Genomic DNA, 57,671 nt, shown 5'->3' on the forward strand with positions numbered 1-57,671 from the left:
ACTCAGAAGTGAAACTCCAATGCGCCAATGGTAGTGTGGTTCGCCCATGTGAGAGTAGGTCATCGTCAGCTCCCTATCCCAAAACCACCCTCTTTATTCGTTTAAAGGGGGTGTTTTTTTGTCAAAATAACATGCAGTATTAAGATGTTAATTTTATTCTTTTTATATATGCTGCATTAATAACCTACTTGTTACATAGCTTTACGCATTTTCACACTGTAAATTTTTGAATCCTATATACTAATTACATCAATGTCGATCCTTTTTTAACCTTAGGCGAACATTTGATGTTTTCTAAAAAATTACAAATATAATTAAATATCTAGGATAAAAAATGACACAAAAGCCCGTTAAACCAGAGCCAAATATGAATATTCAGCAAGGCAATGCTGGTGAAACTCATCAGCAGGCTGATAATAATTCAACCAATTTGACTACGCAGCAAGGTATTGTTATTGCAGATAATCAGAATTCGCTAAAGGCAGGTCGCCGGGGTCCTGCATTGCTGGAAGATTTTATTTTACGTGAGAAAATTACCCATTTTGACCATGAACGTATTCCTGAGCGTGTTGTACATGCTCGTGGTACGGCAGCCCATGGTTATTTTGAATTAACCAAATCATTAGAGCAATTTACCACAGCTAAGGTATTAACAGAGGTGGGCAAGCAAATCCCATTATTTGCTCGTTTTTCAACGGTAGCCGGTGGTGCGGGATCGATTGATACGCCGCGTGATATTCGCGGTTTTGCCGTCAAAATCTATACAGAGGAAGGTAACTGGGATTTAGTGGGTAACAACACCCCTGTGTTCTTTATCCAAGATGCGATTAAATTTCCCGATATTATTCATGCTGTAAAAATGGAGCCTGATCGTGGTTTCCCACAAGCGGCATCAGCGCATGATACCTTTTATGATTTTATCTCGTTAAACCCTGAAACCTTACATAACTACCTATGGGCGATGAGTGATCGCGCTATTCCTCGCAGTTTACGCATGATTGAGGGCTTTGGTATCCATAGCTATCGCTTTATTAATACCCAAGGCGAAAGTGTGTTCTTCCGTTATCACTGGCGTCCACGTTTGCAGCTTCAATCACATGTGTGGGATGAAGCTGTGAAAGTTGCCGGTGCTGATCCAGACTATCATCGTCGTGATTTATTTGAAACCTTGTTTGAAAATGGTGACGAAGTTGTTTGGGACTTTGGTGTGCAGATCTTTACCCAAGAACAAGCAGAAAAATTCCCATTTGATCATTTGGATGCAACCAAATTAATTCCAGAAGAATTAGTCCCTGTTGAAATCGTGGGTAAAATGGTATTAAACCGTTATCCCGATAACTTCTTTGCTGAGACAGAGCAAGTGGCTTTCTGCCCAGCGAACATCGTCCCAGGTATTGACTTTAGTAATGACCCATTATTACAAGGCCGTTTATTTAGTTACCTAGATACCCAGTTGTCACGTTTGGGCTCACCAAATTTTGCCCAGCTGCCAATTAATGCGCCAAAATGTCCATTCCATAATATGCAACGTGATGGCCATATGCAGATGCAAATTCCTAAAGGTCGGGTCGCTTATGAACCACAAAGTTTAGAATCAGAAAAACCGCGTGAAAATCCGTCAATTGGGTTTAAATCATTTACAGATGATTTAACTCAAAATAACGATGCGGTTAAAGGTCGTATCCGTGCAGAAAGCTTTGCAGACTTTTATAGTCAGCCGCGTATGTTCTATCGTAGTCAAACCCCTATTGAGCAGGCGCATATCGCTTCAGCGATTGTGTTTGAGCTTTCAAAAGTTGAAACACCCTATATCCGTGAACGCATGGTTGCGCAGTTGTTAACGGTTGATGAAACATTGGGTAAACGCGTGGTCGATGGTTTAGGCATGAAACCAGTGCCAAAACCGATTGAGCCGACGGTTCCGGTGCAAGATTTGCCATTATCGCCGGCTTTGCAGTTGATTGGCAAAGCCAAGCCAACGCTTGAAGGTCGTAAAGTGGCTATTTTAGTCGCAGATGATTCAAATGCAGAAATGCTTGAAAAATATAAAGCGGCGATTACCGCAGCAAAGGCAACACCCTTTATAGTAGCACCAAAAATTAGTATTACGTTAAACAATGGTGAAACCATTGCGGCTGACGGTCAATTGGCGGGTTCACCTTCTGTCTTGTTTGATGCAATCGTGAGTATCATTATGCCGGAGCAAGCGAAAAAGTTAGCCAAAATGAGTGAGGCGATTGCGTGGTTTAAAGACGCGCACGCCCATCTAAAAGCGATTGCTTATTGCGGTGCGACGGATGAATTTATTCTAATTCCTCAGCACATTGAGAAAGATGCCAGTGTGGTGGCTTTAAAGGAAATAGATACCTTTATTGAGAAGGCCAAATCGCGTGAATGGGATCGTGAGCCTAATGTGCGTGATTTAGCATAACTGATCAACCCAGCAACAAAAAAGCTAGCTTAATAATAAGCTAGCTTTTTATTTATTTGGCGGAAACGGAGGGATTCGAACCCTCGATACGCTATTAACGTATACACACTTTCCAGGCGTGCGCTTTCGACCACTCAGCCACGTTTCCAATCGAGTTGCAATTCCAAAATATAGGTAATCGCAAAACGGACGCCTATTTTACCCAAAATAATGCCAAATGTCATGTATAATTAATCAATTTTCATCGATGGCTAGAGTTGGTAAGTTATAGCGTATGAGTTGTTATCAGCGTTTTTCCCACAAATCACTGTCACAGACACTAGTAGCGATGGGTTTATCCCTATTGCCTTTATGGGCACATTCAAGCACCGCTTTAGATTATCGCAAACAGCACCTCAATCAATGCGGCAATACCTATGCTAACCAACAAAGTCCGCAGCCACTCTCGAATCAACCACTTGAGATTTATTACCTATGTCTAAATGGCTTTGCTGTGGGTTATTCGTCACTGAGTAAAACTGCTTTGTGGTCAGCAGAGTATTTGACGCGAGCGCGTATTGAAAAAGCGAGTGAGTTATCTAGGGTTGATAATTTTCACGAGGAAAGTCAGCTGCCTAATCGGGTTAAAGGCTATTTAGCTGATTATCGTAACGTACCTTATGATCGTGGGCATCTAGCGCCCAATGCAGATATGAGTACGCTTGAATCACAATATGACAGTTTTAGCCTTGCCAACATTGTACCGCAAAATCCCGTCAATAATCGTAGCACTTGGCGAGACATTGAGTCCCGTACTCGTTATCTAGCGATTAAACACAACCGTATCTATGTGGTGACAGGGGTGGCTTTTATCAGTAATCGGGTTAAGAAAATTAATAACAATATATTAGTACCCAGTCATCTGTACAAAGCGATTTATATTCCAAGTCTACAACAAGCAGGGGTCTATTTTGCACCTAATGATGATAGTCAGCGGGTGGAAATCATTAGTCTGGATGAGCTTGCGGTAAGAATAGGCGTGGATGCCATGCCAGGGTTATCAGGGAAGGTACAAAAAACGGCAATGACGCTGCCTATTGATGATTATTCACCAGCTACAAAAAATAAAAACACGCCAAAATCAGAACCCGATAGTCAGCAAATTTTATTAGTCTTAGTTAATTTAGTCTTGACTATTTTTGAATGGATAATCAGCCTATTTAAATCCTAAAAATGGTAATTATATATAAATGACTGATTAGTCAGTTTAAGCTTTTGGAATTTTTTAAAAAAATAATTACTTAAAAATCAGTAACTTAAAATTAAAAAAATGGATAATTTTACCCTGTAAGGATGTAGAAAACTATTAGCAACTTTTGTGTATCAAAAAATATCTTTACCTCAAAACCATTTTGGCTATAATGATTGTCAATGGCACTGCATCTCACTTCCCTTACTTTTTTGCAGTGCGCTACAGAAGGAACTGTTATGAAAATTTCTCTTAAATCAATCAGCGTTGGTGTTGCTCTTTCTACTTTAAGTGTTGCTGCTATGGCTGCCGATCCAATCGTGGGTACTTGGCAAACTTATGAAGACAATCAACCAAAAGCCCAAGTTCAAATCTCACAAACAGGTAGTACTTTCACCGGTAAAATCGTTGCGGGTAATACTGAAAAAGCAAAATCTTTTGTTGGTAAAACTGTGTTAACAGGCGTTAAAGCAACGGGTAATGGCAAATATGCGGGTAAAGCAAAAGACCCACGTTGGGGCTTTGGATTAGGCGCAGATATTTCAGTAAGTGGTTCAACCTTGACTTTATCTGTTCCAGTCAAAGGCAGCCAAACTTGGAAAAAAATTAAATAATCGCTACTGATTTGAAATCTCAAAAAAGCTAGATATCACTATCTAGCTTTTTTATTTGTCTAATCCCAAGTTTTGTAGAGTCTTTTAGTATGCTTATATAAAAAAATAGGCTGATTGAATCAGCCTATGTTTATCATTGTTTATCTATTCGATACGTTCACCATGTACTGCTAAATCAAGACCGGTGTATTCATCTTCATCAGTGACACGTAAGCCCATGGTTAATTGAATCACTTTAGCAATAATGAAAGTCACAATCGCGCAGTAAATGATAACCGCAAACACGCCTTCTAATTGTACCCATACTTGACCCATAGTGGATAAAGCCAGTGGTTTGCCAGTGATAGCAGGACTCACAAAGACACCTGTCAATATGGCACCGACGATACCACCAACGCCATGCAATCCAAACGCATCCAAGCTATCGTCGATTTTTAACAGACGTTTGAGATAGTTGACTGCATAAAAGCAAACCAATGAGGTGATGATACCAATCGCTAATGCGCCTGCTACCGTCACAAAACCTGCCGCTGGGGTGATACCGACTAAACCCGCCACTGCGCCTGATGCACCGCCCAATACAGAGGCTTTACCACGCACTAATTTTTCGATGGCAAACCAAGTCAATGCCCCTGCCGCTGCCGCTACTTGCGTGACGAGTAGCGCATTACCTGCCAATGCATTTGCCGCCAACGCACTACCGCCATTAAAGCCAAACCAACCTACCCAAATCAAACCCGTACCAATTAAGGTTAAAGCCAAGTTTGAAGGTGCCATTGGGTCACGGTTATAGCCATTGCGTTTACCTAAAACAGCCGCTAACACAATACCTGCTACACCGGCATTAATGTGCACGACCGTACCGCCTGCAAAGTCTAGCGCACCATCTGCCATTAACCAGCCGCCGCCCCAAACCCAGTGGCAAATCGGTGCATACACCAATAATACCCAAAGTGCAGTAAACACCATGAAGCTACTAAATTTGATACGTTCAGCAATCGAGCCTGCTAAGATTGCCACTGTGATAATGGCAAAGGTCATTTGAAAAGTGACAAATAACAGGGTGGGCACGGTACCGGTTAAATCACCCAGCCCGATATTAGCTAACAATGCGTTATCGAAACCGCCAACAAATTGATTAAAATCGCTGCTACCAAACGCCAGCGAATAACCCAACACAATCCAAACAATAGATACTAATGCTGTGGCACCATAACTGTGTGCCATCGTCCCTAAAATATTCTTTTTGCGTACCATACCTGAGTAAAACAATGCCAACCCTGGAATAGTCATTAGTAGCACTAATGCAGTCGAAATTAATACCCAAGCGGTGTCGCCCGCATTTAGCGTAGGCGTGTCAGCAGCATGAGCCACCAATGGAGATAACAACAATAACGATAAAATTGATTTAGTAGATACTAGTGGCTTTGAAAATTTGGCAAAAGCTGCCCTTGTAATGACGGCATTCATCGTAACCCCCTTAAAATTATTTGAGATAGTCGTTAAGCTGCTTGATAGGTCTGCGTTAATGTTTAAAGGATGGTCGACTTTAAAAGTTAACAAGCGTTGCCACAACGACAGTCATGATAGTGTTAGATAGCATTAGCGCCCGTTTCACCAGTACGGATACGAATCACTTGTTCTAATGGTGATACAAAGATTTTGCCATCACCGATTTTGCCCGTGCTAGCCACGCGAGTGATAGCTTCAATCGCTGTATCAACCATTTCGTCAGTCACTGCAATTTCTAACTTAACCTTCGGTAAGAAATCAACCACATACTCAGCGCCGCGGTACAATTCAGTATGACCTTTTTGACGGCCAAAACCTTTTACTTCGGTAACAGTGATACCTTGAACACCAATCTCAGAGAGTGACTCACGTACATCATCTAGTTTGAACGGTTTTAAGATAGCCGTAATTAATTTCATAATAGTTTCCTTTTAAGTGCCGCTTATGGTTGGGTTAGTTACTAGCTGCTGCAGTGGCTTAATAGCGATTACCCTAAACAGCATTCGTATAGCGTGTTGAAAATGGTAGTTTCGATAATTCAAAAGATATGCCAACTTTCAGAAATGTCCTATTTTTAAGGGGGTAAAAAATATAACTTATTGAAAATAAAGCAAAAACTTTTTTGTGGCTTCAATGCGACCATCACACAGAAAGCGAAATTTTATTATAACGAAAAAATAAAAATTCCTCTAATTTAAATCAGTTATTGCACCAAAAAGGTTATTTGTGTGCGATTAACGATTTTGTAGATAATTTTGAGAATTATTTTAATGATGAGCGATAAAAACAAAATAATTGCACTAAAAAGGTGCATTTTACTGGCTAAAATCGTTAACTTTGTTGGGTAATATAAATAAAAAGTATATCCGAATCACAAAAATCATGGCATTTAAACCGCCTTTTATTGCTGCCACTACAAAACATGAAAACTCACATTTAATCGCAAAACTTTTTGTCATAAAATGGTATGATAGAAAACATTTTTTAGCTTATGCGGCAAGTATTGTTACTGCATTATCTAGCGGTACCTTTATTTAAGATTTAAGTATTACAAGTTTAAGTATTACAAGGAATTCTCGTGAGCCAACTCTCTGCCACTCAATCAGCCGTTTCACCTGCTTCAACCAACCAAAGCATGCCATCACAATCGAGCATGATTCAACGTGGCAATGGATTACAAGTGGTGGTTGGACTTGGCAAATCAGGCTTGTCGGCGGTCAACTATTTACACGCGCTTGGCTACCCCGTAGCTGTCACCGATGCTGGTCTGCCCACACTTGCCGAGCACTTGCCAACCGATATAGTTACCAAATTTGGGGCATTAGATGCCGAGCTGTTGTCGGTGGCAGATCGCATTATCATCAGTCCTGGTATTGACCCTTATTTGCCGGTGTTTGATGGCGCACGTGCGAAAAAAATCACGATTGTCAGTGATATTCAATTGTTCCATGAGGTAGCTAAACAGCGACATATTCCGATTATTGCGATTACCGGCTCTAATGCCAAAAGCACTGTCACCACCCTGGTTGGCGAGATGGTCAAAAATGCGGGGTTTAAAGTCGGTGTCGGTGGTAACTTGGGAACGCCCGCGCTTGATTTGCTACTTGAGCCCATACAGATGGCGGTGCTTGAGTTATCCAGTTTTCAACTACAGACCACCACCAATTTAGCCGCCAAAGTAGCCACCGTGCTTAACATGTCGCCTGACCATCTAGATCGCCATGGCAATATGCTCGGCTATCACCAAGCCAAACACCGAATATTCCAAGGCGTGCAATCCATTGTGGTCAACCGCGAGGACTTGCTTAGTCGCCCGTTGGTAGCCGATGATATGCCCACCATTAGCTTTGGTAGTAACGCACCGGATATGAATCAGTACGGATTGATAAAAGATAGCGATGGTGAAATCTGGCTAGCACGGGGTCGCGAGCGGTTACTCAATGAAAAAGACGTGCCGATCAAAGGCGAACATAACTTGATGAATGCGCTATCAGCCTTAGCAATTGGCGAGCTAGCAGGTCTACCGTTAGACAGTATGTTAACCACATTAAAAAACTTTGTCGGGCTGCCCCATCGCTGTGAATTTATCACGACCACCCATCAGCTTGATTGTTTTGACGACTCCAAAGGCACCAACATTGGCTCGACCATCGCGGCAATTTTGGGGTTAGGTAAAGTATATGCACCCAAAGGCAAAAAACTCGCGGTGATTTTGGGTGGGCAAGGTAAAGGTCAAAACTTTGCTGAACTGGCAAAACCCCTGATGGATTATGCGCAAGTGGTGTACTTTATCGGTGAAGATGCCGATAAAATCGCGGCTGATTTGGCATCAGCCGGTCTAGATACTCAAAATTCTGCAGGGATTGTGTTAACCAAATGCCAAACTATGGAACAAGCGGTCAAGCAAGCTTGGCAAGACCAGTCAACATTCCCCGCTTTAGGCGTATTATTGCTATCACCTGCTTGTGCAAGTTTTGATCAGTTTAGTGGCTATGTGGAACGTGGACAAGTTTTTCAACGCTTAGTCAAACCACAATAATCATTCGCTACTGTATTTTTAATATTTAGGTTGTGTTATGCCCGCGCCCCATTCGACTTCTTCGTCACTTTCTTCATCCCTCTCAGCTAACAGCGCTTCTACTAAGAAAAGCCGGCAGTGGATTCCGCCCATCAATTCGGTGCTATTAACCACGGTGGCAACCATTATGGTATTTAGTCTGTTGATGGTGGCGTCCGCATCAATACCTTTTGCACAAACCAAAAAGCTGGGTGATTTTTACTTTTTTTATCACCAACTGGCGTACATGGGAATCGGTGCAGTTCTTGGTTTACTGGTGTATTTTATTCCGCTTCGCAAGACGTTTCGCTTAGATTTTATTATGTATGCGCTGCTGGCTTGTCTTTTGCTGATTATTTATACCCTAATCGGTGGGTCAGTGATTAACGGCAGTAAACGCTGGATTGAATTGGGTGGTATCAATTTTCAGCCCTCCGAATTGGCAAAATTGTTGATGATTTTGTACACTTCAGATTATTTGGTGCGCCGATCAGAAGAAATTCGTAACCATTGGAAAGGCTTTTTGCGGCTAACACTGATAGCCATGGGGCTGATCTTATTTATCATGTTGCAGCCTGACTTTGGCTCGGTGGTGATTATTGCAACCTGTATTGCAGCGATGATTTTTGTCGGCGGCTTACCCATGCGCCAGTTTTTTATCATCATGGGTGCCATGTTTTTGGCAGGCACCATGGCGATTATGGGGGCAAGTTACCGACTAAAACGGGTAACCTCGTTTTTAGATCCGTTTGATGACTTAAAAAATAGTGACTATCAGCTAGGTCGCAGTATTGTAGCCTTTGCCCGCGGTGAATGGTTTGGTGTCGGTTATGGGGAAAGTATCCAAAAACTCTCCCATTTACCGGAGGCGCATACCGACTTTTTACTAGCAATTACCGGCGAAGAGTTAGGCTTAGTAGGTGTGTCGTTTTTACTGGTGTTACAAATTATTTTAGTCACCACGGTTATGCGCATTAGCTACCAAGCGTTAGCACGGCACCAAACACGCTTAAGCTATTTTGCGTTTGGGGTTGGGATTTTGTTCTTTGGACAAATTTTTGTTAATGCCGGCATGACCATGGGGATGCTACCTACCAAAGGGTTGACCATGCCATTTTTTAGCTATGGTGGTTCTTCTATGGTAGTTAATCTGATTATCGTCGGATTGTTGATGCGAATTATCAAAGAAAGCCCAACGATTCCTGCCAATCAATGTCGTTATTATTAATGGGTTGCCAAAAGATTTTGTAAACTATCGACTTCAATACGCTGTTTGCCTTGCAGCGGCGTATGATCCCATTGGCAAACCGCCTGCTCGAGCATCGTGGTCGGTTTATCCATCTCAACTGGCGGCTGTTGTAATAATTGCAACGCCGTCTTAATAAGTTGTGGTGCAGGGTAAGAGCGAATCGGCTCTGCGAGCGTTTGTTTAGACAGTTTTTGCCCTTGTGCATTCACCAAAATAGGTAAGTGATAGTAGTGTTGGTTAGCGGGAAAATTTAAATACTCCGCAATGACCATTTGCGGTATCGTTAATAGTAATATATCCAGACCCCGCACGATTTGATTGACACTTTGTTGCGCGTCATCAATTACCACTGCAAGCATATAATTAATCATGCCTTTGTTGGCGATTGACGTATTTGAGAAAGACCGCCCAATGCGCCGCCTTCTGACCACAATATCACCCTGTTCTCGTTGCGGATTGCCTGAAATCACACCTTGCAGCTGATCGAAAAAAAGCATTGGGTTATTTGGCATCACTAAGCGAATGGCATGATCGCGCGATAGCCGCTTATGGACACAGATTCTAGGATAAGGGTATTGGGCATTGGGGTGGGCGAGTTGATAAGCTTGCAGGGATTTACGACTGCAATCACAGCCATAACTTAAAGCTTTTAGCTTCTCATCCAATAACGCGTGATATGTGTCTAGGTGTTGCGACTGGTAGCGAATGTTACCATCCCAGTGCAAACCTAATCGCTCCAAATCTGCTAAAATCAAATTGCTAAATCTTGGATGACAGCGCTCAGTATCAGTATCTTCAATGCGTACCAGCCACTTGCCTTGCGCTTGCTTGGCGATACAGTAACTGGCAATAGCCGTCACCAGTGACCCCAAATGCAAAGCTCCCGTCGGAGAGGGAGCAAAGCGTCCAATAACAGGAGACGGTGATAAATTAAGCATGACCCCATGCTTGTTTTTCTTTAATCTCTGATAAGGTTTTGCAATCGATACATTGGGTTGCCGTTGGACGGGCTTCTAAACGACGCACACCAATCTCCACACCGCAAGTCTCACAAAAACCGTAATCGCCACTGTCAATCTCGGCAATCGATTTATCAATCTTGCGAATCAGTTTACGCTCACGGTCACGCGTGCGCAGTGCCAACGCAAACTCTTCTTCTTGGGTGGCGCGGTCATTAATATCAGGCATTGCCGTTGATTCATCTTGAATATAAGATTTGGTTGATTCAGCTTCGCTAATTAACTGCTCTTTCCAATCTAATAAAATTTTTCTAAAATGCGCAAGTTGTGCGTCATTCATATATTCTTCTTCAGCCGCTGGCTGATATGGGGTAAAGCTTAATTCACGTTCATTTTGGGCAGATGCCATAGCTAATTCCTTTAAAAACCGATAGTGATACAATTTTAAGTTTACAATTTCATTACGAGTTCAGCACTTAAGCCAATGACATCGCGTTATTAACGCTTTAAACACTGCAATTCGCCAGTATATGAAATCAAACTAAAATAAACGCTAAAACCTTAATAAACAAGCTAACCAAACTTTCACGACATTAAGTTTATGAACATAAGTTCAACAACCATGAAAAATTAGTCAGATAGTATCTGTTCTTTTGATACCAGTTGCAAGTAACCCATTGTTATATAAATTTATCCAACGTAAACCAGGCGCAATTTCGTCAATGGTATAGTCTTTACACAAGGGCTTAAACTGTAGACTGGTCGATGGGCAGCCGAATACCGATGTCCCGTAGTTAATCTTATGCATTTCTTGGTGAATATGACCGACAAATATAGCTTTAATGCGGTCTAGATACGGCATTACCACTTCCCAAAAACGCTCAGAATTTATTATAGTGTACTTATCAAGCCATGTGGAATCGATTAATACCATCGGATGATGACAAAAAATTGCACAAGGCCGATCGGCATTCGCTAACTGCTGCGCTAGCCACCGCAATGACTGCTCATCAAATTCCCCATGACTGTGCCCCTCACAAGAAGAGTCTAATAACAATAAGTCCCAATAATCGGTGGCAATACTATAGCGGTTTTGCAGGCGAGAATCTGCTTTGACTGGCAAATGACGGCGTTGGGCAAAGGGTAAATGACTATCCAGCTCTAGGGTCACATCATGATTGCCCGGGATAGCTACAAAAGGAATATTGATGTCGTCTAAGGCTGCAAATAAACGGTCATAATTTTGCTGAGTAGGTTCTTGACATAAATCCCCCGTCAGTACCAACAAATCAACATTATCGCGCTGTTGTTTGACCAAGGATAATACCGATTCAAATGTGTCTGCGGTATTAACACCATTCATTAACTTATTAGGGTCATCAAAGAGATGCAGATCACTTAATTCAATAATTGAAAAGTAATCGGCATGGTGTTGTGATATCGAACTTGGCAGTAACGTCACTCAGTTATCCTTAGAATAATGACGGTAATCGTGGCAGTACAACTTTATCAAACAACGGTTAATTAACTAAAGTTAATTAAATAAGGCATGTTTTATATCACAAATACTCATAATTGACAAACACAATAGCAAAATAATTTTTAGCCTATCTTCATTCAAATAATTGGATAAAATAGGGAACTATTGGCAGCGCTCACAAACACCTGAAAGCTCAATAATACTCGATTGGGTGGCAAAATTGGTCGATTGCTCAACCTCAGTTAGCATGGTCTGGATAGATGGGTGGCTAAACTCTTGCACCTCGCCACAGCATCGACAGACCAAAAAAGCGGCAACATGGCGATCGGTGGGCTGAGAACAAGCAAAAAATGCCTTACTAGAATTTAATTGGTGAATCAAGCCATGTCTGAGCAAAAACTCCAAACTACGGTATACGGTTGGCGGTGCGACGACTTTTTCGCTCGCTGATTGCAGTAAATCCAATAATTCATACGCCCCAATGGGCTGCGAGGCAAGTAGAATCAAACGATACACTTGCTCTCGCAGCGCAGTAAAACGTAAACCTTGCGCTTGGCAATCTTGTTTTATCTGAGCAATCTGTGCTTCAACCTGCTCAGGCGTCATTTGTGGCATAGACATAGATAGGTGGCGACAATTTGCGTCGTAACTATTGGCTGATTGAATAGAATTTCCAGCTGATTGTATAGAAGGTTGGGGCATATCAATAAAATCATCAATAACTATCAAATTACTTTAGCATGAAAACCGCATAATTTGTCTGAGAAATTAGCGATTCGGCTATAAAAATACCGGGCAATATAACAAGTCTAATAACACACTATTCATAATGACTGGCGATTAACATCAGCATAGATAAAACAACCTTTAGCCAAATTTTTAATCAAGATTCTGCTATACTACTTTTATCATTCCTGCCCACAATCAGCTAGCCCTTATTTTGCTATGTCAAAACCTGCCAAGCCATTTGACCCACAGTCTATCCAACAGTCCATCAACAAGCAGTCATGGCTGGTACTTGGGCTAGTTGCCATCGGTATTGTATTAGATGTTTGGCAAGGCAATAGCCAGTATGTGGTGAGTAAAAATTTGCTAGCCGGTAGTGTGCTAGGGTGGGTGAGCCAAATCATCTTTGCTAAAATTTCCTTGAGCAAATCGGGCTATCAGCAGCGTCGTCAAATTGTTCATCGTTTTTACCAAGCGCATATGGCAAAGTGGGTATTGACCATTATTGGATTTGCACTGATTTTTCTGCTGTTAAAACCGCTAAATGCCCTTGCGGTATTCGCTGGCTATTTAGCGTTGCAAATCAGCTATATCATCATCACTTCTCAAAAATCAGGGTAAAAATAAAGGCCTTTTACATTTATCTCGTAATCCTGGAAATAACCTAAACTAAATCACAAATAAATCTATTTAATCCTTTACAAAAAGGTAACAGTTGAATTAATATAGTGAAAATTTTTTGAAGGTGCGATTGCTCAGCGCTAATTGGCTAAAAAGAATTAGTTTTCAAGCAATTGCATATATGTTTTACTGATGACCCACTTATTTGAGTCAAGCAAAACACAGTAGGTCGATAGCCTATATTATTACGTTGATAAACAATCCGTTTATTCACGGTTCATCACCTCAGTTAAGCAGATTGCTTAAACGCCTCGATGTGCCTTTGACGTCATGTTTGCACTTCTCATTGAGTATCATCAGCTCAGTTAGATACGATTATAGTGTTAAGTTACAAATTTTTGTGATTAGACAAAATATCTGACGCTAACTCCCTCTATTATCGGCTCAATATAAAAAAGAAGTTAAGATTATGGCAGAAGCAAACGCAGAAATTACTTCAAATGAGTATATCAATCACCACTTGACAAACTGGACTTTCGGTAATCACCCAACAGAAGGTTGGATAGTTGCGGAAACCAAACAGCAAGCTTCTGAAATGGGTTTCAATGCGATTCATTTAGACTCAATGCTGTGGTCGATTGGTTTAGGGGTGCTTTTTTGTGCCATTTTTTATATGGTGGCAAAAAGAGCGACCTCGGGTGTACCCGGCAAAATGCAAGCTTTTATTGAAATGATTGTGGAGTTTGTTGATAGTAACGTTCGTGATACTTATCATGGCACATCAAAGGTTATTGCGCCATTAGCACTGACTATTTTTGTGTGGATTTTCTTGATGAACTTCATGGATCTTCTGCCAGTTGATTATTTGCCTGTCATTGCACAAAAAATTGGTGGTCTGCTAGGACATAACCCACACCATGTTTACATGAAAGTCGTACCAAGTACTGACCCAAATGTGACGCTTGGTATGTCGTTCTCAGTATTTGCACTGATCATTTTTTATAGTATTAAAGAAAAAGGTTTTGGCGGTTTCATTGGTGAATTAACCCTTCATCCATTTAGCGCAAAAAACCCAATCGCTAAAATCTTATTGATTCCAGTGAACTTTATCCTAGAGTTTGTAACTCTAATCGCAAAACCTATCTCACTTGGCTTACGACTTTTTGGTAACATGTATGCAGGTGAATTAATTTTTGTGTTAATCGCCCTTATGCCATTTTGGATTCAATGGGTGTTATCAGTACCGTGGGCAATCTTCCACATTTTAGTAATCACTTTGCAAGCGTTCGTTTTCATGATGCTAACCATTGTCTATCTTAGCCTTGCATCACAAACTGAACATTAATTTCAAAACAGTAATGAGGATACATCAATGACTCTAGAAGGTATGACCGTTCTTGCCGTTGCTTTGCTAATCGGTTTAGGTGCACTAGGCACAGGTATTGGCTTTGCAATCTTAGGTGGCAAATTCTTAGAGGGCGTCGCTCGTCAACCAGAACTAGGTTCACAATTGCAAACTCGTATGTTCATCGTGGCAGGTCTTCTTGACGCCGTACCGATGATCGGTGTTGGTATTGCAATGTTATTGTTATTCGCAAATCCTTTAGCAGGTTAATAGGTACACTATCAGTACAATGTCCACATCATCTTATGTGGACAAGGATTGAAGAAACTTAATTAACGAGGGATTCTAAGTGAATATCAATGCAACCCTAATTGGACAATCGATTGCATTCGCCATCTTCGTGATGTTTTGCATGAAGTTTGTGTGGCCGCCTTTGGTTGCTGCTATTTCGGATCGCCAACGTAAAATCGCAGATGGCCTAAATGCTGCCGAAAAAGCCAAAGCAGACTTAGCAACTGCATCACAAGCTGCAGAGCAAGAGCTTATCGCAGCAAAAGCAAAAGCCGCTTCACTCATTGACCAAGCGAACAAAAGCGCCAATCAAATGATTGAAGATGCCAGAGTGCAAGCACAAGTGGAAGGCGAACGTATTCGTCAGCAAGCGCGTGAAGCAATTGATCAAGAAATTAATAAAGCCCGTGAAGGTTTACGCGCGCAGGTTGCAGAACTTGCCGTACTCGGTGCCGAAAAAATCTTACAAGAAAAGGTCAATCCAGAAACTCATGCCAATATGTTAAACCAATTGGCAGCCAAGTTATAAGTAGCAATAGTACAGTGAGGATATGATGGCTGATTTATCAACCTTAGCAAGACCCTATGCAAAAGCAGCATTTGATTATGCTAAAGAGCACACGTCAGTCAATGAGTGGCAAGATTACTTAAACGTGATGAATGCCATCGTTAGTGATAAAGCATTTGCCGATTATATCAATAATCCAGCAGTTGCTGCACAAGCTAAAGTCGCTACTTTAAAAGACCTTTATAACCAAAGTTCACCTGAAGATAGCAATACTGTGTTTAAGACTTTAAGCACTGCTATTGAGGGTGGGGCACAAGCAGATTCCAATGCTTTTGTTAATTTTTTGACGCAACTTGCAGAGCAAGATCGTTTGGCATTATTACCCAGTATCAATGAGCGTTTTGGTTTATTAAAAGCCGCTGATGCAAAAGAAGTTCATGCGTATGTCACGTCGGCATATCCATTAACGCAAGTGCAAGAGCAACTCATTGAACACCGACTTGCTACCTCCCTAGGCGCGAAGGTTGTACTACATGTCAATGTAGACCCTGCCCTAATTGCAGGTGTGACGATTAAGGTCGGTGACAAAGTAATCGATGACTCTGTGCGTGGCAAATTAAAACAGTTAAAAACACAGCTGACGGCATAAATTTCAACAAAATTGATTCTAGTCAGTAAAAATTAAGGAACAGTGCAATGCAACAATTGAATCCAGCGGAAATCAGTAATCTGATTAAGCAGCGAATTCAAGACCTGACTGCGGGTGCCACAGCAAAGAACGAAGGCACTATTGTCATGGTATCTGACGGTATCGTACAGATTCATGGTCTTGAAGATGCCATGTACGGCGAAATGATTGAGTTTGAAGGTGGCGTATATGGTATGGCGCTAAACCTCGAACAAGACTCAGTCGGCGCGGTTGTTCTAGGTGAATACTTGAATCTCCAAGAAGGACAAAAAGCTTACTGTACTGGTCGTATTTTAGAAGTACCAGTTGGACCTGAGCTTTTAGGTCGTGTGGTAGATGCACTGGGTAATCCTATCGATGGTAAAGGCCCAATTAACGCCAAATTAACGGATAAAGTTGAAAAAATCGCCCCAGGCGTTATCGACCGTCAATCAGTTGATGAGCCAGTAATGACAGGTTATAAAGCTGTTGATACCATGATTCCAATCGGACGTGGTCAACGTGAGCTTATCATTGGTGACCGCCAAACTGGTAAAACAGCCATGGCAATCGATGCGATCATCGCGCAAAAACACTCGGGCATTAAATGTGTGTACGTAGCCGTTGGTCAAAAACGTTCAACCATCGCAAACGTGGTACGTAAACTAGAAGAAACAGGCGCACTAGCTTATACAACGGTTGTGGTTGCATCGGCTTCTGAGCCAGCAGCGCTGCAGTACATCGCGCCATACTCTGGTTGTACTATGGGTGAATACTTCCGTGACCGCGGTGAAGATGCGCTTATCATTTATGATGACTTATCAAAACAAGCCGTAGCCTATCGTCAAATTTCATTGCTATTACGTCGTCCACCAGGACGTGAAGCTTACCCAGGTGACGTATTCTACCTTCACTCACGTCTATTAGAGCGCGCTTCACGTGTAAGCGCTGAGTATGTAGAAAAATTCACCAACGGTGCAGTAACAGGTAAAACAGGTTCGTTAACTGCCTTGCCAATTATCGAAACCCAAGCAGGTGACGTATCAGCATTCGTACCAACCAACGTGATTTCAATCACTGACGGTCAGATCTTCCTAGAGTCAAGTTTATTCAACTCAGGTATCCGTCCAGCGGTGAATGCGGGTATTTCAGTTTCTCGTGTGGGTGGTGCAGCGCAGACTAAAATCATCAAAAAATTATCAGGTGGTATCCGTACCGCATTGGCACAGTATCGTGAATTGGCAGCGTTTGCACAGTTTGCTTCTGACTTAGATGACGCGACCCGTAAACAGCTTGATCATGGTCAACGTGTGACTGAATTGATGAAACAAAATCAATACGCACCAATGAGCATCGCTGAACAAGCTGCGGTAATTTATGCTTCTAACGAAGGTTATCTAGCTGATGTTCCCGTCAACAAAGTGGGTGCATTTGAAGCAGGTTTGTTACGTTACCTACGTGACCAACATGGTGATTTTATGGCAGACATTGATAACACTGCCAACTATAATGATGATATCGCAAACCAATTCAAATCAGCGATTGAAAACTATAAGCAAAATCATTCATTCTAAGATTTACTGAAATTTTAGAACTGCATTGTCATAGAACAAATGAACAAAGGGGGTGTGATTACTTTGTTCATTTTTCCAAATTTCGTCCATGTTACATTAATGGGCGTGGACTGAAACTAAACATGGCTGTATGGATTATTTATGGCAAGTTTAAAAGAAATTCGAGCAAAAGTTGCTAGTATTAAAAGTACCCAGAAAATTACTCGCGCCATGCAAATGGTTGCAGCGAGTAAGATGCGACGTGCCCAAGAACGTATGCAACTAGGTCGTCCTTATGCTGATAGCATGCGTCGAGTGGTTTCTCATCTAGTCAAAGCTTCACCTGACTACAAACATCCTTACCTAGTACCTCGTGCGGTTAATCGTGTTGGCTATATTGTAGTCAGTTCTGACCGTGGTCTTGCAGGTGGTTTGAATATCAACTTATTCAAAAAATTGATGCAGCACGTCAAACAACAAAAAAGTCAATCGGTTGAAACGCGTTTTGCGGTGATTGGTCAAAAAGGCGTGAGCTTTTTTAAAACATTTGGTGGTACGGTGATTGCAGCGGAAACTCACTACGGTGATAACCCAAGCTTCGAGCAACTTAGTGTGCCAGTGCAAGTAATGCTTGATGCGTATAATCGTGGCGAAATTGATGAAATTTACCTGGTATATAATGAATTCGTTAATGCCATGACCCAAAATCCTAGTGTGCAACGCTTAGTACCGATTGCGGCTGAGTCTTTGGTTGATGAAACGATGGCAAATCGTGAACACAGCTGGGACTACATCTATGAGCCCACTACCAAAGAGCTGCTTGATGGTTTGATGGGACGTTATGTTGAATCAATCGTCTATCAAGGTGTGGTAGAAAATATTGCTTCTGAACAGTCTGCACGTATGGTTGCTATGAAAGCAGCAACGGATAACGCAGGTAACTTAATTAACGAATTACAATTGGTTTACAACAAGCTGCGTCAAGCGGCGATTACCCGAGAAATTTCGGAAATCGTTGGCGGTGCTGCTGCTGTTTCATAATTGACCTACATTCAAGGAGAGCGTAATGAGTAGCGGTCGTATTGTACAGATTATTGGCGCGGTTATTGACGTTGAATTTGACCGTCAAAGCGTACCAAGAATTTATGATGCCTTAAAAGTTGAAGGCACAGAAACTACATTAGAAGTACAACAACAATTGGGTGATGGTATCGTACGTACTATTGCCATGGGTTCTACTGAAGGTCTAAAACGTGGTCTACCAGTTAGCAATACTGGCGCACCAATCTCTGTACCTGTGGGTAAAGGTACCCTAGGTCGTATCATGGACGTTTTAGGACGTCCAATCGACGAAGCAGGGCCGGTAGAGCATAGCAACACTTGGGCGATTCACCGTGAAGCGCCAAGCTACGACGAACAATCAAACTCTACTGAACTTTTAGAAACCGGTATTAAAGTAATTGACTTATTATGCCCATTTGCTAAAGGCGGTAAAGTCGGTCTGTTCGGTGGCGCAGGTGTTGGTAAAACCGTTAACATGATGGAACTTATCAATAACATCGCAAAAGCACACTCAGGTTTATCGGTATTTGCTGGCGTAGGTGAGCGTACTCGTGAAGGTAATGACTTCTACCACGAGATGAAAGATTCAAACGTACTTGATAAAGTTGCGATGGTGTATGGTCAGATGAATGAGCCACCAGGAAACCGTTTGCGTGTTGCCTTGACGGGTTTGACCATGGCAGAATACTTCCGTGACGAAAAAGATGAAAACGGTAAAGGTCGTGACGTATTATTGTTCGTTGACAATATTTATCGTTATACACTAGCGGGTACCGAAGTATCAGCGTTGTTAGGTCGTATGCCATCTGCGGTAGGTTATCAGCCAACGCTTGCCGAAGAAATGGGTGTACTACAAGAACGTATTACTTCAACCCAATCAGGTTCTATTACTTCTGTTCAAGCGGTATACGTTCCTGCCGATGACTTGACTGACCCATCGCCTGCGACAACCTTTGCTCACTTAGACGCAACAGTTGTATTGAGCCGTGATATTGCCTCACAAGGTATTTACCCAGCGGTCGACCCACTAGACTCAACGTCGCGTCAGTTAGACCCACTGGTCATTGGTGAAGAGCATTATGCTGTTGCTCGTGGCGTTCAAGAAGTATTACAACGCTTTAAAGAGTTGAAAGACATTATTGCGATTTTGGGTATGGACGAATTATCAGAAGATGATAAATTAGTGGTGTACCGTGCACGTAAAATCCAACGTTTCTTGTCACAACCTTTCCACGTTGCAGAGGTATTCACCGGCTCACCAGGTAAATACGTACCAATCCGTGAAACTATTCAAAGTTTTAAAGCAATCTTAAATGGTGAGTATGATGACTTACCAGAACAAGCATTCTACATGAAAGGTGGTATTGAAGAAGTGGTTGCTGCAGCAGAAAAACTACGCGGCTAATTTCTCAATCAAACCCTGTTAATTTAAACTATATTAACAGGGTTTTATCAACCTAATTTTGCAATACCATAGGAGAGAACTGTGGCAACTTTACAATGTAATGTCGTCAGTGCGAAAGAAACTATCTACTCTGGTGAGATTAGTATGTTAATTGCTACTGGTGTAGAAGGTGAAGTCGGTATTTTGCCAGGACATATTCCTTTTATTACGCTATTAAAGCCGGGTACCATGCAGATCAAAACTAGCAATGGTAATGATGAAATGGTGTATGTGTCAGGTGGTGTTTTAGAAGTACAACCGCATTTAGTGACGGTATTGGCAGATACGGCAGTACGTGCAAATGACTTAGATGAAGCCAAGATTTTGGAAGCACGTCGTCATGCAGAACAAACCTTGCAAAATCAAAAAGCCGATATCGATACTTCTCCGGCTTTGGCAGCATTGGCAGAATCTTTGGCACAATTGCAAACCTTACAAAAATTCAAAAACCGTGCCTAATTTTGATGCGAACGTGTTTAAAGACAGTGGCTATGACCACTGTTTTTTTATGGGTAGTTAAAGATATAAGTGCTTAAAAAAGAGTGCTTAAAAATTTGCTAACTACCTTTTAAACAAAAGTTAACAAAAAATTTTACCAGTTATTGAACAGACAACATTATATCGTATGCTTTTGCATCTTATTAAATGTGGTATTTATACTTTTTTATGTTTAGTTACGTTTTAACAATATTAAATTGGCTATTTTTTCGCTAAATTAATTCAATTATATTGTAGTAGTACAGGCAATGCGTAAACTTTCATTACCTATTGCTGATAGATAAATAAAGATATATTCTGATATAAGTATTAAGAGTATGTATAAAATTTTTTGGAGGAAATTATGTCAGAAGAAGAGTTGATACCCCGCGTATTGATTGTAGAGGATGATGAGCGTCTTGCAACCTTGACTCAAGATTATTTGCGTAAAAATGGTCTAGATGTGGCAATTGAAACTGACGGTAACCGTGCCATTCGTCGTATCGTGGCTGAGCAGCCTGATATGGTGGTGCTTGATGTGATGTTGCCAGGTAGTGATGGTTTGACGGTATGCCGTGAAGTACGTCCTCATTTTCATAACCCTATCTTAATGCTAACCGCGCGTACCGAAGATATGGACCAAGTATTAGGTCTAGAAATGGGTGCGGATGACTATGTGGCAAAACCGGTTCAGCCGCGTGTGTTATTAGCGCGTATTCGTGCACTATTGCGCCGCTCTGATACCGCGCCAACTGATGAAGTGCCACAGCGTCTTGAATTTGGCGATTTGGTTATTGATAACGGCGGTCGTTCGGTTACTTTGAACGATGAGCTTGTTGACTTTACCAGTGCAGAATATGATTTATTGTGGTTGTTGGCGTCAAATGCGGGTCGTATCTTATCGCGTGAAGACATTTTTGAACGTCTGCGTGGTATTGAGTATGATGGTCAAGACCGCTCGATTGACGTACGTATTTCTCGTATCCGTCCGAAAATTGGTGATGATCCAGAAAACCCTAAACGTATCAAAACCGTTCGCAGTAAAGGCTATCTGTTTGTCAAAGAAAACTAACATAGTATTGATAAACACAGTATTGAAAAAAGTCAGCATCAAGCTGGCTTTTTTTATCGCTATCACTGGTAACTTTGCTACCTAGCAATTGGTAGATTTAGCACAACAATTTGCTACGTTACTAGACAATCGCTTCATGAATTTTACATTGTAATATTAATTTTGCTAGGTAATAATACGGCTATTATCTTTTGACCTTAACCCTAGATTTTTTATGCCACTATTATCCTCCTTAAACCAATCTATCTTTCTGCGGATTTATGCAGGTCTGTTACTTATCTGTTTGTTGGTTGCGTTGTTTGCGCAATTGCTTATCACCACTATCAACGCAGAGCGCGTACAGACTTATCGCGAGGATATGGCATCAGCGGCATTTTATCTCATTGACTCAGGATTGTCGCGCCAAGTAACGGCGCAAGAGCGTAATTTTTGGCTCTCTGATGTCAGTACCTTATTTGATACCAAGTTTAATATCGAACCGATCTCAAAAGCGGACTTTAGAACCAGCGAAATCAATCGACTCAATAAACAACAAGCCGTAGTACGTTTTAACAGCGATACCAATACGGCTGAGATTTATCATAAAATCTCGGGTGAAGATAACGTCTTGCATGTGAGTTTTAATAAACTTAGTGAGCAACAAATCAAAGGGGTAGGCGTGTTGCTGCTCGATGATTTGTCTTACTATCGTACTTTGGCAGAAAAACAGCAACGCTTGCAACAAATTCAAAAATTTTTCCCTTTTAAGCTCACCTTGCAATCCATTAATAAATTGCAGCTTGATACCGACCAAAAAGCGCGCCTGTATCGAAAAGATATCGTGATTATGTTCCGTGACAATACCAGTGTAGAGAATTCATCGATTCGGGTATTAGCACCAACTGAAATCCAAGATACCGTGGTGGATTTGGGACCTATTCCGCTATTTAACTGGTTTCCGCTTAATTTGATTATTAGTATCACGCTCATTAGTATGTTCTTAATCAGTCTAGGGGTGTATGCGCTGATTTTTCCATTAGAGCGTAAATTGCAGCTTATTCAAAGCGGTATCACCAAAGTGCGTGAAGGTAAGCTTAATACCAAAGTAAAAGTCGTTGGCGAAGATGAAATTGCCCATCTAGCCGCAACTTTTAATAGTATGACTGAGCACATCCGCCGTTTGATTGAATCCCAGCGCGAGTTGACCCGTGCCGTATCCCATGAGCTGCGTACCCCAGTAGCACGTATTCGCTTTGCTGTGGATATGCTGGCTGATACTGATGATTATGACGATCGGATGAGTCAGCGTGATTATATCGATCAGGATATCGAATCGCTCAATGGCTTGATTGATGAAATTTTGACCTATGCCAAGCTTGAAGAAGGCTCACCTAAAATGGACTGGGAAGATGTCGATTTGCAAGAACTCGTTTCGCAGATTGTCCGCGAGACCAATGCGCTTGGTAAACCTGTCACCGTCAAAGTAGGTAAGGTGCAAAAAGGTGCGTTTGCACAAGCCGATAGACGCTATTTACACCGCGTGTTGCAAAACTTGGCAGGCAATGCCACCCGGTATGCCGAAAGCACTATTATCATCTCAGCAGGCTTAGAAAAAAATGAAGCCTTTATCAGTGTGGAAGATGATGGACAGGGTATTCCAGAAAAAGACCGTGAAAAAGTCTTTATCCCATTTGCGCGTCTGGATGATAGCCGTACCCGTGCCTCGGGTGGTTATGGTCTGGGCTTATCAATCGTGTCTCGAATTGCGTTTTGGTTTAATGGCCGGATGTCAGTGGATGAAAGCCCGACCTTGGGTGGGGCGCGATTTATCATGACGTGGCCGAAGAGCCAGCTAGCGTCAAGTATTGAAGCCGATGAAATTACCCAAAAAAGTAGCGAGAAAAAATACACGCAAGTGCAAGGGTCATAAGTTCGTTACCAGTGATGCTTGCAAATTTGCTCAGACTGGGCTAAATTTCAGTGAGTTATGCAATGGTTTAGCGAAATTCGCGCATATCAATTAACCGATGAGCGAAATCATCTAACCGATGAGCGAAATCATCACAAGCGAGGATGGCATGCGTTATCTATTTTTAGCATTGGTGGTACTCAACATAGCTGTTTTTGGTTATTATAGTTTTTTGCGTAAACCTACTGAAAGCCAGTCCGTCTCGCAGGCGCGCGCAGCATTGGTTCACCCTGTCACAGCCACCAATGTGTCAAGTGAATTACCCCCCATGATTGGTACTAAAAAGTAAAAATGGCTATCAAAAATCAAGGTTACTAAAACCAAAGCTATCCAAACCAAAGCTATCAAAACCAAAGCTACTAAGGAATCATGGTTAGCCTAACCTATTAAGCAACCAATTAGTTTTCTGTCATCCTTGCTCTATAATCATTCATTCTATAATCGGAATATTCACCACCACTACTAAACCGCCGCCATTGGGCTGATTACGAGCGATGACGCTACCATTGTGCAGATGAGTAATGCGGCTGACAATCGCAAGCCCAAGTCCACTCCCTTGCGTGGTACGTGCCGTTTCGCCCCGCTCAAACGGCTGCATAATCCGCTCAAGCTGATCTTCGGCAACGCCTTGCCCTTCATCGCTAACTTTGATGATTAAGTATTTTTGTCTAGAGGTTATCTCTGGTGTTAGTGTTTCATCGGTGACCACTTGCTCGGTAGGCTGTAGCTCATCATCAATGCTAATCTCAATATGAATGGGCGGCTGACCATAGCGACAAGCATTATTGACCAAATTAACAATGAGACGTTTAATGGATAAAGGTCGCAATGGCACACTGGGCAGATCGTCTTGGATATCGATAATAAATGGGGTGGGGGCAAACTGCACCACAATCTCGTTAATGATGGGGCGTAGGTTAGTCAATCGTACCGCTTCATCTGAGCCATCTTTCATAAATGAAATAAACTGTTCCAAAATCGCGTCCATGTCCTCAATGTCATACACTAGCCCTTCCCGCAAAAACTCATCGGGTAGCATCTCAGCTGTGAGTCGCATCCGCGTCAGTGGTGTGCGCAAATCATGGGAAATACCAGCGAGCATAATATTGCGTTCTTTTTGGGTTTGGGTCAGGTTATGAAACAGTCGGTTAAATGCCAAATTCACCTGACGAATCTCTGTTGAGCCTTCATTGGTCGCCAAATTGTTGGCGTGTCCAAGGGTGATGTAATCAATCGCCACTTTTTGTAGGCGTTTGAGCGGGCGATTTAATTGTCTTACCAAAAACAAAATAGTCAGCAACGTGGCAAGCGGAATCCCCAATAAGAAAAAATAAATCGACGTTGGGCTATATTTGGCATAAAACTTGACAGGCTCTTGCAGCCAAACATCCGGATGCGCGCTGTCTTGAATATACAAAATCGGTACGGGTTTGAATTTAAAATTGACCGATACAGGACGCTGCATCACGGTTTCCATCTGTGTTGCCATCTGCTGGGTAAAATAATCCACCAAGGTTTTTTCTTGAAAAGAGGGTATCTGTTGTGAGTCAGTAATCACGTTAATATGCGAGGCGTCAATAATCCAGTTTTTAAGCTTGGGATTGTTTTTAAAATCTTTATCCGCTTTATCAATCATCAACAGCTGATTGGCAAGATAAGTCGCATGGTTTTGTAGCTCGGGTAAATACAGACTGCGCCAAAAAAACCACAGCGACAATGCCACGCTCACCAGCACCATCAACATCACCATCAAGGTGGTTTGCCAAGTGTGGCTATAGCCTTTGAGTTTGGGTAAATGCGGTTTCATGATGGGGTATCCTGATGGTGGCTGTACAGCTGAGTCAAAACGGGCAACGGCACTTGCATCCTGTTATAATACGCAGATAGCTTGGCAAAATTAAAGGGGCAATCATGCAGTTTTCAAAGTTTGGTGAAAAGTTTACCAAAAATAGCGGTATTTTGCAGTTAATGGATGATTTGGGCAATGCGCTTAACAGCGAGCAACCGATTAATATGCTTGGCGGTGGCAATCCAGCACGGATTGATACAGTTAACCAAACCTATTGGTCGGTGTTTAAAACCCTAGCTGAAGGTGATATGGGCTCAATGGCCATCGAAAATATCGGAAACTACTCAACGCCGCAGGGCGATGCCAAGTTTATTGCAGCATTGGTAGATTTTTTTAATCGCCATTATGATTGGGGACTTACCACAGACAATATCGCCCTGACCAATGGCTCACAAAACGCATTTTTTTATTTATTTAATTTGTTTGGTGGACAGTTTGACGATCAAACACAAGGCAGCCTGGATAAAAAAATTCTATTACCACTTGCCCCAGAATACGTGGGTTATGCCGATGCCCATGTGGATGGGCAGCATTTTATCGCAGTGCCACCCAGCATTGACTTTGTCCAACATCAAGGTGAAGACGGCTTTTTTAAATATCGAGTCGATTTTGATACGCTAGAAAATTTGGCTGAATTGCACAACGGCGAAATTGGGGCAATTTGTTGCTCACGCCCCACCAACCCAACAGGCAACGTGCTGACCGATGACGAAATGGCGCGCCTTGAAGCAATTGCTAAGCGTTTTGATATCCCACTGATTATTGACAATGCGTATGGGATGCCATTCCCCAATATCATCTATAGCCAAGCCACGCTCAATTGGAATGAGCAAATTATTTTGTGCTTTAGCTTATCAAAAATCGGTTTGCCTGGGGTGCGTACAGGGGTTGTGGTCGCCAATCCGCAGGTGGTCAAAGCGATTAGCAGCCTAAATGCGATTGTTAATTTAGCGCCGACCCGTCTTGGCGCGGCGATTGCTACGCCACTGCTACAAGATGACCGGCTAAAAGATTTGTCAGACAATCATATTCGTCCGTTTTATCAAGGACAAGCCAAATTAGCGGTGCAGCTGCTAAAACAAGAACTGGGCGACTTGCCAAATGATGCGATGAAAATCCACAAGCCTGAAGGCGCGATTTTCTTGTGGGTATGGTTTAAAGATTTGCCGATAACCACGGTGGAATTGTATGAGCGATTAAAAGCTAAAGGCACATTGATTATCCCCAGTGAGCATTTCTTTGTTGGCGTGGATACTGAAAACTTTAAACACGCCCATGAGTGCATCCGCTTAAGCATCGCCCAAGATGATGACACGCTGAAAAAAGGGATTGCCACGATTGGGGAAGTGGTGAGGGCAGTTTACAATTCTTAAATTGCTACGGAAAAAATTGTGCTATATTAATCAATAAATCACAAATTTATGTGACATTTGGAATTTTATGATTAAATATATCCGATTTAATAATTTTTATTCGTATCTTGATGAGACAGACTTGTCGTTTGAACTCGGCAAACAGGCGACAGCTTCTGCCTATGATTTTACCGTCAAAACAACCCAAGATAACATTCGCTTAAATAAAATTATGGCGGTAGTTGGAGCCAATGGGTCGGGGAAAACTCAATTCCTTAAACCATTGTCTTTTTTGACTTGGTATATATGTACTTCTGCTAAAACATTTGATAGTGATAAACAAATAGTTATACAAACCCATATATTAAGTGAGTCTGAAGATGCCACATTTCATATGGGTTTTTTGCTAAAAAACTTAGAAAATAATTTTGAAGAATACAGGTATGAACTAGTTATTAATAGGGAACAAATTGTAAAAGAAAATCTTTACAAAAAATCTAGTAGTCAATTCAGTTACATTTTCAAACGTTCATACGTTAACGGTGTTCTAGATTACAGGCATAATGGTTTCATTAGACCCTCTTTAGCAAATGATGCTCAAAAAAATGTTTCATTAATTAGTTACGCAGAAATTTTTGAAAATGAAATTGCTAAGAAAATTATTAATTCCTTAATGAATAATGAGTCAAATGTTGTCGCTGGCGGTAGACTAAGTCAAAATGCGAATTCTATTGTTAAAGCTACTAAATTGTTTAACGAGAATGAAAAGCTTAAGAAAACAGCAGAGGATTTGCTATGCAAATTTGATACAGGGATACAGGAAATAGTTATCAAGGAAATCACTGCTTTGGCAAAAGACTCGTCAGAAACACAAGAAATATTATTGCCTTTTGGTATACATAGAACTATAGACGGGAAAACTTTTGAACTTAATTTTTTCCAAGAGTCTAATGGTACACAGTCAGCTTTTAACTTACTAAGTTTAATCTTACCTGTCTTACAAAATGGCGGTATTGCTATTATTGACGAACTCGACAACGACTTACATCCGCATTTACTTCCAGAGATTTTTAATTTATTCCGTTCCGAACACACCAATCCCCACAATGCCCAACTTATCTTTACTTGCCATACGCCTGAAGTATTTAATATTCTCAACAAGCATCAAATTTATTTGGTAGAAAAAATCGACCAAAAATCAGAAGCATGGCGATTAGATGAAGTGGAAGGTATACGCAATGACGATAACCTTTATGCCAAATACATGGCAGGGGCTTTTTCTGCCGTACCGAATTTGTAAGGGATAGGCATGGCGAAGAAAAAAATACGCAATCAACAACAAACCACCTTAATTATCGTGGGTGAAGGCGAGCATGAGCAAGCATTCTTGCAACACATGAAGTCGATTTATGATAATCGGTTGTCAGGTAAAAAAGTTACGCTAGACTTTGCAGGAGGTGGCTCACCGCATGACGTCATCAAATATACAGTCAAACAGACCCAACACCGAGCGTTTGATTATATCTATATTTTGATGGATTCAGATGTAGCGATTGAAGCAAAAGACACCAAAACCGCTAAAGAGAAAAATTTTATCCTACTGCAATCTGAGCCATTGTGCCTTGAAGGAATGTTGTTAGAGGTGTTAAAACAGGCAGCACTACCGACATCCCAAGCTTGCAAAAATAAATTACATCCGCAACTATCAGGCAGTCCAACTGAAGCCAATAGCTATTCACCGTTATTTGATAAACCTGTTTTGGATAAGACAACCAAAATGACCATTGTCACGTTGCGAGAAATCTTGAAAAAAAGCTACTAGATTCTCCACTCCACAAAATTCTTCAATAGCTGCAACCCTGTGGTATGGCTTTTTTCGGGGTGAAACTGGGTCGCAAACAAATTATCTTTAATCACGCTGGCACAAAACTCGACGCCATAATCACAGGTTGCCGCCACAATCGAGGTATCAGACGGCACACAATAAAAACTATGCACAAAATAAAAATGGGTATTATCTTCAATCCCTTGCCATAGCGGATGCGCCAAATCCATATGGGTGATAGTATTCCAGCCCATATGCGGCACTTTAATGCGTTCGTTTTTGTCATCTAGCCAATGATCATCAAAGCGTTTGACGTCACCACCCAGTACCCCTAGACAGTTTACCCCGTCATTTTCTTCTGAGCGCTCAAACAACGCCTGCATTCCGACACAAATCGCCATCACAGGCTTATTAAATACAGCCGTTTTGACAGCATCAGCAATACCTGCTGCCTGCATCTCTGCCATACAGTCGCGCATTGCCCCTACGCCAGGGAAGACGATTTTGTCCGCTGCCGCAATCACCGCAGGGTCACGCGTGATAGACACATCAGCGCCCACTGCCGTCAAGGCTTTACCCGCCGAATGTAAATTACCCATGCCATAATCTAACAATGCAACCTTTGTCATCTGTTATCCTGTTGTCAAAAAAAGCCCAAAACTTCGATTAAGCGCTGATATCACTTGGCGCTCATCATCGTCAATTACCAAAGAAGTTTTGAAAAATGCCAAAATAGCCATTATATTAATATCATCACATTGCTGCGCAAATAGCACTATTCGCAAAATTGTAAGGACAATAATAATGGCAGAAAAAAACTATTATGACATTTTAGGCGTCGATAAAAAAGCCAGTGAAGCAGATATTAAAAAAGCCTATCGCAAACTGGTACGACAATATCACCCTGATATCAACGACTCACCCGATGCCGACGCCAAAATGGGTGAAATCAATAACGCCTATGAAACGCTCAAGGACGCTGAAAAACGCGCCCAATACGACATGATGCTCGACAACCCTTATATGGGTCAAGGCTTTGGCGGTATGGGGGGCGGCATGGGCGGCGGTCAGGGCTTTAATGCCAATATGAGCCAAGCGGATTTGGATGAAATCCTTCGCCAGTTTGGTGGTGCCGGTGGGTTTGGCGGTCGTCAATCGCAAGGCGGAGGTGCGGGTGGCTTTAGATTTGATGATATTTTCTCGACATTCGGGGGCGGGGCAGGCGGGTTTTCAGACGGATTTGGTGGCAGACAGTCGCAACGCTCGACCAAAGGCGACGATCAGCATGCCGAGTTATCAATTGATTTGAAAGCCACTTATGAAGGCGATACCCGTAAAATCAGCCTAAATTTACCCGTACAAACCGCGACAGGGCTGGATTATCAAACCAAAACCATTGAAGTCAAAATCCCCAAAGGTATTGCTGAAGGGCAACAAATTCGCTTGGCAAAACAAGGTAATCCAAGCCCGTATGGCGGTGATAATGGCGATTTGTACCTAAAAATTAAATTTAATCACCCAGACAATATCCGTGTAGAAGGCAAAGACGTTTTTCAAACGGTAGACGTTGCGCCTTGGGAAGCAGCTATGGGCGGTCAAATCACGGTCAACACGCCTGCTGGCAAGGTCAATGTCAATGTCCCAAAAAATAGCCGCACTGGTACCAACCTGCGCCTTAAAGGTAAAGGTATCCCAGCCAAAGAAGCTGGTGATTTATATTTAAGTTTAAATATCGTGTTGCCAAAAATCGATACAGACGCAGATATCCAAGCGTTTGAAGCGTTCAAATCGGCATTTGCCTCATTTGTCCCAACGCGCTAATCTATTGATAATTAAGCTCTATTGATAACTAAGCAAAAAAAATAGGCAGTACAATAAAAAAAATGACAAACAAGCACCAAACATAACTAGAGATACACAACAGGAGTGCAACATGGCTCAAACCACCAATACGGATTTATCATTACGGTTAACCTTAGATGATTTGATTATGGCGAGTAGTTGGGATAAAAGCTGGGTATTAGCGCTAATGGATGAAGATATTATTTATGCTGAAACACCTGCTATCGACAGCCAGCCCTATTTTAATAGCGCACAATTGACAACAGTGCGCCTTGCCTCACGCCTACGCCGCGATTTTGATGCCAGTCCACAAGCGATTGGCTTGATACTATCGCTGCTTGACGAGCTAAGACCGCTTCGACAGTTACAGCGGCAAATCACGCTCACGCGAATGGTTCATGATGTGGATGACAGCTAGCAAACATCAAGTTAGCCAACATCAATTAGGTGAATTTAATGCTAAAAAAGGGCGGGTTATAGTGTGATAACCCGCCCTTTTTATTTGCTACAGCAACCGATTATTGGGCATAACCGTGATTACGGAGCCAGTTTTGTAAAAGTTGAATTTCGGCTTGTTGGGTATCGATTAGGGTATTGGTAAGGCTACGCACTTTGTCATCGTTACCATATTTGGCAACCACTTGTGAGAACGCAATCGCGCCTTTATGATGAATCAGCACGGTTTGGGCAAACGCTTGGTCGGCATTTTTAGTCATGACGGTGTCCACCATTTCTTGCTGCATATCATCGATAATGCTATCGATTTCTTGCTGGGCTGCCACACTATCTGCCATCGGCTGATTAGGGTCCGCGGTGTTTTGAATTAGTTGCATGGCAAGCCAATTCTGTAATATTTGTGATTCATTTTGGCGTGAGCTGATAATGTCTCGGGCTAAACCTAGCAGTTCAGGATTTTTGCCATATCGCTGCTCAATACTGGCAAGCGCGATGGTTTCATCAAAATGACTCAGCATAGCTTTGACAAAAATCATATCAGGCGAGATGGGTATATAGTCAAATTGATTGAGGGCGGTTGGCTCACTGGCTGCAGCCGTATCGATACTCGGCTGTTTGATGACAGTAAAATACGCTTCTTGATAGTCATTAATGGTACTTGAGTCAGGCAACACATAACCTTGCGCCAATTGACTGACGGTAAGCATGTTTTTATTGATTGCCTGTGTGTCTAATACTTGGGGCAACGGTTTATCATCGAATTCTTGGGGCGCGCTCACGGTGGCAGCGGTAGGGGGTGCTGGCTGCTGAGAATCAGATTGCTCACAACCAATCATGCTGATAACTGCGATGACAAGCAAGATTGGTGGTGCAGTGTTGGCCATGTATCGGCTCCCATGCCTTGATTTTATACGGTGTGTTTTGAAATGATGATTGTAAGCATTAACTGTAAGCGTTGACTGTCAGCATTGATTATTCGTCATTAGACAAGAGTATAAAGTAGGGCAAGCACAGGGACTATATCAATTGTGTCATGGCAGCTTGCTTATCATTTGCTAGCTGTCGATTGTGCTAGCTGTCGATTATGCTAGCTGTCGCTTGCGGGCAATATTCCTGCCAAGATAAAAAACGCGCGATAAGCGGCTACTTTTTTCTCCAAGCTTTGCGGATAAGCGCGCGAGGTCGATGGCAACCGATAAATACCAAATGTTCGCCCAAAAGCGTTAACTTCAAGAAACTGATTAGTTTTTGGCAGTTTATAGGGTGTTTGACTGGGATCAAAATAGGGTGACGCGGGGTCACTGATACTTTGGTTGACCAGCGCTATCAGCACTTCTGTGGCTTTGCCACCAGTGGTGTAAATCCACTTGACCTGCTCAAGCTGTGCCAAAACTTTACCCAAATCAATCGTAGCCACCACGGTTAAATGTTCGTCAGCCGCATTGCCTTTTTCGCGGATGACATGAGTGACTGAGGGACATTCACCGATGTTATAAGCCTGTAAAAATGCTTTAATTTTTTCGGCATCAAAGCGTTTTTCGTCACCGACTCGAAAATAATCGATATCATCAAAAAACACTTTGCCCATGATACGCCACATATCGTTATAAAAGTTGGGGTAATGAAATGCCATGCACCATTTATCAGGCGTGGGCGGCATGGTACCCATCATCAAAACTTTGGTATCAGCAAAAAAGAAGTTACCAAACGGATGGGCTTCGACACGCGGGTCAGTCAATAAATCAGCAGACATATCAGTTTTTATTTCTAATTAAATACACGCCAAGCGCGGCACTGGCAATAATCGGTAATAGCACCATAAAAAACGGTGAAAATCCCGTGCTTAGACTGACAAACCCGACCAAATCTTGCAGATAACTAAATACCAAGCCAAATAAAAGAGCGATCACAATACGATAGCCCAAGCTTTGGTTACGCAAGGAGCCAAATACAAATGAACAAGCAACCAACACTAACGATAGCATGGCAAAAGGCGACAATAGTTTTTTCCAAAAGGCAACTTCATGCTCAAGTGAGCGGCGTTTGTCTTTGGCTAAGAGCTGTTGGTGCTGCCATAATTCGGTCACTGACATGTTATCAGGGCTGCGTGTTAACAGATAAATCGCTGATGGCTCAATGGGTAATTGCAGCGTCATAGTCGGGATGGTAGTCAACTGACTGTGCCCATCGGCGGCAATGGTTAATTGTTTGATTTGTTGCAGCTGCCAGCCCGATGTTTTATCGGCGGTATTTTGACTGACAAAGCTGCCGGTATCGGCTTGCAGCACTTGCTGGATATGGGCAGTGTCGTCTAGCTGCCAAACCTTGATATTTTTGAGCTCGCCTTTGGTATTGGCATAGTCAATATTGATGATGCGGTTGGCTTGTTTGTCCCAATAACCGTTGATGGCACTTGATAGCAAAGGTTTGTCATGTTTGACTTGGTGCGCTAACTGATTGCTAGTTGGCACTACATACTGGCCAAGTAATAGACCGATAATGACAAAAAGAATCGCTGGTTGCATCACCCAACCGACTATTTTAAAGCGGCTGATACCTGCTGCTTGAATCACCGTAAGCTCACTGGTGTTGGCAAGCAAGCCTAGACCTACCACTGCACCTAATAGCGTGCCAAATGGCATATATTCGAGTAAATCACGGGGTGCACTATAGGCAATAAAACGCAAGGCATCTAAATAATTGTAATGGTCATTGAGATCCTGCAACTCTGCCAGATAATCAAAGACGACTTTAAGGAGCCAAAGACCAATAATGGCGCCTGCCATGGCAAAAAGCGCTTGTTTTTTAACGTAATGAGATAAAATCATGGCTGACCGCCTGGGGACAACTGACGACTTTGGCGACGATAGCGGACACGATGTACCACGCGGCTTTGCCAATTTAACAAAAATGCAAATGCGATAAAACCAACGATTAGCCAAATATACGCGTACTCACTAATGCTTTCTTTACCAATGGCAGTGCGTAGCGAAATGATACTAATCGCACAGCTAGCAAATATGAGCACTGAAGGTAACAAACGAAGCCAGCGTCCTTGACGGGGGCGTACCTGTGCAAGCGGGGTAGCAAGCATCGCCGCAATGATAATCAGCCACGGCATGGTAAAGCGATAGCCCAGCTCGGCTTTGACTTCGGGTTTTTGGGTATTGGCGAGCAGTTTGGCAGTGGTTTGGGTTTCGACATTGGTTTCGGTAATTGTTTCGCTGGCAGGTTTTTCTAGGGTAATGCGATATTTTTCAAAACTGGCTTGGTTGTATTTGGCGTTATTGGTGCCAAGCTCATAGCGACGACCCTGAAACAAATCTAGCTGCATTGAGCTATCCGTGTCTTTACTGGGTACTTGATAGGCGCGCGTGGCCGTGATGATAACATCGTTTTTGGCGATTTTGCCGCTTTTATCGGTTTGCTGCTGCACCACGTATAGATTTTTGAGTTCACGTTTTTCTTTATCAAACTCATCGACATACAGGTGATAGTTACCACTGCTGATAAAGGTTTTTGGACGCACTAAATCAAGCAAACTACCGAGCGACTGGGTTTGCCAAATCTGCTTACTGTTAGACAGTCCCCATGGTTTTGCCAAAAGACTAATTCCCATTTGAAATACAAATAGCCCAGTAATCAGCGGAATCATCAAACGTGTCAGACGGCCACGACTGATGCCACTGGCAAACAGGACGCTCATCTCATGATCCACGTACATACGACCGAGCACGAGCATCAGTGCGATAAAAAATGACAGCGGTAAAATTAGCTCAAGAAAGGTTGGAATGTTATAGCCAATAATAGCAAATAGCAAACCCACATCCAGCCTGCCTTCTGCGGCGATACCAAAATAGCGGATTAAGCGACCGCCGAGCATCAGCGCCATCAGAAATAACAGCACAATCGCAGTATTAGCGGCGACTTGTTGCGTCATATAGCGTCGTAATATCACAAGTAACCACCTAATATTACTCAAAAATTAATCAATTCAAACAGCTAGGGAAGTAAATACCAATATTGTACGACATCATACCATTGAGCGCATCTGTTAATCGGCTATTTTAGCGCGTTGCCGAGAGATTATGAATATGAATACTGTAAGGTAACATTTCACAATGACTTTTCACCACCACTTTTTACAGCCGCTTTATCAAAGTCACTTTTTACAAAGACTTTTCACAACCGCATTTTACCCTAGACAATGACGCCTGCTATCCCATCGCCCAATGTGATAACCCAAATACGATAATAGGTATGCTATGATAATAGTTATTTCTTGATGACAATAATTAAGGAGCTTAAATGAGTTTGACATTGACACTAGCGACCGCGCTTAAAAAAACGGTCAAGAATAGCTATCACGTGGTATTGGTAGATGACAATAGCCAAACTATGGGGCAACTAACGAGCGAACTACAAACCGCTGTCAGTCGCTTGATTGAAGCAAGTCGTTTTAAGGGTAAGCTTGCCGATACCGCAATCAATTATGGTACTGACAATAATGTGGGTTTATTGTTGGTTGGCGTGGGCAGTCAAGATAAATTAAACGGCGGTAGCTTGCAAAAAATTGCCAAAGCAATTTATGCAAGTTTGAGTCGTCTTACCAAATCTGCGGTTATCAGTTTAGGTGATAGTATGGATGAAGTGAGTTTTGGTCAGTTTGCATTAGCCCTGTTAAATCAAAGCTATACCTTTGATATTTATAAATCGCAAAAAGCGGATAAACCGACGCTAAAAGACGTGACCTTATTGGTCAGCGCAGACAACCAAGCCGCGTTTGACGCCCTGCTACAGCTGCAGCAGGCGACTGCGCAAGGTCAATCACTCACCAAAGATTTGGCAAATCAGCCACCGAATGTATGTTTCCCTGCCTATCTTGCAGAGCAAGCGCAAAACTTGGCAAATCAATACCCAGAGCTATTGACGGTCAAGGTATTGGGTGAAAAAGACATGCAGCAATTAGGGATGAACTGCTTTTTGGCAGTCGCTCGCGGCTCCGCGCATGAAGCTAAGCTGGTATTACTTGAGTACAATGGCAAAGCCGCCAAAAAAGACAAAAACAGCAAAACCAAAGGCAAAAAATCAAGCCTAGAGCAACCGATTGTGCTGGTGGGCAAAGGCATTACCTTTGACAGTGGTGGTATCTCACTCAAACCAGGTCTCGGTATGGGTGAGATGAAATACGACATGGGCGGTGCAGCTGCAGTCATGGGCATGATTAAAGCGCTATGTGAAGCGCGTCTACCGCTGCAAGTCGTTGGCGCACTCGCTTGTGCGGAGAATATGCCATCAGGAACAGCGACTCGCCCTGGCGATATCGTCACCGCCATGAATGGTAAAACCGTGGAAATCCTCAATACGGATGCCGAAGGTCGTTTGGTACTGTGCGACACCTTGGTGTATGTGCAGCGCTATCAGCCAAAAGTGATTATCGACATGGCAACCTTGACTGGGGCATGTATCGTGGCGCTGGGTTATGTGCGCTCAGGTCTATACAGTAACAATGAAGATGTGATTTTTGAGCTTGAACAAGCTAGCGAATCAGCGTATGACCGTGTTTGGCACATGCCACTGGATGATGACTACCAAGAGCAGCTTAAATCCAACATGGCAGATATGCAAAACATTGGCGGTATGCCAGCAGGGTCAGTCACGGCGGCGTGTTTTTTATCGAAGTTTGTTGAAGATATTCCTTGGGCGCACTTGGATATTGCAGGGACAGCGTGGCAGTCGGGCAAAGAGCCAACCGCAACGGGTCGTCCAGTACCGCTATTGATGCATTATCTCTATCGCCAAGCTGCCCAAGATGCAGTCTAGCTGATAGGACGCTGACCACCCTATGACGGCATCACAAATTAGTTTTTATATTTTATCCCCGCAAAAAAAACAGCTGGCGTTTGTCTGCCAGCTGATTTCAACCGTGCTAGCCAAAAGCGAGGATAGCATTATCGTGGTGGCAGCGTCCGAGATATTACCCTCACTTGATGACCGATTATGGTCATTGAGTGATGTGGCGTTTATTCCCCACCAAATTATCCAGCAACTTGATGACTTTTATCAACAAAAACTCCCTGCCAGTGTGGTACTTACCGATAATATTGAGCTCATCACCCAATTTGATGGCGTCGTCATCAATCTCACCAACGAAGCAATTGTAGATACCCAAGCTAGCCGCCTGCTAGAAGTCATCGACGCCGCCCCCGAACAGGTTGAAAGCGGTCGTCAAAAATACCGCGTTTATCAAGCACAATTACAAGCCCTAGCAACCAGCAGCCAGGCTACCATCCAAGTTTTTCAAATCCGATAACTTCTCTACCCAACACTTTGATAGCTTTAAATTAACAAGTTGACGATTTTAAAAATCATTTATGCAAATTGTTAAAAAATGTTAATATATCAGCCATTTTTGCGGTGAAATATTAAGAGGTTATTATGTTAAAACTTATCCAAGCGTATCAGCGCGTGGGGTTGGTGCCTTTGATTGTGATTGGATTGATACTTGGTATCTTAGTCGGTTCACTAGCCAATCCAACTATCATCGGCGGTTTATCGATGAGTGTGGCGCAAACCATCTCAATTTTGGGGGCATTATTTGTCGGTGCGTTAAAAGCGATTGCACCGTTGTTGGTGTTTATCTTAATCATTGCCGCTATCAGTCAGCATAAATCAGGCACTCAGGTCAATGTCCGCTCAACCTTGGTGCTGTATATGGCAGGTACGTTCTTGGCAGCTTTGACGGCCGTCGTGGCAAGTTTTTTATTCCCAACCGAATTGATTTTAAAAGCCGGTGAAGTCAGCCAAGCGCCACCGTCATCTTTAGCAGAAGTGATAAAAGTACTCTTGACCAACATGGTGGAAAATCCTATCAAATCGATCGTCAATGCCAACTACATGGGCGTGCTATCTTGGGCGGCGATTTTGGGTTTTGCCTTGCGCCATGCCTCAGACAATACCAAGCAAATGATTAACGATTTGGCGGAAGCGGTCTCAAGCGTGGTCAAATGGGTGATTTGGTTTGCGCCATTGGGCGTGTTTGGCTTGGTGACACAAACCATCGCTGAAACTGGTCTGTCGGTGTTATTAAGTTATGCCCGTTTGTTAGCAGTGTTGGTAGGCGCTATGGCATTTATCGCTTTAGTTGTAAACCCATTGATTGTATTTGTCAAAACCCGCAAAAATCCCTATCCACTGGTATTTACCTGTCTTAAAGAAAGTGGCATCACCGCCTTCTTTACTCGCAGTTCAGCCGCCAATATTCCTGTGAATCTAAACCTTGCGCATAAGTTGGGTTTACATGAAGATACCTATTCAATCACTATTCCACTAGGTGCCACCATTAATATGGCAGGGGCGGCGATTACCATCAATGTGATGACATTGGCAGCGGCACATACATTAGGTATTCACGTGGACTTCGGGTCTGCACTGTTGTTAGCGGTGGTATCTACCTTAGCTGCGGCGGGGGCATCGGGTGTTGCAGGGGGGTCATTGCTATTGATACCATTGGCCTGTAGTTTCTTTAATATTCCTGACACCATTGCCATGCAGGTAGTCGCGATTGGCTTTATTATTGGGGTAGTACAAGACTCGGTTGAGACAGCACTCAACTCATCAACGGACGTGTTATTCACCGCGGCAGCAGATCCCAAATACGCTTATCACCGCTAAAAGTTGCTAAAGATTTTGAGCTATATAACAATAAAAAAGGAACAATAAAAAAGGGTATCAAGCGTGTCTTTTTTATTGTCCAAATAATCAATCCACTAATTAGCCACAAAAAAAGATGCCACGTAGGCATCTTTTTTTATAAAAATCGTTTAACAATTAGCGATTATGGGTTTACTACAACGGGTACAGTTTGTACGTCAACAGGTACAGTTGTCGTTGTTGAGGCAATCGCTGTATTGTCATCAACCGGTTGCACGGTGACCGATTGAACCGCAGGACCTGTTTGGGTAACTTGCGCTACAGGCACCACCCTAGGATTTGACTGGGCATTTCTAGGCGCGACTGGCGCAACAGATTTGTTGCTGCTTTCGTCGATTTTTAGTTCAGCTGGGATATCAATGTTTACTTCGCTCGTTCTTTTAGTCGCTTTGGTGCCTTTTTTAGCCGTGGCTGAAGCTTTTGCGTTGTGCTTATTTTTTGATGCTTTTGTTGATTTTTGAGTGGTGGCTTTTTGTGGTTTTGCTTTTGCTGTGGCTACATTTTTGTGTGTGGTCGTCGATTTAGTCGTAGTCGTTACTTTGGTCGCTGCTTGGGCACTCACGGTAAGACCTGTTGCTATGACTAATGCAGTAAGTGTTGTGGCTAACTTTTTCATAATTTTTTCCTCATTGTTGATTGCTATACTTGTGTCTATAGTTATTCTATAGTTATATAGGTAGTTAGTATAATTCCCAAATATGACAGTATTATAAAGAGAATAATGGTCAAGGAAATACTAAAAGCCTAGATGCCATTATAAAACAATCATCGGCCGCAACAATGTAAGGATTAGGGACAAAATGTTGAGAATACGTAAATAAATCCTAATGCCATTAAGGAAGTTATTCGGTAGCGTTAACAATCAGTGAGCTTATCAATGCAAAGAGGTAAATTTTTATTGTAGGCTAAATTCTATGGTCTAGGCATAGGGCGGGAGCAAAAGACAAGTAATCTGACGGCATTAACAAAGCTACAGCTATATTAACACAGCATTGCAATACTTACTAACGCTTACCAGAAGCATGAACATCATTAACCATGCATGGTTTTTTTTTGCACTTTTTTATACACAGGCTATGAGAAAGCCACAAACCTTACAAAAGTGCTCGTTACAACGCTATAGAATTATTTTAATATGCACTCATGCAATAAAGCATAGGTTAACAGGCTTTAACAACTAAAATGCAAAGTGTCTAATGCAAAATTTCTAAGTGCAAAAACAGGACATTTAAAACAATAAAAAAGGAGAGTTATCATGTTTCGTTGGGCTATTATTTTTGCGGTAATCGCACTCATTGCGAGTTTCTTAGGTTTTGGTGGTGTCGCAGGTCTATCAGCAAACTTGGCATATGTGTTCTTGGCAGTAGCGGTAATTTTATTTATCATCGCCTTTATTAGCCGAAAAGTTTAAACACTAAAGTAATAAGATAGGTCTATTTAATTTGGTATGATCGTACTAAACACGCTTAAAATAACCTTTTAATATATGAAAACACGTTTGTTTGATGCAAAGTGTTAAAAATTAAAAGGTTATTTTTTTTTATCAGAATTTTCATTCAAATAGAGCTTTGCCTCGTACGCTAACAATGCTAATAAGGCAACCAAAAATGGCATGATGTAATACAGTAATCTAAAAATCAATAATACCGCCAGCATCTGCGTCCGATCGACTTTGGGCAAAGCCGTAATCATAACCACTTCAAATACGCCCAATCCCCCAGGGACATGACTTAAGATGCCGATTGCCATTGATTGAATAAACGCAGAAAAGGTCGCCCAATAACTGATATGCTCAGAAGGCGGCAATAGTAAATATAGTACCAACGCCACGGTACTTAAATCTAAAATGGCAATTGCAATCTGTTGCAGCACAATTTTGGCGGGCGGTAAGTCAAAGCGCCAACCGCGAATTACCACATGTTTGCCTTGCTTGCCAGCATATACAATAATCGCAGCAATCATACTTAACATGGTGATGCCAAGCATCCGTACATATAAAGTATGATCAAAGATGCCAAGCGATTTATCCAGTTCAGACAATAGTTGAATGGTAATCTCAGGATGGCTAGTCAAAGACGCCCCAATCAACGTGGTAATGCCAAAGGTAAACGCCATCGACACCATCCAGACGATGTTGGCAATTTCATTATGAGTCAGATTAAAACGGCGATAGTTACGATAACGGATACCACTCGCGGTGACAAGATTGAGTCCAATGGTGTGACTAATGGCATAAGCGGTAAAAGAGGTGAGGGCGACATGGCGGTAATCAAGTTTTTTGCCGATTTGGCGGAGCGCAATAAAATCATAAATGGTGAGTACTAAATAACCAAAAGCCACCACGATGGCGGCGATAATAAGATGGAAGGTAGGAATATGCGCGATAGCGTCTAGAACGTCTTGATAGTGCACAGTTTTGGTCAAATGATAAAGCGCACGAATTGCCATAAAGAAAATCAATACCGTAATCGCTGTTAATGCAAGTCGCCAAACCTGCTTAAACCAAGAGCTATTCATGCATTCAACCTAATATTTTTTAGTAGACATTACAATCATTTAATCAATTAATCGTCAACATTACTTTCATTATCTTCAAACAATGTTAAATTCAGCTCGTCATCTTGCGCAGTAGGGGTTTGGTGCGCCAAACGCTCGGCACGCAGTCGTTTGAGTCTTCGGATAGTCAATAACTTAAGTACTTGCCGCTTTTGTGAGTCATTCATCATAAGCCAAAGGTCACGCTCGGTGCGATTGCGTAAACAGCCTTTACAATACCCCTGTTTATCAAGCTCGCAGACTTGAATACAAGGACTGGCAATCTCAAATAACTCTTGCTGCTCCATCGCGGTGATAACTCCTGACTACGCCATGCAAATGCACGAGTAATCCACCTATGCAGAGATAGGGTTAACTGGGCGGAAAATCAAATAACACAGACAAAAAAGTACCACCAAACACGGCTATCTAACTAACACGACAAATTTTAACGTGTTGAAACCTCGCATCATGGCTATTTTAGCCAAGCAATGCTAAGATTAAATGTTAGCCAAACCAACAACAGTCGATATGATAATTTACTATAATTAAAAATTTGAGATAAAGCCATGCAAATTGTGTATATCCACGGACTTGATAGCAATCCAAACGCCGAAAAAGCGCAAAAACTCAAAGATTTTTGTGCCAAAAATTTCCCACAAATCAAGGTTGTTGCGCCCGATTTGAATCGTTCACCCAATGAGTCGATGGCTTTAATCCAAGAAATTATTGCCAAAGACCCGAATACAGGTTTGGTCGGTAGTTCGCTCGGTGGATTTTATGGCAATATTTTGGCAAATTTGACAGGTAAAAAAACGGTATTGCTCAATCCAAGTGTGCATAGTGGCACAAGTCTCAAGCGTTTTTTTGGGGAAGATTTTGACAGTTTGCCCGATGATTATATCGGTCACGTGACCCCTGATGGCTGGCATATTAGCAAAAAAGATATTGAGTGGTTGGTAGCAAATCGCCCCGAACAATCGCTCAATCCGCAGAATTTATTGGTAATTTTGAAAAAAGGCGATGAGTTGCTCAATTTCCAAGATGCGGTCAATTATTTTAGTCAAAGCGCTTTGGAAAAAAGCAATGCCCAAAGCCACATTATCGTAGAAGAGGGTGGCGACCATCGTATGAGCGATTTCGAGACCAAATTACCGCAAATCATACTGTTCTTGTTTGGCTTGCCGTTGATTAAGTAAAAATTTTCTCGAAAGGTCAGGCTTTAGCCTAGAAAATAGGTTTATCTCATACCACTAGCTATATCTACTATTTATTATGAATCATTTAAAATTTTAAAAAATTAAGGTTGTTATGAGTAGTTACACATCCATATCACTTGAAGTATTAGAAGGTCTTGACCCGGTACGCCGTCGCCCTGGCATGTACACTGACACCACCCGCCCCAACCACCTTGCCCAAGAAGTCATCGACAACTCGGTGGACGAAGCCCTTGCAGGTCACGCCAAAAACATTACTGTCATTCTACACACCGACGGCTCGCTATCAGTCGAAGATGATGGACGCGGCATGCCCACTGACATTCACCCCGAATTTAACCAATCGGGCATTGAACTGATTTTGACACGCCTACACGCAGGCGGTAAATTTTCTACCGACAACTACCAAGTCTCAGGCGGTCTGCATGGCGTGGGGATTTCAGTCGTTAATGCCTTGTCGCACAAAGTCGATGTTACTGTGTGGCGAAATGGCGAAGCATTCACCATGCAATTTGTCGATGGCAATGCCGTTGCTCCGCTGGCGGTTGCGCCGTCTTCTAACAAGAAAAAACGCGGTACGTTGGTGCGGTTTTGGGTCAATGAAACATACTTTGATTCACCAAAATTTAATATCAAACAACTCAAACATCATCTTAAAGCCAAAGCCGTGTTATCGGCAGGGCTGACCATTACTTTTATCAATGAAATTGACGGCGATAAAGACGTTTGGCAATTTACCGATGGGCTATCGCAATATCTCACCGAGCAACTAGTCGAAGAAATCACCCTCCCAGAACAGCCATTCGTGTTTAATTACGACGCCAAAAAAGGCGAGCGAGCAGGGTTAAGCTTTGCCATTTGTTGGCTTAGCGAGGGTGGTACGCCTGTACAAGAAAGCTACGTCAATCTGATTCCTACGGCTCAAGGTGGCACCCACGTCAATGGACTACGCACAGGTATTACTGACGCGTTAAAAGAATTTTGTGAACTGCACAATCTACTGCCGCGCAACGTCAAACTCGCTCCCGAAGATGTGTGGGATGGGGTCAATTATATTTTATCGCTAAAATTCTCCGAACCGCAATTTAGCGGACAGACCAAAGAGCGCTTATCGAGCAGAGAAGCGGCAGGCGTGGTGCAAGCCTTTGCCAAAGATGGCTTTAGCCTGTGGCTCAACCAAAACTCGGAGATTGCCAAACAAATCGCCGAACTTGCCATTAACAAAGCGGGCAAACGGCTCAAATCCGCCAAAAAAGTTGAGCGTAAAAAAATCACCCAAGGACCGGCACTGCCAGGCAAATTGGCGGATTGTCGCGGTGATTTGCGAGATGGCGCAGAGCTGTTTTTGGTGGAAGGGGACTCGGCAGGTGGCTCGGCAAAACAGGCACGTGACCGTCACTTTCAAGCGATTATGCCCCTGCGAGGCAAGATTTTGAACACGTGGGAAGTATCGCCCGATACGGTGCTTGCCAGTGAAGAAATTCATAACATCGCCATTGCCATTGGCGTTGATCCTGATTCGGACGACTTGAGCGAACTGCGTTATGATAAAATCTGTATTCTGGCAGATGCCGATTCGGATGGATTGCATATTGCCACGCTGCTGTGTGCGCTGTTTGTCAAACACTTTAAAGCGGTCGTTGATGCAGGGCATTTGTACGTTGCCATGCCACCCCTATACCGCATTGATATTGGCAAAGAGGTGGAGTACGCCCTTGATAATGACGAGCTTGAGCAAATCTTGAAAAAAGTGGCAAAAAATAAAAAGCCGCAAATTACCCGTTTTAAAGGCTTGGGCGAGATGAGTGCCGAACAACTACGTGAAACCACGATGAATCCTGATACGCGACGTTTGGTGCAGCTAGACCTTGATGACCCAACTGCAACCGATAGCGTGATGGATATGCTGCTTGCCAAAAAACGCGCCAGCGACCGTAAAGTATGGCTTGAGCAAAAAGGCGATTTGGCAGAGATTGGGGTTTAATGGCTAGGCAAAAATGATTGACGTTAAGCCTACACTGCTAGCGTGTACTTTTGAAAGTGTATGGCTATCAGCTACGTTTAAACATTATCAAGTAGATAAATCCTATGACGCTTTAGACTTTTCAAAAGAAAATGACGCTCGTGATGCGATTTATCAACTTTCCCTTTCTGCCTAACATCTAATATGGGGCAAATCTGCGAATATGACTAAATTGTTGATTACCCTGTTTTTATTCTTTATCACCGCCATTGCCGAGATTGTCAGTTGCTATCTTGGCTATCTGATGCTCAAACAGCACAAACCGCTTTGGCTCATTGTACCTATGACCATCACGCTCGCCGTGTTCGTATGGTTATTGACCCTTCATCCCACCGCGACAGGGCGAGTGTATGCCGCATATGGTGGCATATATATTGCGACGGCTTTGGTATGGCTAAAATTTGTCGATGGCGTTTCTCTGACGCACTGGGACAGCATTGGCGGTTTGGTAATATTGTTGGGTGCAAGTATTATCATCCTTCAGCCCAAAAGTTTATTATAAATTCCTCCAATCAACAAATTTGCTAATTTGAGTGAACTAATGTAAACTGAAAATTTTAGCCTAGTATCTTAATTTTAGTATCTCAAAGAGTATATTCATGGATATCAACCAAACGCCAGTAGACCCTAGCCAATTTGGGTCTAACGTGCCGCGCCGTCATGACCCAAAAATTGCCAAACTTGCCGCAAAATACTTACAAATAACGGGTTGGCAAGTGGTCGGTGACGTACCTAATGTCAAACAACTGGTGATGCTCGCTGCCCCGCACACCTCCAATGAAGATGGCTGGAATGCGGTCATGGGCATTTTATCGGTTGGCATTGATTTTAAATTGATGGGTAAAAAAGAGTTGTTTCGTCTCCCCCTCATCGGGTCTTTCTTAAAATGGGGTGGGATGATTTCAATTAACCGTCAGAAAAAAGGTTCAACTTTGCAGGCCGCCATTGAGCAATTTAACCAACAAGAGCAGCTTTGGTTAGGGTTGGCACCTGAAGGGACACGCAGTTATACCGAAAAATGGAAAACAGGGTTTTATCATATTGCCGTAGGGGCAGGCGTACCAATTTTGCCGATTGCGATGGACTATAACACCAAACAAATGCGCTTTATGCCCTTGTTTTACCCAACGGGCGACTATGACGCCGATTTACCCAAAATTTTAGAAAACTATCGCGGCGTTTTGGGTAAGCATTTTGAAAAAATGTCACAGCCGTTGCAAGATTTGCATAGCTAATTGTCTTAGCTACCCCATAAATTTCTTACGCTGTTTCTACGTTTAGCTACTTTTAGTTAAGGTAGCTTTATGTCAAGGCTTAACAAGTCTGCTGTCGCATTCATCCCATTTATCATTAGCGGGTTGATAGGGTGAAAAAAGGGGTAAAAATGCGCCATGAAAGTCCTTCTGCTGCCGATACGGTCAACAAAAGGGTATAAATTTAAAGACCGTTTTGCTATCGCCGCTATTTGCCCACAAAAAAACCTAAACCTGACGATGCCATAGGTTTTACAAACTATTTCTGCTATGATAGATACAATTTTGAGACGATTTTTAAGTAGTTATTAGACCTTAATTGGACATATCAGATAGGAAATTTTATGAGCAATAATACAGTTCCCGTATTGGCAGCAGTTGTGTTAGGTGCTTTGGCATTATCACCCGTTTTTATCAAAAGTTTTGGCAATGACCCACAAGTAGCCGCCATCGGTAGCCGTCAGTTGGCGGGTAATTCAGCCGCTATCAATGCCCAAAGCAGTGAAGTGGCAAAAGTAGGTTATAGCCTAGGTTATATGATGGGTCAAAACGTCAAAAAAGACGCCAAAGACCTCAATCCTGCTGATATCAATCAAGGTATCAATGACGGTTTTAATGGTAAAACATCGACCATGACCCGTGAAGAAATGATTAAAGCGGTACAAACCTATGAGCAAAACCAAATCCAAAAACGCCTACAAGACAACCAAGCCAAAGGCGAGGCTTTCCTAGCGCAAAACGCTAAAAAAGCAGGGGTCAAAACTACCGCGTCTGGCTTACAGTATGAAGTGCTCAAAGAAGGTACCGGCGCGCAGCCAAAAGCCACAGATATCGTAGCAGTACAATATGAAGGTAAATTGTTAGACGGTAAAGTATTTGATAGCACCGCACAGCATGGCGGTCAACCTGCGGTATTCCCGCTTAACCAAGTTATCCCGGGTTGGACTGAAGGCTTACAATTGATGAAAGAAGGCGGCAAATATCGCTTCTACATTCCATCAAAACTTGCTTACGGTGAGCAAGGTGCCCCTCAAGGTGGTATTGAGCCAAATAGTGTGCTCATTTTTGATGTTGATTTGCTAAAAGTCAATCCACCCGCTGATGCTGCACAGCCTGCCGCAGCAGATATCCAAGCCCAACTACAACAACAAATTGAATCCATGCAATCAGCTTCTCAACCTGCCCAATAGATGGGGTTGGCATCAGCTAGGTTGATATCAATCAGCTGGGCAAGCGCAACTATCGAATTCGCTCGCCCTACCTATCTGCACTATGGCAAAGGAACTTCCCAATGATTTTAGGATATAAAAAAGTAAGTTTAGTGACTGGCATCGCTACTGGCATGCTGTTAGCAGTTACGTCAATCAGTGCAAATGCCGCACCGGCAAGCACTAACGCAAACAAAGTTGCGTCCTCTGTTTATGTACCAAAGTCCACAGTGACGGCAACTAGCCCAGCATTGGTACAAGTCGGCTATAGCTTTGGCTATCTGATGGGTGAGAGCAACAAAGACAGTATTGATGACTTAAATCTTGATGCGTTTTTTCAGGGATTTCGGGATGCATACTCAGCGCAGTCGCCCAATCTTGACAAAAAACAAATGCAAAAAGTATTGCTAGACTATCAAAAAAACAAAGAAATTGCCTATGCCAAAGAAGTACAAGCGTTAGCAGCTAGCAATGCGGCAAAAGGCAAACAGTTCTTGCTAGAAAACGGCAAAAAATCAGGCGTTAAGACTACTGCGTCGGGTCTACAATACCAAGTGCTAACACAAGGGAAGGGCAAATCGCCTAAAGCGACGGACAAAGTGAAAGTCCACTACGAAGGGCGCTCGATAGACGGTACCATTTTTGACAGCTCTTATAAACGTGGCGAACCTGTGACTTTCCCACTCAATCAAGTGATTAAAGGTTGGACAGAAGGGCTACAGTTGATGAAAGAAGGGGGTAAATACCGTCTATTTGTCCCCGCTAATTTGGGGTATGGCGAAGCAGGTAATGCCGATATTGAACCCAATAGCGTGTTAATTTTTGATATCGAGCTGTTACAAGTCAATCCACCTGTGACCCAACCCGTCAAACTTTAAGTTTTTTCCCATCTTAAAGTTTTCCCCAGTTGGCTATAAAAAAACGCTCATATTCCTATTGAGCGTTTTTTGTATGATGGGTTGAAAAGCGTACCTTTAAAGCACCTTTTTTAATACTTTAGAGTTACGGGTATTGTCATAAAAAGCATAGCGGTCAGCCGGTAGCGATTCAGCAGGGACTTCCATAAACCCATGCTCGACAAACCAATGTGCGGTACGAGTAGTCAAGACATAGAGTTCATGGATGCCACGGCTACGCGCTTGTTGCTCTAAGAATGCTATCAAATCTGCGCCACGGCTACCATTGCGATAATCGGGATGGACAGCCACACAAGCCACTTCCGCGGCTTGGTCGTTGAGTGGGTATAAAGCCGCGCAGCCTAGCACCATGCCATCACGCTCAATCACGCTAAAGTTTTCGATATCGCTCTCTAAACGCTCACGCGAACGACGGACCAAAATACCTTGTTCTTCGAGTGGCTCTAGCAGTTCAATCAAACCTACCACATCGTCGATATCGGCACGGCGAATTTCTTCATACGGGTCATGGGAGATTAGCGTCCCTGAGCCATCACGGGTGAATAACTCTTCAAGCAGTGCGCCATCTTTGGCATAGGAGATGATATGAGTACGGTGGATACCGTATTGACAAGCATCGCTGGCTGCCCGTAAGAAACGCGCGATTTCTGAACTTTCAGGAACATCACGTAAGAAGCGTGTCACCTCATGCGGAATCATCTCTTTAAGCAGGTGAGTGCCATCTTTATAGATACCTGTTTGCTCACCCAAGAAAATTAATTTATCCGCTTTTAGGCTAATCGCGGCTTGTAGCGCCACATCTTCAGCCAGCAGGTTAAATACTTCGCCTGTCGCAGAATAGCCCATACTACCCAAAATCACCACATGATCATGGATTAAATTGTTGTGGATGGCTTCGGCATCAATCGCACGTACTTCCCCAGTAAATTGGTAATCGATGCCATGACGGATACCGTAAGGGCGGGCGGTGACGAAGTTGCCTGAGATGGCATCAATACGAGAGCCATACATCGGCGAGTTGGCAAGTCCCATCGATAGCTGCGCTTCAATTTGCAGGCGAATTGAGCCAACGGCTTTTAGGATGTACGGCATGGCTTCTTTTGTAGTGATGCGCACATCGTCTGCCATCGGTGTTTCGATATGGTTCTCGGCAAGATTGGCATCAATTTGCGGACGCGCACCGTGAACTAGAACGAGCTTAATGCCAAGACTATGCAGCAGCGCAAAATCATGAATCAAATGGCTAAAATTGTCGTGATTGACCGCTTCGCCATTGAACATAATGACAAAGGTCTTGCCACGATGGGTATTGATATAGGGCGCAAAGTTACGAAACCATAATACATAAGGCGGGGTAATATACGCAGGGGTTGTGGCAGCGGCATTTTGTTGGGCAGTATTGGGTAAATCAATCATAGCGTGATAGGCAAGTATAGGGTTATTATCAGTCATCGTTTCGCCATTGGCAAGCGGTGCATTGCCATGGGTAAAACTTGCTGAAGTATCGGTTGAAGTTGGCATGATAACAGTAGACATGATAAAAAAAGTAGACGTACAAACAGCGCACGATAAAGTTTTTGTCTCTTTTAATTAAACATACATGTAAGTTTAACAGCGTGATTGCGAAGCATCGCTAAGAGACTAACGATAAGGCTATCAATAAACCTTACAAAATACAATAGCTAATCTTACTGATTTTGGCTGCGCTGTTTGTATTTAGTAAATTCATCGCGTAACTTTCAACTTGCTAGTGAGTTAAATTGTAAAGTTTGTTATGCTAATCTATAGTCAAGCATTAACCTATTTGACCATCCAATCAGCGGTGTATGCCAACCTGCCAAAAAAAGAGAATACGCTAGCACCCGCTGACACAACAATTTTGAACATTTGAAAATCATGATTTAATGGAGAATATTCATGCAAAAGCTTTCAGTATTCGCGCTAATGACCGCCTCACTTGGGGCATCAGCCGCCGCAATGGCTGTGCTACCAACGGTGGCATTAGACCCTGTTGATAATAATCAAGCTGCACCTATCTCAGCGCCAGTTGCTGAGCAAGTTCAAACCCGCATTTTAGCCTCTGTTGTTGGTCAGGATCCACAAGGTCAAGAAGTGTTAAGCCCCGTCAATGCACAAACGCGCCTTGCATCAGGCAACGTCGTAGAGTATCGCGGCTACTTAACCAATAACAGCCCCGACCGTATCCGCAACATGAAAGTGACCATGAACATCCCAGCCAATATGGAGTTAGTGAGCACGAGCGATGTAGAGCCAACCCGTGCGTTCGGCAGTATGGACGGTGCCAATTTTCAATATATGCCACTAAAAACCAACATGAATGGCGTGCTACAGAACCTACCGATGACTTACTATAAAGCCATACAGTGGGATGTACCAGGTTTGGGTCTTAATGAAGTAGCGATGGTGAAGTATCGTTTAAAAGTAAAATAATAAGCGCTCAATGCCTAGAAGGGCTCACGCATAAAACTGCTCGAAGCATAGCACCGCTCAATGATTGAGCGGTTTTTTTATTTACAATTTTTGAAACTTGCCGATTTTTTGCTCGATATCGCTGAGCTTTGCTAAGGTTGCAATTTCCCCTGCTTTTATCGTCGCCTCTCTGGCTATGGTATTAGTGGTGCCAATATCACCAACGGCTGGGCGTATCACCACGTCCGCTAATTTGATTTCAGTAGCATTTGCTTGATTGGGGATGACCGCAAATGTCTTATCCAGTAGCGCCCAAAAATCTTGTGGATGACTGTTTTTTGGCGGGCTTGAAACATCTACCGCGATGATAATATCTGCGCCCATTTGTTTGGCAGTTTGCACAGGCACAAGGCTTGTCAAACCGCCATCGCCATAGCGTTTATTGTTGATACGTGGCGGTACAAAAACGCCATACACGCTACTGGATGCCCGCACCGCAAGCCCGGTATTGCCTTTATCAAAGACGGCTTTTTGCTTGGTGGTTAAATCCGTGGCGACACTGGCAAAACGGATGGGGAGTTTTTCAATCGGTTGATTATCGACTTGGGTATTGACCCAGTTTTGTAATTTGATGCCTTCGATAAAGCCTTGTTTGCTCCAGCTATAATCGAGCAATTCATTATTGCTAACATGGGTCGCGATGTCTTCAAGTTCGCTAGCGGACTTGCCACTGGCGTATAAACTACCGACTAGACTGCCGCTACTGGTACCGACAATTAAGTCGGGGGTGATGCCATTTTTTTCCAGTACCTTGATGACGCCGACATGAGCAAAACCTTTGGCACCGCCACCGCCTAATACAAGGGCGATTTTGGGTTTTATTGATGGTTGAACGGGTGGTTTAGTAGGTTGTGTGGGTATCAATGGCGTTTGGGTACAGGCGGGGAGTGCGAAAGTTAATAGCAGGTAAGTGAATAATTTTTTCATGATTTATGACACCCAGTTATCTAACCGTAATCCTTCGACACGCTCAAACTCTCTTAGATTATTAGTCACCAAAATTAAGCCGCGGCTACGGGCATGACCTGCGATATGCATGTCATTTTCGCTAATGACGTTACCTTTTTTAGTCAAGTCAGCATAAATATTGCCGTAATGACTTGCCGCTTGGCTATCGTAGTCAAGGATAATCAAACGTGATAAAAAATCATCCACTTGTACCAAGTTTTTAGCCATATTTTGGCTGTTTTCTGCGCCAAAATACAATTCCGCTACTGTGATACTACTGACACAAATTCTAGCGGCATATTGGTTGAATTTATTTAAAGCCGCAATCGGACGTTGTTTGATGACGTGAATGGCGATATTGGTGTCTAGCATAAAGGTCAGCATACATCGCTTCCTAGGCGTTAGTCAAAGCTTTCACGTTGGCTGATAGGGGCGTTGCTACGCTCTGCCATAAAGTCATCGCTGACGAGGTCTTTGGCAATAAAAAAGCTGTCCCATACGTTATTGATAGGGGTTAAAATACGTTCGTTACCGACTTTGCGGATATGAACATGTTTGATGTCATCAGCAAATCGCATATCCGCAGGTAGGCGCACAGCTTGGGTGCGGTTGTTAAAAAATACGCTAGCTTGGGTCATAAATTATCCTTTTTATGCTATATATAATAAGTATATAGCATAAATTTTAAAAAGCAATCTGCGCTATTTTTTAGTGAAAATTCTGCGGATTATGTTTAGCAGACAAGCATAGGAGACGCTACTTTCAGCAGGTTTTTTTGTAGCGAAAAATCTCGCTTTGCAATCAGGCTATATTAAAAACAAAACCCTGTAAATGCTGTTAAAAAATGCCATAATAAACCACCTTTTTCATTAAAATAAAATCAATAAAAACAAGCTGTCTAAGGCAAGACGAACTGCATGACCAACCCCATGATTCAACCCAATACTGACATCTTTAATCTCCCTGTCACCGCGCTTGCTGGCGTGGGTAGCAAAATCGCTGAACAGCTTGACCAACTAGGTATCGAGCGCGTGTTTGATTTGTTGCTACATTTGCCGCGTGATTATGAAGATCGCAGCCGACTGGTCAACATGTGTGATGTCGTCGATGGACAATCGGCATTGCTACAAGGTACCGTTGTCCGCGTCGACAACAAAAAGATGGGCCTCAGCGTGACATTGCAAGATAGCACAGCACAAACAACATTACGCTTTTTCAAAGTCTATCGTGGACTGACCGAAACCATGGCAGTGGGCAATACCTTGCGTGTGTTTGGTGAAATCAGTATCAGTAAGTATGGCACCCAAATCAGCCACCCTGAATATGAAATTATTACTGGACATCAACCCCTGACCAATACAGGGCTGATACCTATTTATCCAACGGTCAAAAACTTGCACCAAAATAAACTGCGTAGCTTGATTCGACTTGCGCTGCAGACGGTTAAACAAGCCGATCCTGTGATCGCTACTATCAGTGATACTGAGTGGCAAATTGTACAAAGCGCGCTGAGCCAACAGTTTCCGTTACTGGCAGGTAGCCACAACCCATTTGGGGAATTTAGCTTGCTAGAAGCCATTAGCTTTATCCATCAGCCACCGATTTATACCGATTTGAACAAGCAAATATTGGTATTAGAGGCATTAAAAAATCGCAGCCATCCGACGTGTCAGCGGCTCATTATCGAAGAAATGCTGGCGCACCAGCTGAGTCTACTGTACCGCAAGCAACAACTTTATCAGCATAAAGCACCGCGCTGCGATGCCACAAGCGCGCTTGCCAATCGGCTGTTAGGCAATTTACCTTTTACCCCGACCGATGCCCAAAATCGGGTAGTGGCGGAAATCGTCAACGATTTGTCAACGTCAGTGCCCATGCTGCGACTCGTGCAAGGCGATGTTGGCGCAGGCAAAACCTTGGTAGCAGCTTTGGCAGCGTGTTATGCGCTTGATAGCGGCTGGCAAGTGGCGGTGATGGCACCGACAGAGATTTTGGCGGAGCAACATCTTAATAACTTTAAAAGCTGGTTTGAACCGCTTGGCATCGGTGTGGGTTGGCTGGTGGGTAAGCAAACAGCCAAAGCGCGTGAAAAAGCCTTGCAACAAGTGCAAGACAACGAGGTGCAAATCGTGGTCGGTACGCATGCGCTATTTCAAGAGCATGTCAATTTTGCCAAGTTGGGCTTGGTGATTATCGATGAGCAGCACCGTTTTGGGGTTGAGCAGCGAATGGCGCTAGTAGATAAAGGCTTGGCGCATACCACACCGCATCAGCTGATTATGACAGCCACACCCATACCGCGTACCCTTGCCATGAGTGCATTTGGTGATATGGATACGTCCATCATTGATGAACTACCGCCCAACCGTACCCCCATCACCACCGTCACTATAAGCCGTGACCGACGTGATGAAGTGATTGAGCGTATCGCTGCCAACTGCGAGCAAGGCAAACAAGCTTACTGGGTGTGCCCACTGGTCGAAGAGTCTACCGTGCTTGATGCGCAAGCCGCTGAAGCGACCTATGCCGATTTGAATGATAGGCTCAATCTGAACATTGGCTTGGTGCATGGCAAAATGAAACCCAATGACAAACAAGCGGTGATGGCGGATTTTAAAGCGGGTAAAACCGCTTTGCTGGTGGCTACCACCGTGATTGAAGTCGGGGTCGATGTGCCCAATGCCTCGCTGATGGTGATTGAAAATGCTGAGCGATTAGGGTTATCGCAATTGCACCAGCTACGCGGACGCGTGGGGCGTGGCACGCAAAAAAGCTTTTGTGTATTGCTTTATCAAACGCCATTGTCAGAAACGGGTATCGAGCGGCTCAATGTGCTACGAGATAGCAACGATGGCTTTGTGATTGCGCAAAAAGATTTGGAACTGCGCGGTGCAGGGGAGCTTTTGGGTAAACGGCAGACGGGGTTTGATAGTTACTATGTCAGTGACCTAGCGAGGGATGAAAGCTTGCTAATCGTGGCGCAAGCGATTGCTAAGTACCTAATTGCTGATGAAAATCGCAAATCACAAGTGCAGCAATATATCAGCCATTGGACACCCGATGCCATCAAATACATTAACGCATGATAGCCCATAGTAGAGGCTTAAATTCTGATAAAACGTTGTTTTTACGGATAAAGGGCCTATTCACATCCGCAATTTTTTGTTATTTTATGCCATATGACTGATGGATGAATGTACACTTGCATGGCTATGGGTTTTAGTTGATTTTTTATACACGGGGCAATATCACGGTTATTAATTTAGAATTATCAATATTTTAAGGATATATGTTATGCCACAAACCAAATATGATGTACCTATCGCAGACAAAGCGCATGCGGATGAAATCATCAAAAAAACCGAAGACATCAAAGGGGTCAAGTTTGTCAATGTTAACCCTAATGGCACCATCGTTGTGACCCATGGTGACGACTTTGATGAAGCGGCATTCAAAACGGCCGTGGGTATCTAGCTACTAGTCTTGATAAGCGACTAGGTTTTATGCCTAGTTTTATTGCCTGTATGTTTTATTACATAGATTTTTGACTGCACAAAAGCTGACTTCGGTCAGCTTTTTTATTGGCTAAAATTTACCGTAAATTGTTCATTCAATCGTCATACGGTTGTCACCTTTGTCAGCTAATGTTTCCTACCGATAGCGTATCTTTTTATTACAATTTGACTTATCACAATTTGACTTTTCATATTGTGGCTTTGCCTAACCTTGAGGAAATCCCATGACTGACCAACCCGCTGAGCAAAATTCTCCTATCCACAATTTGATTAAAGATACCCAGCCATCAAACTCAAGTATCAACCGTCGCCGTTTTTTACAATCAACATCGCTTGCGACTGCCGCAGGTGCATCGATGTTGCTGGTGGGTTGTAATAATGACAATGATGATAATGATAACACAGCGCAGGTTAGTTTTTTACATGGCGTAGCCAGTGGCGACCCGCTTGCTGACAAAGTGATTTTATGGACTCGGGTGACACCGGTGAGCAGTGGCAGCAGCCTTGATGTCGAGTGGCAAATTGCCAGTGATAATGCGTTTAACACCATCATCAATAAAGGCACGAGCAAAACAAACGGTGGGCAAGATTATACGGTCAAAGTGGATGCCACGGGTTTACAGCCAAATACCCCTTACTTCTATCGATTTATATGTGGTGGTGTCACCAGTCCGATTGGCAAAACCAAAACCCTACCTGTCACGAATGTCAATCAAGTGAAACTTGCGGTGGTGAGCTGTTCAAACTATCCTGCAGGGTATTTTCACGCGTATGCCGATATTGCCAAGCGCAGCGACGTCGATGTGCTGCTGCACTTAGGTGATTATATCTATGAATATGGTCGTCATACCATCGATGACCAAGGTAAAACGGTGCCTGCCTATGCCTCAAGCCAGGCCGCACAGCTCAATCGTGAAGTCATCCCAGTTGAGGAGTTACTCACCATTACTGGCTATCGCTTGCGCTATGCCCAATATCGTACCGATAAAGATTTGCAAGCTGTACATGCCGCCATGCCAATGATTGCGGTATGGGACGACCATGAGATTAGTAATGACACCTTCAAAGAAGGTGCCGAAAATCACCAATCTAATGAAGGCGACTGGAATCAGCGCAAGATGGACGCGATGAAAGCCTATCATGAATGGATGCCCACGCGTAATAGTGTGATGACGCAAATTTATCGCAGTTTTGATTTTGGTAATTTACTCAGTCTACATATGCTAGACACCCGTGTCATTGCCCGGGACAAACAGCTAGATTACAATAATTTTTTAGTTAAAGACGCCAATGGTCAGCTCACTTTAGATGCCGCAAAATTCACCGCAGCAATGCAAGATACCAGCCGCCAAATGATTGGTTTGTCACAACAAAACTGGCTAGCAGGTCAATTGCAAGCGTCAAAGTCGACTTGGCAAATTCTAGGCCAGCAAGTGGTGATGGGGCAGATGTTTATTCCTGCACCCGTACTGCTCAACTTTATGAACCCTGCTTTGGGCGTAGATGCCGTCACTTATCTGACCCTAATGCAAAAAGCGCAGACTGCACCAACAACTTTGACGCCCCAAGAGCAAGCTATGGTACAACAGTTGCAGCAAGCGCCATTCATTCCTTATAACCTGGATGCGTGGGATGGTTATGCGGTGGCACGCGAGATGATTTATGGTATTGCCAACGCGATGCAAAAAAACTTAGTGGTATTGGCAGGCGATACCCATAACGCTTGGGCGAATAATTTAGTCAATGTCAAAGGCGAACCCGTTGGGGTGGAGTTTGCGGTACAGTCAGTGACATCGCCAGGTTTTGAAGAATACTTAGCAACAGTTGACCCAAAACAGCTAGCACTGGGGCTACCCATGCTAGTCAAAGGCGGTACGTTAAAATGGTGTGATAGCTCTCAGCGCGGTTATATGATTGTGACAGCGACCCCTGAGCAATGCACCAGCGAGTGGGTGTTTGTCAGCGATATCACCAAGCCCACCTATACAAGCAATGTTGGTAAAACCATGCGTGTCAAAGTGGGTGAGCCTTATTTGGTTTAGACAACTTTGACAAAACCCAATAAAAAAGCCGCTAACGTTAGCGGCTTTTTTTGATACATCATTACATATTTGGGTAGTTTGGGCCACCACCGCCTTCTGGCGTGACCCAAGTGATGTTTTGTGAGGGGTCTTTGATATCACAAGTTTTACAGTGCACACAGTTTTGTGAGTTGATCACAAATTTTGCGCCGCTGTCACTTTGCACCACTTCATATACCCCTGCTGGACAGTAACGCTGTGCAGGCTCAGCAAAGATTTTGAGGTTACGCTTAATTGGCACGTCTGGATCGGTTAATTTCAAGTGAGAAGGTTGATCTTCAGCGTGGTTGGTATTGGAGATAAACACGGAAGATAATTTATCAAAGGTGAGCTTACCATCGGGCTTCGGATACTCAGGGATATAAGCGTGGTCTGCGCGCTCAAGCACATCGTAGTCTGGCATTCTGTCACGAATAGTCAGAGGCATTTTACCCTTAAATATATTTTGCTCTAGGAAGTTGAACGCACCGCCCATCCAGATACCCATGCGGTGCATCGCATTTGCAAAGTTACGCGCTTGGTACATGTCGTTGTAGAGCCATGATGCTTTGAATTTTTGTTCATAGGTTGGCACTTCGTCATGTTGACGACCGGCAGCAATCGCTTCATACACGGCTTCAGCGGCTAACATACCTGATTTGATGGCGGTATGAGTACCTTTGATTTTTGCTGGGTTTAGGAAGCCTGCATCGTCACCCACTAA

56 protein-coding genes and 1 tRNA gene (1 of these 57 running past the window's edge) are annotated in these 57,671 nt (G+C 43.1%); 36 read left to right on the forward strand and 21 right to left on the reverse strand.

The genetic code is table 11. The features are described 5' to 3' along the window. Positions 1-334: 334 nt before the first annotated feature. Positions 335-2,431 carry a catalase gene (locus tag ACH0AB_RS04780; protein WP_406877381.1) on the forward strand — a complete coding sequence of 699 codons (2,097 nt, stop codon included), beginning with the start codon at positions 335-337 and terminating at the stop codon, positions 2,429-2,431. Positions 2,432-2,488: 57 nt separating this feature from the next. Here ACH0AB_RS04780 and ACH0AB_RS04785 read toward each other — a convergent pair. Beyond that, a tRNA-Ser gene (locus ACH0AB_RS04785) sits at positions 2,489-2,579 on the reverse strand. Positions 2,580-2,705: 126 nt separating this feature from the next. On the opposite strand from ACH0AB_RS04785, the gene ACH0AB_RS04790 reads away from it, so the two are divergent. Together ACH0AB_RS04790 and ACH0AB_RS04795 are read left to right on the forward strand one after the other, a co-directional pair. Continuing rightward, complete coding sequence (locus ACH0AB_RS04790; protein WP_406877383.1) at positions 2,706-3,641, forward strand: DNA/RNA non-specific endonuclease; 936 nt, start codon at positions 2,706-2,708, stop codon at positions 3,639-3,641. 200 nt (positions 3,642-3,841) lie between these two features. Then, the gene (locus tag ACH0AB_RS04795) at positions 3,842-4,273 is read left to right on the forward strand and encodes a DUF2147 domain-containing protein (RefSeq protein WP_406877384.1); all 432 of its coding nucleotides are present in this window, start codon (positions 3,842-3,844) and stop codon (positions 4,271-4,273) included. Between the two features lie 144 nt (positions 4,274-4,417). On the opposite strand, the gene ACH0AB_RS04800 is transcribed toward ACH0AB_RS04795, so the two are convergent. Next, positions 4,418-5,743 (reverse strand): ammonium transporter, encoded by a 1,326-nt coding sequence (locus ACH0AB_RS04800; protein WP_314027252.1) that lies wholly within the window; start codon positions 5,741-5,743, stop codon positions 4,418-4,420. Positions 5,744-5,865: 122 nt separating this feature from the next. Next, positions 5,866-6,204, reverse strand: a complete 339-nt coding sequence (locus ACH0AB_RS04805) for a P-II family nitrogen regulator (RefSeq protein ID WP_201665146.1) — start codon at positions 6,202-6,204, stop codon at positions 5,866-5,868. Between the two features lie 716 nt (positions 6,205-6,920). Between ACH0AB_RS04805 and murD the strand changes: the two genes are divergently transcribed. Then, positions 6,921-8,324, forward strand: coding sequence for a UDP-N-acetylmuramoyl-L-alanine--D-glutamate ligase (gene murD / locus ACH0AB_RS04810; protein ID WP_406877453.1), 1,404 nt, complete (start codon positions 6,921-6,923; stop codon positions 8,322-8,324). 37 nt (positions 8,325-8,361) lie between these two features. Then, positions 8,362-9,570 (forward strand): putative lipid II flippase FtsW, encoded by a 1,209-nt coding sequence (gene ftsW / locus ACH0AB_RS04815; protein ID WP_201665145.1) that lies wholly within the window; start codon positions 8,362-8,364, stop codon positions 9,568-9,570. Here the strand turns inward: ftsW and gluQRS are convergent. The 4 genes from gluQRS to ACH0AB_RS04835 all read right to left on the reverse strand — a co-directional run bounded on the left by gluQRS (position 9,567) and on the right by ACH0AB_RS04835 (position 12,651). Further along, a complete protein-coding gene (gluQRS, locus tag ACH0AB_RS04820; protein WP_406877385.1) occupies positions 9,567-10,529 on the reverse strand; it encodes a tRNA glutamyl-Q(34) synthetase GluQRS in 963 nt (320 codons plus the stop codon). The two genes, ftsW and gluQRS, sit on opposite strands and share 4 nt — an antisense overlap. After that, complete coding sequence (gene dksA / locus ACH0AB_RS04825; protein WP_007115815.1) at positions 10,522-10,959, reverse strand: RNA polymerase-binding protein DksA; 438 nt, start codon at positions 10,957-10,959, stop codon at positions 10,522-10,524. The genes gluQRS and dksA overlap by 8 nt, the downstream gene beginning before the upstream one ends. Before the next feature lie 225 nt (positions 10,960-11,184). Next, complete coding sequence (locus ACH0AB_RS04830) at positions 11,185-12,012, reverse strand: metallophosphoesterase (RefSeq protein WP_406877387.1); 828 nt, start codon at positions 12,010-12,012, stop codon at positions 11,185-11,187. A 180-nt stretch (positions 12,013-12,192) separates the two neighbouring features. After that, the gene (locus ACH0AB_RS04835; protein ID WP_406877388.1) at positions 12,193-12,651 is read right to left on the reverse strand and encodes a Fur family transcriptional regulator; all 459 of its coding nucleotides are present in this window, start codon (positions 12,649-12,651) and stop codon (positions 12,193-12,195) included. A 324-nt stretch (positions 12,652-12,975) separates the two neighbouring features. On the opposite strand from ACH0AB_RS04835, the gene ACH0AB_RS04840 reads away from it, so the two are divergent. From ACH0AB_RS04840 to ACH0AB_RS04895, 12 genes are all read left to right on the forward strand, one after another. After that, a complete protein-coding gene (locus ACH0AB_RS04840) occupies positions 12,976-13,377 on the forward strand; it encodes an ATP synthase subunit I (protein ID WP_406877389.1) in 402 nt (133 codons plus the stop codon). Positions 13,378-13,846: 469 nt separating this feature from the next. Next, a complete protein-coding gene (atpB, locus tag ACH0AB_RS04845; protein WP_007115819.1) occupies positions 13,847-14,722 on the forward strand; it encodes a F0F1 ATP synthase subunit A in 876 nt (291 codons plus the stop codon). Positions 14,723-14,749: 27 nt separating this feature from the next. Beyond that, positions 14,750-14,992 carry a F0F1 ATP synthase subunit C gene (atpE, locus tag ACH0AB_RS04850; RefSeq protein WP_007115820.1) on the forward strand — a complete coding sequence of 81 codons (243 nt, stop codon included), beginning with the start codon at positions 14,750-14,752 and terminating at the stop codon, positions 14,990-14,992. Positions 14,993-15,071: 79 nt separating this feature from the next. Then, on the forward strand, positions 15,072-15,542 hold the full coding sequence (locus tag ACH0AB_RS04855) for a F0F1 ATP synthase subunit B (RefSeq protein ID WP_036594652.1): 471 nt from the start codon (positions 15,072-15,074) through the stop codon (positions 15,540-15,542). A 25-nt stretch (positions 15,543-15,567) separates the two neighbouring features. Beyond that, positions 15,568-16,170, forward strand: coding sequence for a F0F1 ATP synthase subunit delta (locus tag ACH0AB_RS04860; RefSeq protein WP_007115822.1), 603 nt, complete (start codon positions 15,568-15,570; stop codon positions 16,168-16,170). Positions 16,171-16,217: 47 nt separating this feature from the next. After that, entirely contained in the window at positions 16,218-17,762 is a 1,545-nt protein-coding gene (gene atpA / locus ACH0AB_RS04865) for a F0F1 ATP synthase subunit alpha (RefSeq protein ID WP_144918688.1), read from the forward strand. 141 nt (positions 17,763-17,903) lie between these two features. Then, the gene (atpG, locus tag ACH0AB_RS04870; RefSeq protein ID WP_050325148.1) at positions 17,904-18,782 is read left to right on the forward strand and encodes a F0F1 ATP synthase subunit gamma; all 879 of its coding nucleotides are present in this window, start codon (positions 17,904-17,906) and stop codon (positions 18,780-18,782) included. 25 nt (positions 18,783-18,807) lie between these two features. Further along, complete coding sequence (atpD, locus tag ACH0AB_RS04875; RefSeq protein WP_007115825.1) at positions 18,808-20,208, forward strand: F0F1 ATP synthase subunit beta; 1,401 nt, start codon at positions 18,808-18,810, stop codon at positions 20,206-20,208. An 81-nt stretch (positions 20,209-20,289) separates the two neighbouring features. Next, a complete protein-coding gene (locus tag ACH0AB_RS04880) occupies positions 20,290-20,706 on the forward strand; it encodes a F0F1 ATP synthase subunit epsilon (protein WP_406877390.1) in 417 nt (138 codons plus the stop codon). Between the two features lie 382 nt (positions 20,707-21,088). Beyond that, on the forward strand, positions 21,089-21,796 hold the full coding sequence (locus ACH0AB_RS04885) for a response regulator (protein WP_007115827.1): 708 nt from the start codon (positions 21,089-21,091) through the stop codon (positions 21,794-21,796). A 214-nt stretch (positions 21,797-22,010) separates the two neighbouring features. After that, positions 22,011-23,705: an ATP-binding protein gene (locus ACH0AB_RS04890; RefSeq protein ID WP_406877391.1), complete on the forward strand. Its 1,695-nt coding sequence runs from the start codon at positions 22,011-22,013 to the stop codon at positions 23,703-23,705. Between the two features lie 118 nt (positions 23,706-23,823). Next, on the forward strand, positions 23,824-24,033 hold the full coding sequence (locus ACH0AB_RS04895; protein WP_406877392.1) for a hypothetical protein: 210 nt from the start codon (positions 23,824-23,826) through the stop codon (positions 24,031-24,033). A 141-nt stretch (positions 24,034-24,174) separates the two neighbouring features. On the opposite strand, the gene ACH0AB_RS04900 is transcribed toward ACH0AB_RS04895, so the two are convergent. Further along, the gene (locus tag ACH0AB_RS04900) at positions 24,175-25,551 is read right to left on the reverse strand and encodes an ATP-binding protein (RefSeq protein ID WP_406877393.1); all 1,377 of its coding nucleotides are present in this window, start codon (positions 25,549-25,551) and stop codon (positions 24,175-24,177) included. Positions 25,552-25,655: 104 nt separating this feature from the next. Between ACH0AB_RS04900 and ACH0AB_RS04905 the strand changes: the two genes are divergently transcribed. The 3 genes from ACH0AB_RS04905 (at position 25,656) to ACH0AB_RS04915 (ending at position 28,767) form a co-directional block, all read left to right on the forward strand. Then, complete coding sequence (locus ACH0AB_RS04905; protein ID WP_406877394.1) at positions 25,656-26,966, forward strand: valine--pyruvate transaminase; 1,311 nt, start codon at positions 25,656-25,658, stop codon at positions 26,964-26,966. Positions 26,967-27,033: 67 nt separating this feature from the next. Then, positions 27,034-28,245, forward strand: a complete 1,212-nt coding sequence (locus ACH0AB_RS04910) for an AAA family ATPase (RefSeq protein ID WP_060995378.1) — start codon at positions 27,034-27,036, stop codon at positions 28,243-28,245. A gap of 9 nt (positions 28,246-28,254) precedes the next feature. Continuing rightward, positions 28,255-28,767, forward strand: coding sequence for an OLD family protein (locus ACH0AB_RS04915; RefSeq protein WP_406877395.1), 513 nt, complete (start codon positions 28,255-28,257; stop codon positions 28,765-28,767). Here the strand turns inward: ACH0AB_RS04915 and hisH are convergent. Then, complete coding sequence (hisH, locus tag ACH0AB_RS04920) at positions 28,764-29,399, reverse strand: imidazole glycerol phosphate synthase subunit HisH (RefSeq protein ID WP_406877396.1); 636 nt, start codon at positions 29,397-29,399, stop codon at positions 28,764-28,766. The two genes, ACH0AB_RS04915 and hisH, sit on opposite strands and share 4 nt — an antisense overlap. Positions 29,400-29,574: 175 nt before the next feature. Between hisH and ACH0AB_RS04925 the strand changes: the two genes are divergently transcribed. Both ACH0AB_RS04925 and ACH0AB_RS04930 read left to right on the forward strand, forming a co-directional pair. Then, positions 29,575-30,591: a DnaJ C-terminal domain-containing protein gene (locus ACH0AB_RS04925; protein ID WP_284034967.1), complete on the forward strand. Its 1,017-nt coding sequence runs from the start codon at positions 29,575-29,577 to the stop codon at positions 30,589-30,591. Positions 30,592-30,703: 112 nt separating this feature from the next. Next, on the forward strand, positions 30,704-31,030 hold the full coding sequence (locus ACH0AB_RS04930) for a chaperone modulator CbpM (RefSeq protein WP_050325155.1): 327 nt from the start codon (positions 30,704-30,706) through the stop codon (positions 31,028-31,030). Positions 31,031-31,130: 100 nt separating this feature from the next. Here ACH0AB_RS04930 and ACH0AB_RS04935 read toward each other — a convergent pair whose 3' ends face one another. The 4 genes from ACH0AB_RS04935 to lptF form a co-directional block, all read right to left on the reverse strand. Continuing rightward, positions 31,131-31,952 (reverse strand): DUF305 domain-containing protein, encoded by an 822-nt coding sequence (locus ACH0AB_RS04935; protein WP_406877398.1) that lies wholly within the window; start codon positions 31,950-31,952, stop codon positions 31,131-31,133. A gap of 203 nt (positions 31,953-32,155) precedes the next feature. Continuing rightward, the gene (locus tag ACH0AB_RS04940; RefSeq protein WP_312535413.1) at positions 32,156-32,821 is read right to left on the reverse strand and encodes a DNA glycosylase; all 666 of its coding nucleotides are present in this window, start codon (positions 32,819-32,821) and stop codon (positions 32,156-32,158) included. Between the two features lies 1 nt (position 32,822). Further along, entirely contained in the window at positions 32,823-33,896 is a 1,074-nt protein-coding gene (gene lptG / locus ACH0AB_RS04945) for an LPS export ABC transporter permease LptG (protein WP_406877399.1), read from the reverse strand. Continuing rightward, entirely contained in the window at positions 33,893-35,008 is a 1,116-nt protein-coding gene (gene lptF, locus ACH0AB_RS04950; protein WP_406877400.1) for an LPS export ABC transporter permease LptF, read from the reverse strand. Before lptF ends, lptG begins: the two co-directional genes overlap by 4 nt. A 368-nt stretch (positions 35,009-35,376) precedes the next feature. On the opposite strand from lptF, the gene ACH0AB_RS04955 reads away from it, so the two are divergent. The 3 genes from ACH0AB_RS04955 to sstT all read left to right on the forward strand — a co-directional run bounded on the left by ACH0AB_RS04955 (position 35,377) and on the right by sstT (position 38,742). Beyond that, positions 35,377-36,891: a leucyl aminopeptidase gene (locus ACH0AB_RS04955; RefSeq protein ID WP_099807392.1), complete on the forward strand. Its 1,515-nt coding sequence runs from the start codon at positions 35,377-35,379 to the stop codon at positions 36,889-36,891. Between the two features lie 22 nt (positions 36,892-36,913). Next, a complete protein-coding gene (locus ACH0AB_RS04960; RefSeq protein ID WP_406877401.1) occupies positions 36,914-37,381 on the forward strand; it encodes a DNA polymerase III subunit chi in 468 nt (155 codons plus the stop codon). A 125-nt stretch (positions 37,382-37,506) separates the two neighbouring features. Continuing rightward, positions 37,507-38,742: a serine/threonine transporter SstT gene (gene sstT / locus ACH0AB_RS04965; protein ID WP_406877403.1), complete on the forward strand. Its 1,236-nt coding sequence runs from the start codon at positions 37,507-37,509 to the stop codon at positions 38,740-38,742. A 163-nt stretch (positions 38,743-38,905) separates the two neighbouring features. Here sstT and ACH0AB_RS04970 read toward each other — a convergent pair whose 3' ends face one another. Further along, a complete protein-coding gene (locus ACH0AB_RS04970; RefSeq protein WP_406877404.1) occupies positions 38,906-39,397 on the reverse strand; it encodes a hypothetical protein in 492 nt (163 codons plus the stop codon). Positions 39,398-40,036: 639 nt separating this feature from the next. On the opposite strand from ACH0AB_RS04970, the gene ACH0AB_RS04975 reads away from it, so the two are divergent. Beyond that, complete coding sequence (locus ACH0AB_RS04975; protein WP_007115844.1) at positions 40,037-40,192, forward strand: DUF1328 domain-containing protein; 156 nt, start codon at positions 40,037-40,039, stop codon at positions 40,190-40,192. 119 nt (positions 40,193-40,311) lie between these two features. Here ACH0AB_RS04975 and ACH0AB_RS04980 read toward each other — a convergent pair whose 3' ends face one another. Next, positions 40,312-41,298: a putative bifunctional lysylphosphatidylglycerol flippase/synthetase gene (locus ACH0AB_RS04980; RefSeq protein ID WP_203171285.1), complete on the reverse strand. Its 987-nt coding sequence runs from the start codon at positions 41,296-41,298 to the stop codon at positions 40,312-40,314. 47 nt (positions 41,299-41,345) lie between these two features. Further along, a complete protein-coding gene (locus ACH0AB_RS04985; protein ID WP_050325239.1) occupies positions 41,346-41,624 on the reverse strand; it encodes a DUF1289 domain-containing protein in 279 nt (92 codons plus the stop codon). Positions 41,625-41,885: 261 nt separating this feature from the next. On the opposite strand from ACH0AB_RS04985, the gene ACH0AB_RS04990 reads away from it, so the two are divergent. The 6 genes from ACH0AB_RS04990 to ACH0AB_RS05015 all read left to right on the forward strand — a co-directional run bounded on the left by ACH0AB_RS04990 (position 41,886) and on the right by ACH0AB_RS05015 (position 47,895). Further along, the gene (locus tag ACH0AB_RS04990; RefSeq protein ID WP_406877405.1) at positions 41,886-42,515 is read left to right on the forward strand and encodes a YqiA/YcfP family alpha/beta fold hydrolase; all 630 of its coding nucleotides are present in this window, start codon (positions 41,886-41,888) and stop codon (positions 42,513-42,515) included. A 112-nt stretch (positions 42,516-42,627) separates the two neighbouring features. Beyond that, complete coding sequence (parE, locus tag ACH0AB_RS04995) at positions 42,628-44,517, forward strand: DNA topoisomerase IV subunit B (protein ID WP_406877407.1); 1,890 nt, start codon at positions 42,628-42,630, stop codon at positions 44,515-44,517. 202 nt (positions 44,518-44,719) lie between these two features. Continuing rightward, a complete protein-coding gene (locus tag ACH0AB_RS05000; protein WP_406877408.1) occupies positions 44,720-45,058 on the forward strand; it encodes a YnfA family protein in 339 nt (112 codons plus the stop codon). Between the two features lie 97 nt (positions 45,059-45,155). Then, entirely contained in the window at positions 45,156-45,791 is a 636-nt protein-coding gene (locus tag ACH0AB_RS05005; protein WP_096488295.1) for a lysophospholipid acyltransferase family protein, read from the forward strand. A 362-nt stretch (positions 45,792-46,153) separates the two neighbouring features. Beyond that, on the forward strand, positions 46,154-46,999 hold the full coding sequence (locus ACH0AB_RS05010) for a BamJ family beta-barrel-assembly machinery protein (protein WP_406877409.1): 846 nt from the start codon (positions 46,154-46,156) through the stop codon (positions 46,997-46,999). Positions 47,000-47,100: 101 nt separating this feature from the next. Next, positions 47,101-47,895 carry a BamJ family beta-barrel-assembly machinery protein gene (locus ACH0AB_RS05015; RefSeq protein ID WP_406877410.1) on the forward strand — a complete coding sequence of 265 codons (795 nt, stop codon included), beginning with the start codon at positions 47,101-47,103 and terminating at the stop codon, positions 47,893-47,895. 96 nt (positions 47,896-47,991) lie between these two features. Here the strand turns inward: ACH0AB_RS05015 and argA are convergent, their stop codons facing one another. Then, positions 47,992-49,350: an amino-acid N-acetyltransferase gene (gene argA, locus ACH0AB_RS05020; protein ID WP_406877454.1), complete on the reverse strand. Its 1,359-nt coding sequence runs from the start codon at positions 49,348-49,350 to the stop codon at positions 47,992-47,994. A 501-nt stretch (positions 49,351-49,851) separates the two neighbouring features. Here argA and ACH0AB_RS05025 point away from each other — a divergent pair. Beyond that, complete coding sequence (locus ACH0AB_RS05025; RefSeq protein WP_406877411.1) at positions 49,852-50,385, forward strand: hypothetical protein; 534 nt, start codon at positions 49,852-49,854, stop codon at positions 50,383-50,385. 81 nt (positions 50,386-50,466) lie between these two features. Here the strand turns inward: ACH0AB_RS05025 and ACH0AB_RS05030 are convergent, their stop codons facing one another. The 3 genes from ACH0AB_RS05030 to vapB are packed head-to-tail and all read right to left on the reverse strand — an operon-like array spanning position 50,467 to position 52,010. Next, entirely contained in the window at positions 50,467-51,351 is an 885-nt protein-coding gene (locus tag ACH0AB_RS05030) for a patatin-like phospholipase family protein (RefSeq protein WP_406877412.1), read from the reverse strand. A 3-nt stretch (positions 51,352-51,354) separates the two neighbouring features. Then, on the reverse strand, positions 51,355-51,756 hold the full coding sequence (vapC, locus tag ACH0AB_RS05035; protein WP_406877413.1) for a type II toxin-antitoxin system tRNA(fMet)-specific endonuclease VapC: 402 nt from the start codon (positions 51,754-51,756) through the stop codon (positions 51,355-51,357). A 17-nt stretch (positions 51,757-51,773) separates the two neighbouring features. Beyond that, the gene (gene vapB, locus ACH0AB_RS05040; RefSeq protein WP_406877414.1) at positions 51,774-52,010 is read right to left on the reverse strand and encodes a type II toxin-antitoxin system VapB family antitoxin; all 237 of its coding nucleotides are present in this window, start codon (positions 52,008-52,010) and stop codon (positions 51,774-51,776) included. A 279-nt stretch (positions 52,011-52,289) separates the two neighbouring features. Here vapB and recG point away from each other — a divergent pair, with 279 nt between their 5' ends. From recG to ACH0AB_RS05055, 3 genes are all read left to right on the forward strand, one after another. After that, positions 52,290-54,458: an ATP-dependent DNA helicase RecG gene (gene recG, locus ACH0AB_RS05045; RefSeq protein ID WP_406877415.1), complete on the forward strand. Its 2,169-nt coding sequence runs from the start codon at positions 52,290-52,292 to the stop codon at positions 54,456-54,458. A 208-nt stretch (positions 54,459-54,666) separates the two neighbouring features. Next, on the forward strand, positions 54,667-54,846 hold the full coding sequence (locus ACH0AB_RS05050; protein WP_282842130.1) for a hypothetical protein: 180 nt from the start codon (positions 54,667-54,669) through the stop codon (positions 54,844-54,846). Between the two features lie 265 nt (positions 54,847-55,111). Next, positions 55,112-56,929 carry an alkaline phosphatase D family protein gene (locus tag ACH0AB_RS05055; protein WP_406877417.1) on the forward strand — a complete coding sequence of 606 codons (1,818 nt, stop codon included), beginning with the start codon at positions 55,112-55,114 and terminating at the stop codon, positions 56,927-56,929. Positions 56,930-56,990: 61 nt separating this feature from the next. Here ACH0AB_RS05055 and ACH0AB_RS05060 read toward each other — a convergent pair whose 3' ends face one another. Further along, a protein-coding gene (locus tag ACH0AB_RS05060) for an electron transfer flavoprotein-ubiquinone oxidoreductase (RefSeq protein WP_406877418.1) crosses the window boundary here: on the reverse strand, positions 56,991-57,671 show its final stretch. The gene runs 981 nt beyond the window's last position; 681 of the gene's 1,662 nt are visible here — the last part of the coding sequence; its start codon lies off the right edge, out of view — the gene reads right to left on this strand; its stop codon occupies positions 56,991-56,993.

It is taken from the genome of Moraxella sp. 179-F 1C4 NHS (genome assembly GCF_045370505.1).
GTDB lineage: Bacteria > Pseudomonadota > Gammaproteobacteria > Pseudomonadales > Moraxellaceae > Faucicola > Faucicola tetraodonis.

Bases quoted from the DNA above. Each gene is read 5' to 3' on its own strand.
- ACH0AB_RS04780 (WP_406877381.1), top strand. From the start codon at position 335: ATGACACAAAAGCCCGTTAAACCAGAGCCAAATATGAATATTCAGCAA.
- ACH0AB_RS04790 (WP_406877383.1), top strand. From the start codon at position 2,706: ATGAGTTGTTATCAGCGTTTTTCCCACAAATCACTGTCACAGACACTA.
- ACH0AB_RS04795 (WP_406877384.1), top strand. From the start codon at position 3,842: ATGGCACTGCATCTCACTTCCCTTACTTTTTTGCAGTGCGCTACAGAA.
- ACH0AB_RS04800 (WP_314027252.1), bottom strand. From the start codon at position 5,743: ATGAATGCCGTCATTACAAGGGCAGCTTTTGCCAAATTTTCAAAGCCA.
- ACH0AB_RS04805 (WP_201665146.1), bottom strand. From the start codon at position 6,204: ATGAAATTAATTACGGCTATCTTAAAACCGTTCAAACTAGATGATGTA.
- murD (WP_406877453.1), top strand. From the start codon at position 6,921: ATGCCATCACAATCGAGCATGATTCAACGTGGCAATGGATTACAAGTG.
- ftsW (WP_201665145.1), top strand. From the start codon at position 8,362: ATGCCCGCGCCCCATTCGACTTCTTCGTCACTTTCTTCATCCCTCTCA.
- gluQRS (WP_406877385.1), bottom strand. From the start codon at position 10,529: ATGCTTAATTTATCACCGTCTCCTGTTATTGGACGCTTTGCTCCCTCT.
- dksA (WP_007115815.1), bottom strand. From the start codon at position 10,959: ATGGCATCTGCCCAAAATGAACGTGAATTAAGCTTTACCCCATATCAG.
- ACH0AB_RS04835 (WP_406877388.1), bottom strand. From the start codon at position 12,651: ATGTCTATGCCACAAATGACGCCTGAGCAGGTTGAAGCACAGATTGCT.
- ACH0AB_RS04840 (WP_406877389.1), top strand. From the start codon at position 12,976: ATGTCAAAACCTGCCAAGCCATTTGACCCACAGTCTATCCAACAGTCC.
- atpB (WP_007115819.1), top strand. From the start codon at position 13,847: ATGGCAGAAGCAAACGCAGAAATTACTTCAAATGAGTATATCAATCAC.
- atpE (WP_007115820.1), top strand. From the start codon at position 14,750: ATGACTCTAGAAGGTATGACCGTTCTTGCCGTTGCTTTGCTAATCGGT.
- ACH0AB_RS04860 (WP_007115822.1), top strand. From the start codon at position 15,568: ATGGCTGATTTATCAACCTTAGCAAGACCCTATGCAAAAGCAGCATTT.
- atpA (WP_144918688.1), top strand. From the start codon at position 16,218: ATGCAACAATTGAATCCAGCGGAAATCAGTAATCTGATTAAGCAGCGA.
- atpG (WP_050325148.1), top strand. From the start codon at position 17,904: ATGGCAAGTTTAAAAGAAATTCGAGCAAAAGTTGCTAGTATTAAAAGT.
- atpD (WP_007115825.1), top strand. From the start codon at position 18,808: ATGAGTAGCGGTCGTATTGTACAGATTATTGGCGCGGTTATTGACGTT.
- ACH0AB_RS04885 (WP_007115827.1), top strand. From the start codon at position 21,089: ATGTCAGAAGAAGAGTTGATACCCCGCGTATTGATTGTAGAGGATGAT.
- ACH0AB_RS04890 (WP_406877391.1), top strand. From the start codon at position 22,011: ATGCCACTATTATCCTCCTTAAACCAATCTATCTTTCTGCGGATTTAT.
- ACH0AB_RS04895 (WP_406877392.1), top strand. From the start codon at position 23,824: ATGAGCGAAATCATCACAAGCGAGGATGGCATGCGTTATCTATTTTTA.
- ACH0AB_RS04900 (WP_406877393.1), bottom strand. From the start codon at position 25,551: ATGAAACCGCATTTACCCAAACTCAAAGGCTATAGCCACACTTGGCAA.
- ACH0AB_RS04905 (WP_406877394.1), top strand. From the start codon at position 25,656: ATGCAGTTTTCAAAGTTTGGTGAAAAGTTTACCAAAAATAGCGGTATT.
- ACH0AB_RS04910 (WP_060995378.1), top strand. From the start codon at position 27,034: ATGATTAAATATATCCGATTTAATAATTTTTATTCGTATCTTGATGAG.
- ACH0AB_RS04915 (WP_406877395.1), top strand. From the start codon at position 28,255: ATGGCGAAGAAAAAAATACGCAATCAACAACAAACCACCTTAATTATC.
- hisH (WP_406877396.1), bottom strand. From the start codon at position 29,399: ATGACAAAGGTTGCATTGTTAGATTATGGCATGGGTAATTTACATTCG.
- ACH0AB_RS04925 (WP_284034967.1), top strand. From the start codon at position 29,575: ATGGCAGAAAAAAACTATTATGACATTTTAGGCGTCGATAAAAAAGCC.
- ACH0AB_RS04930 (WP_050325155.1), top strand. From the start codon at position 30,704: ATGGCTCAAACCACCAATACGGATTTATCATTACGGTTAACCTTAGAT.
- ACH0AB_RS04935 (WP_406877398.1), bottom strand. From the start codon at position 31,952: ATGGCCAACACTGCACCACCAATCTTGCTTGTCATCGCAGTTATCAGC.
- ACH0AB_RS04940 (WP_312535413.1), bottom strand. From the start codon at position 32,821: ATGTCTGCTGATTTATTGACTGACCCGCGTGTCGAAGCCCATCCGTTT.
- lptG (WP_406877399.1), bottom strand. From the start codon at position 33,896: ATGATTTTATCTCATTACGTTAAAAAACAAGCGCTTTTTGCCATGGCA.
- lptF (WP_406877400.1), bottom strand. From the start codon at position 35,008: ATGACGCAACAAGTCGCCGCTAATACTGCGATTGTGCTGTTATTTCTG.
- ACH0AB_RS04955 (WP_099807392.1), top strand. From the start codon at position 35,377: ATGAGTTTGACATTGACACTAGCGACCGCGCTTAAAAAAACGGTCAAG.
- ACH0AB_RS04960 (WP_406877401.1), top strand. From the start codon at position 36,914: ATGACGGCATCACAAATTAGTTTTTATATTTTATCCCCGCAAAAAAAA.
- sstT (WP_406877403.1), top strand. From the start codon at position 37,507: ATGTTAAAACTTATCCAAGCGTATCAGCGCGTGGGGTTGGTGCCTTTG.
- ACH0AB_RS04970 (WP_406877404.1), bottom strand. From the start codon at position 39,397: ATGAAAAAGTTAGCCACAACACTTACTGCATTAGTCATAGCAACAGGT.
- ACH0AB_RS04975 (WP_007115844.1), top strand. From the start codon at position 40,037: ATGTTTCGTTGGGCTATTATTTTTGCGGTAATCGCACTCATTGCGAGT.
- ACH0AB_RS04980 (WP_203171285.1), bottom strand. From the start codon at position 41,298: ATGAATAGCTCTTGGTTTAAGCAGGTTTGGCGACTTGCATTAACAGCG.
- ACH0AB_RS04985 (WP_050325239.1), bottom strand. From the start codon at position 41,624: ATGGAGCAGCAAGAGTTATTTGAGATTGCCAGTCCTTGTATTCAAGTC.
- ACH0AB_RS04990 (WP_406877405.1), top strand. From the start codon at position 41,886: ATGCAAATTGTGTATATCCACGGACTTGATAGCAATCCAAACGCCGAA.
- parE (WP_406877407.1), top strand. From the start codon at position 42,628: ATGAGTAGTTACACATCCATATCACTTGAAGTATTAGAAGGTCTTGAC.
- ACH0AB_RS05000 (WP_406877408.1), top strand. From the start codon at position 44,720: ATGACTAAATTGTTGATTACCCTGTTTTTATTCTTTATCACCGCCATT.
- ACH0AB_RS05005 (WP_096488295.1), top strand. From the start codon at position 45,156: ATGGATATCAACCAAACGCCAGTAGACCCTAGCCAATTTGGGTCTAAC.
- ACH0AB_RS05010 (WP_406877409.1), top strand. From the start codon at position 46,154: ATGAGCAATAATACAGTTCCCGTATTGGCAGCAGTTGTGTTAGGTGCT.
- ACH0AB_RS05015 (WP_406877410.1), top strand. From the start codon at position 47,101: ATGATTTTAGGATATAAAAAAGTAAGTTTAGTGACTGGCATCGCTACT.
- argA (WP_406877454.1), bottom strand. From the start codon at position 49,350: ATGATTGATTTACCCAATACTGCCCAACAAAATGCCGCTGCCACAACC.
- ACH0AB_RS05025 (WP_406877411.1), top strand. From the start codon at position 49,852: ATGCAAAAGCTTTCAGTATTCGCGCTAATGACCGCCTCACTTGGGGCA.
- ACH0AB_RS05030 (WP_406877412.1), bottom strand. From the start codon at position 51,351: ATGAAAAAATTATTCACTTACCTGCTATTAACTTTCGCACTCCCCGCC.
- vapC (WP_406877413.1), bottom strand. From the start codon at position 51,756: ATGCTGACCTTTATGCTAGACACCAATATCGCCATTCACGTCATCAAA.
- vapB (WP_406877414.1), bottom strand. From the start codon at position 52,010: ATGACCCAAGCTAGCGTATTTTTTAACAACCGCACCCAAGCTGTGCGC.
- recG (WP_406877415.1), top strand. From the start codon at position 52,290: ATGACCAACCCCATGATTCAACCCAATACTGACATCTTTAATCTCCCT.
- ACH0AB_RS05050 (WP_282842130.1), top strand. From the start codon at position 54,667: ATGCCACAAACCAAATATGATGTACCTATCGCAGACAAAGCGCATGCG.
- ACH0AB_RS05055 (WP_406877417.1), top strand. From the start codon at position 55,112: ATGACTGACCAACCCGCTGAGCAAAATTCTCCTATCCACAATTTGATT.